This window comes from Pleomorphomonas koreensis DSM 23070, from assembly GCF_000425185.1.
In the GTDB taxonomy this organism is placed as follows: domain Bacteria; phylum Pseudomonadota; class Alphaproteobacteria; order Rhizobiales; family Pleomorphomonadaceae; genus Pleomorphomonas; species Pleomorphomonas koreensis.
In genome coordinates this window covers 1-55,973 of sequence record NZ_AULH01000013.1, presented here as the reverse complement: position 1 = coordinate 55,973, position 55,973 = coordinate 1, and the positions used below count along the sequence as shown (strand labels likewise).

Here is a 55,973-nt window from a genome sequence, read left to right as displayed (position 1 = left end):
TCGTGATTGGCCCGGTTGGCCAGCTTGTCGGAGATCGGCGACGCCATGACGTTGGCGATCACCGCGCCGTAGAGCGTGGTCAGGAGGGCGATCGACATGGCCGGACCGATCTGCTTGGGGTCCGACATGTGGGCGAACAGCGATACGAGGCCGATGATGGTGCCCACCATGCCCATGCCGGGCGCCGCCTCGGCGATCTTGGCCCAGGCGACGTGGCCCATGTGCAGCCGCTCGTGCTGCAGGTCGCGTTCGCGCTCCAGCACATGCCGGATGGTGTCGCCCGAATAGCCGTCGGCGATCATCTGGATCGCCTTCTTCAGGAACGGCTCGTCGATCTCGATCTTTTCCAGGCCGAGCGGCCCCTGCTTGCGGGCCACCTCGGCGATCTCGGTGAGCTGGTCGAGCAGGTGGAAGGTGTCATGCGTCTTATACATGACCGCTTCCTTGAAACCGCCGAACACGGCGATCGGGAAGGTCTTCAGCGTGTAGCGGCCGAGCAGCGCCACCAGAGCGCCGACGATCACGACGTTGGTCGCCAGAAGGTTCATGAACATCATGATGTTCGAACCTTCGAGCACGACGGCCATGTAGAGAACGCCGAAGCCGCCGAAAACGCCGAGAAGGGTTGCAATATCCATCGGTCGCCTGAAGCCGGGGGGAAGGAAACAGACAGAACGGCTTAGCCGCACGTCCCCGGCTCGACGACATTAAGGATGATAGGCATAAGGCAGGCTTAACGAACAGGGTTAACGATCGGTGACCGACCGCTCACGCCCGTCCGCGGTCGGCCTTTCAGGGCCGTTCGGGCGGCAGGAACAGCGCCGCGCAGGCCGAGGCATCCTGCTCGGCGATCGCCCAATCGGATATCCGGCGGCTGCCGAGCCAGGTCGGCGCCCACAAGGCGCTGACGACTTCGACCCGCGCCGACGCGTCGACATGCCCGGCAAGGCGATCGGCCGGCCCGTCGGGCGTTGGCGGCGGCGGCGAGCCGACCGGACGGAAGCCCAGCGACCAGATGGCAACGCAACGCCGTGTCGTGAGATCGATCGGCAGGCGCAGAAAGCCCAGACTGCCCGGCGACTGCACGCGCGAAGCGGGCAGCACCGTCAGGAGATTGCCGGCCAGCGTGTTGTTGTCGGCAATGAATGCCGCCTCGCCGTAGCCTTTTTCGACGAGCGTGGCCGCCAGCGCCGGATAGGGAAACAGGCGCTTGTTCTCCTTGCGCTCCGGAAAGCCGCCGGCGGTGCAGGCAACGACGCGCACCACGAGGATGATAACGACGACCAGCGCGGCACCAGCCGCCAGCACCCGCCCCAGCACCAGGGGATCGGCGCGGTTGAGCACCACGCCCACCCCGCCGATCAGCACCGGCAGGGCGATGGCGTACATATAGTGCTCGTTGATATTGGCCGAACCGGTCAGCACGGCGCCCACCCAGCTCACCGCCGCCAGCAGCAGGCCGATCCGGACCAGCAGCAGGGATTCCTCGGCCTCCCCTCCCCGGGCCGGCGCCAGCCGCCACACCAGCGCGACGATCAGCCCCCAGGGCAGCAGAAACAGCGAGAAGCTGACCGGCATCCGCCACAGCGCCTCGAAGGCGCGCGCCGCCCAGGCCTTGGGAACGCCGGCGAGGTTGGCGGCGGACATCGCCACCACATCGCCGCCGTGTCCGGCGATGGCGTAGAACACCGGCCCCGACGTCACCGCCATGGCAAGCGGAATGGCGAGGAGCCGCCAGTCGGCGAGCGCCCGCCGTCCGGTCCGGTCGAAGGCGAGCGCCGCCGCCGAGCCGACCAGAATCAGCGGGAAGCTCCATTTGCTGAGGAGGCCGAGCGCCGCGAAGCCGGCCAGCGCGACGAGCGCCCGGTTGCCGCGCGTCGCCCGCCAGTCGACCAGCGCCGCGCACCAGCCGAACACCGACACGGCGAGCAGCAGCGTATGCGTGCCCCAGAACAGGAAATTGAGCGGGAACCACACCGTCAGGAACAGCGAGAACACCATCAGGCCGGCCCAACGCGGGCCGAGAAGCCGCCGCCCGACGGCGAGCGCGATCAAGCCGACGGCGAGGATCAACAGATGGCGCAGCAGGATGTGCGCCGCAAAGCCCACGCCGACCAGTTGCTCGGTGCCCCACAGCAGCCACTCGTAGAGCGGCGGATTGCGCACCTGATAGGCCGGCGCCAGCGCGTGCTGCATCAGCGCCGCCGCCTCGCCGTCGTCCAGCTCCAGCCCGGTGACGAAGACGTAGCGCAGGAGGCCGGTGACCACCACGTGGAAGACGAGCAGGAAGGCGGCGCCCGTGGGCGTCGCCAACCGGTCGAGGCCGGCCAGCAGCCTGTCGCTCATCGACGGCGGGCGCGCGCTCACCACGCCGCTCACTCGATGCCGAGCTTCTGCTTGACGAGGTCGTTCACCGCCTGCGGGTTGGCCTTGCCGCCGGTCGCCTTCATCACCTGGCCGACGAACCAGCCGCTGAGCGTCGGCTTGGCCCTCGCCTGCTCGGCCTTGTCCGGGTTGGCGGCGATCACCTCGTCGACGGCCTTCTCGATGGCGCCGGTGTCGGTGACCTGCCTGAGGCCGCGCGCCTCGACCAGCGCCTTCGGGTCGCCGCCCTCGGTGTAGACGATCTCGAACAGGTCCTTGGCGATCTTGCCGGAAATGGTGCCGTCGCCGATCAGGTCGACGATGGCGCCGAGCTGATCGGGAGAGACCGGCGACGCCTCGATGCCCTTGCCGTCCTTGTTGAGGCGGCCGAACAGCTCGTTGATCATGAAGTTGGCGACCGCCTTGCCGTCGCGGCCCTTCGCCACCTGCTCGTAATAGTCGGCCGAGGCGCGTTCGAGCGTCAGCACCATGGCGTCATAGGGCGTGACGCCGTAGTCGCCGATGAAGCGGGCCTTCTTCTCGTCCGGCAGCTCGGGCAGGCCGGCCTTCAGGCTGTCCACCCAGCTGGGATCGAGTTCCAGCGGCAACAGGTCCGGATCGGGGAAATAGCGGTAGTCGTGCGCCTCTTCCTTGGAGCGCATCGACCGCGTCTCGCCCTTGCCGGGATCGTAGAGCCGCGTCTCCTGCTCGATCTCGCCGCCGTCCTCGATGATGCCGATCTGCCGGCGCGCCTCGTATTCCACCGCCTGGGCGGCGAAGCGCATCGAGTTGACGTTCTTGATCTCGCAGCGGGTGCCGAGCGGCTCGCCGGGCTTGCGCACCGACACGTTGATGTCGGCGCGCATGGAGCCTTCCTCCATGTTGCCGTCGCAGGTGCCGAGATAGCGCAGGATGGTGCGGAGCTTGGCGAGATAGGCCTTCACCTCCTCCGACGAGCGGAGGTCCGGCCGGGAGACGATCTCCATCAGCGCCACGCCGGAGCGGTTGAGGTCGACGAAGGACATGGTCGGATGCTGGTCGTGGATCGACTTGCCGGCGTCCTGTTCCAGATGCAGCCGCTCGATGCCGATCTCGACGATGCCTTCCGGCATGTCGAGCAGCACCTTGCCCTCGCCGACGATCGGCTGCTTGTACTGGCTGATCTGGTAGCCCTGCGGCAGGTCGGGGTAGAAGTAGTTCTTGCGGTCGAACACCGAATAGAGGTTGATCGCCGCCTTGAGGCCGAGGCCGGTGCGGATGGCCTGGGCCACACATTCCTCGTTGATCACCGGCAGCATGCCCGGCATGGCCGCGTCGACCAGCGACACGTGCATGTTGGGCTCGGCGCCGAAGGTGGCCGAGGCGCCGGAGAACAGCTTGGCGTTGGAGGTGACCTGGGCGTGCACTTCGAGGCCGATGATGACCTCCCAGTCGCCGGTGGCGCCCTTGATCATCTTCTTGGGGTCGGGGGTACGGACGGCCATGTTCATGTTCTTCTCTCCCCTCACCACCACTTCGCCGGGCTGAACGTGCCGGCGGCCTTCTCGATCGCCGCGCCGAGGGTGAACAGCGTCTCCTCGTCGAACGGCCGGCCGATCAGCTGCAAGCCGAGCGGCAGGCCCTCGGCGGAGAGCCCGGCCGGCACGGCGATGCCCGGCAGGCCGGCCATGTTGACGGTCACCGTGAACACGTCGTTGAGATACATCTCGACCGGATCGGCGTCGGCCTTCTCGCCGATGCCGAAGGCGGCCGACGGCGTCGCCGGCGTCAGGATGGCGTCGACGCCGGCCGCGTAGGCCAGCTCGAAGTCGCGCTTGATCAGCGTCCGCACCTTCTGGGCGCGCAGGTAATAGGCGTCGTAATAGCCGGCCGACAGCACGTAGGTGCCGATCAGGATGCGGCGCTTCACCTCGGCGCCGAAGCCGGCGGCGCGGGTGTTCTCGTACATGTCGATGATGTCCGAACCCGGCACGCGCAAGCCGTAGCGGACGCCGTCGTAGCGGGCGAGGTTGGACGACGCCTCGGCCGGCGCCACGATATAGTAGGCCGGCAGCGCGTATTTGGTGTGCGGCAGCGAGATGTCGACGATCTCGGCGCCGGCCTCGCGCAGGATGTCGATGCCCCTCCGCCACAGCGCGTCGATTTCGGCCGGCATGCCGTCGAGCCGGTACTCCTTCGGGATACCGATCCTGAGACCCTTCACCGACTTGCCGACCGCCGCCTCGTAGTCGGGAACCGGCAGGTCGACCGAGGTGGTGTCCCTGGGATCGACGGACGCCATCGATTTGAGGAGGATCGCCGCGTCGCGCACGTCGCGGGCGATCGGTCCGGCCTGATCGAGCGAGGAGGCGAAGGCGACGAGGCCCCAGCGCGAGCAGCGGCCGTAGGTCGGCTTGATGCCGACCGTGCCGGTGAAGGCGGCCGGCTGGCGGATCGAGCCGCCGGTGTCGGTGGCCGTCGCCCCGAGGCAGAGGCGCCCGGCGACCGCCGCCGCCGAGCCGCCCGACGAGCCGCCGGGCACCAGCTTCACGTCGGAACCCTTGCGGCGCCATGGGTTGACCACCGGGCCGTAATGGCTGGTCTCGTTGGACGAGCCCATGGCGAACTCGTCCATGTTGAGCTTGCCGAGCATGACGGCGCCGTCGGCCCAGAGGTTGGCGCTGACGGTGCTCTCATAGACCGGCTTGAAGCGGTCGAGAATGTGGCTGCACGCCTGGGTATGGACGCCCTTGGTGGCGTAGAGGTCCTTGATGCCGAGCGGCAGCCCTTCGAGCGGGCCGGCCTGGCCGGCGGCGAGGCGGGCGTCGGAGGCTTTCGCCATGTCGCGGGCGATCTCCGGCGTCTCGACGACATAGGCGTTGAGCCCGCGCGCCGCTTCCATGGCGGCGAGATAGGCGTCGGTCAGCTCGACGGCGGTGAACGTCTTTGCCTTCAGCGCGTCGCGCGCCTCGGCAAGGGTGAGTGAGGTGAGATCGGTCACGGCGGAAAATCCCGGAAAATCTTGATCGGCTGGCGGCAGGGGGAGTTACTCGACCACCTTGGGCACCAGGAAGAAATTGTCTTCGGAGACGGGCGCATTGGCGACGACCGCCGCGGCGTCCTCGCCGTCGGTGACCACGTCCTGGCGGCGGCGCATCTTCACCGACACCACGGAGGTCATCGGTTCGACGCCGGCCACATCGACCTCGTTCAGTTGCTCGACAAATCCGAGGATGGAATTGAGCTCATTGGTCATGCGCTCCGCCTCGTCATCGGTGACCTTGATCCTGGCGAGACGTGCAACGCGGCGCACGGTAGCCGTATCCACGGACATGTAGATTCCCTCGAACAGACTGGAATGCTCCCGCGTATAGCACCGGTCGCGGCGCGGGGCCACCCGCTTCCTCCGGCAGCGCCCCGCCATCCGCAGGCGGCATCCGGAGTGAGTCGCGGCCACCGTCGCGCCGGCACGGTCGGGAATCGCGTACCGGACGCAGCGTCCCCGGATGGACGACGCCCCGCCGGCCGCCTGAGGGCGGATCCGGCCGCCGTTTCGACCATCAAGTTTAATTAAGTGTAATATATTGATTTATGCTAATATTTCAACCGACTAGAACCGCGGCAAGGATCTCCCCGGTAACGCCGTCCGCCCAGTTCCCCATTCTGAACCGTCCGCCTTGGGATTCCGTTGTTTTTTCATTGATGAAAACAACACAAACAGTTTATGAGTTCTGCACTTTTTCAGCGCGGCATCGCCACCATTCAGGTACACCAAGCGCATCATGCACATCGTGCTTGTCGACGGTAGTCGAACCGGACTGATGATCCTTCAAAGGATGCTGGAGCCACGCGGCGACGACGTGGCCTATTTCACCGACGGCCGCGAGGCGCTGGAGTATATCCAGACGACGCCGCAGGCTGAGGTGTTGATCACCAGCTTCGAGATCGGCGGCATATCCGGCACCGAACTGTGCTGGGAGGCGCGCATCCTCGCCGATGCCGGCCGTCCGCTCTACGTCATCGGCATGTCGGCCTCCAACGACGCCCAGCACTCCATCGGCGTGCTCGACGCCGGCGCCGACGACTTCATGTCCAAGCCGCCGCGCCAGGACGAACTCAACGCCCGCCTGCGCGTCGCCGAGCGGACGCTGATCATGCAGCGCCGGCTGATCGAGATGGCGACCATCGACCCGCTGTCCGGCCTCTACAATCGCGGCGCCTTCCGCCAGCGATTCGACGCCGAGCTGGCCGCCGCCGAGGTCAACGGCACCTTCTCGCTGATCCTGTTCGACATCGACCACTTCAAGCACATCAACGACATCTACGGCCACGACGCCGGCGATGAGGTGATCCGCAGCGTCGGCACGCTGCGCATGCTGCCGGACGCCCATTTCTCGCGCATCGGCGGCGAGGAGTTCGCGGTGATCCTGCCGGGCATCCCGGTCGAGGGCGGCATCTCGGTGGCCGAATACCTGCGCGGCCAGATCAATGCGCTGGAGATCGACCGCGGCGACAGCACCATCACGCTGACCGCCAGCTACGGCGTCGCCGAGTTCCGGCTGGGCGACACGGTCAACGACCTCTACCGGCGCGCCGATTCGGCGCTCTATCAGGCCAAGAACACCGGCCGCGACCGGGTGTCGGCAACCTCGCCCGAAATCGTCTCCTGAGGACCGATGACCGAACCCGTCGACCCGATCGCCTTCGCTGCCGCCCTGCCGCCCGGCAAGCGCCTGTTCGGCCTCGACCTTGGCACCAAGACCATCGGCATCGCCCTCTCCGACGAGCGCTTCCTGATCGCCACGCCGCTGGTCACGCTCACCCGCGTCAAGTTCGGCAAGGACGCCGCCGCGCTGATCGAGCTGGCCGACCGGCACGACGTCGGCGCCTACGTGCTGGGCCTGCCGATCAACATGGACGGCTCGGAGGGCCCGCGCGCCCAGTCGACGCGCGCCTTCGCCCGCAACCTTGCCCCGCTCGACGGCCGGCCGCTGCTCTTCTGGGACGAGCGCCTGTCGACGGCGGCGGTCACCCGCACGTTGCTCGAAGCCGATGCCTCGCGCCGCCGCCGCGACGAGGTGGTCGACAAGCTGGCCGCCAGCTTCATCCTGCAGGGCTTCCTCGACCGGCTGCACCTCGCGTCGCGCGCCGACGACCCGAGACGGCTCTGATCTAGCCTTCGTGCGCCCGTTTGCTCGACTTGCGGATCAGCATCAGGTTGCGGATGTAGATCAAGAGGCCGAGCCCCTGCCCGGCGATGAACACCGGGTCCTGGCGGGCGATCGAATAGACCAGCAGCAGGAAACCGCCGCCGAGAGAGAACAGCCAGAAGGCCACCGGGATCACCGACGCCTTGGCCTTCTCGGAGGCCAGCCACTGCACCACGAAGCGCATGGTGAACATGCCCTGGGCGACGAAGCCGAGGATCACCCAGAAATCGAGCTGCTTGACGAACACGTCGTGCAGCCAGCCGGCGAAATGCGCGAGAATATCAGCCATTGTCGTTTCCGATTTCCGAGACCACCGGCAGGCGCTTGATGCGCCGTTTCAGCCACCACACGCCGTAGAGGTCGAGGATGCCCTGGAGACCGCGGTCGAAGATGCCGTAGTTGGAGGCGCCATGCATGCGCGAGCGGTCGACGACGTCGAGATGGACGACGCCGTAGCCCTCGCGCAGCACCAGCGCCGGCAGGTAGCGATGCCAGCCATGGAAGAAGGGCAGCAACAGGAAGATGTCGCGCCGCACCGCCTTCAGGCCGCAGCCGGTGTCGCGCGTCGCGTCCTTCAGGATGACGTTGCGCAAGGCGTTGGCGAAGCGCGAGGCATAGCGCTTGGCAAGGCCGTCGGTGCGCTTCAGGCGCTGGCCGGCGGCGATGCCCGCCGCCGGTCCTGCGGCGACCAGCGCATCGACGAGCTTCGGGATATAGGCGGGGTCGTTCTGGCCGTCGCCGTCGATCGTGGCGACGATCTCGCCGCGCGCCGCCAGCACGCCCGAGCGGACGGCCGCCGACTGGCCCGAGGCCATCTCGTGGCGGATGTGGCGGATCGGCTTGCCCTCGGCCCTCCAGGCGGCGATCTGTGCGCCGGTGGCGTCATCGGAGCCGTCGTCGACGACGATCACCTCGAAGGCGCGGCCGGCCATGGCGTCGAGGATCTCCGGCACGATGACGGCGAGGTTGGCGGCCTCGTTGCGGGCCGGGATGACGACCGAGACGAATCCCCTCTCGGAGGGCTTGGGTATGATCATGCTGGTCACTCCGGCCGGAACCACACTCACCGGCTCTGCCCGTTCGGATGGGTATTCGGCGGCGGTCCGCCTGCTTATGGCAAGACCGAGCCGCGTCAACAAGGCCCTGCCCTCGCCGGACAGCGTGCCGGGCTCCAGGCGCAGCGGCCGCGGCAAGCCGGCGGGCGACAGGCGGAACAGCCGGCCGCGACGGGCGAACCACAGGGCGACGAACAGCGTGCCCCAGCCGCCGAAGGCGAGACCCGCCGTCACGTCGGAGACGCGGTGGGCGTTGACCATCACCCGCGACACGCCGATGGCCAGGGCGAGCGGCCAGACCACCACGGCGAGCGGTCGCCAGAGCAGCGTCAGCGCCAGCGCGAAGGCAGCCGCCGTCGTCGAATGACCCGACGGAAAGGCGGCGTAGGACGGCCGGAAAGCGAAGAGGCGCATCACCCGCGCGCCATCGACCGACGGCCGCGAGAAGCCCAGCGAGTATTTGACGACGAGCACGGCAAGGCCGGTGGCGGCGATGGCGGCGAAGAAGAACAGCACCATGTCGTAGATGGTCGCAAAGCCGCTGGCCGGGCCGAATTTCGGCTGACGCAGGTAGAACAGGGCGATCAGCAGCAGGCCCGACGGGATCAACATCCAGTCGGACTGGCCGATCCGAGACAACAGCGACCAGATCGGCGCCGGCCGGCCGCCGGCCGCCACCCAGGCGCGGATCTCCTCGTCGAACTGGCTCGACAGGATGACGAGCAGCACCGTCACGAGGCCGGCCAGCCACAGAAGAGTCTTGACGACATCGGGATCGCGCCAGCCCGCCGGCCGCCGGTTGATCAGCATCGGCGGTCCCTCACGGCTTCACGAAGACGAGCATGCTGCGCAGCTTCATGCCGTTGAGGTTGCGGCCGGCCACGGTGGTGGCGGGCTCCGGCGGCGTCTCCTCGGCCAGCGCCGCAACGAAGGCGTCCTTCGCGTCGGCGGCAACGATGGCGACGGCGCAGTCGTTGGACCGGAAAGACTCGGCGGCGGCGGCCGGCGCATTGGTCCGCAGCGTGTTGGTGCCCAGGCGGAACACGGTACTCGGCTCGTTGTAGCCGACCACGGAGACAACAGGCGCCTCGCAGTGGCGGGTGGCGGCCACGGCATCGGCGAGATCGTCGCTGAGCCAGATCTGCCGGGCGGCGGGCAGCAGGATGACGTAGCCGAGCAGCATCAACCCGCCGGCGGTGGCGACCGTGGCGGTGAGCCCCCAGCGGATCCATCCGGTCATGAGAAACCGGCTGGCACCGAGGCCAAGGCCGGCGATCACCACGGCGCCGACGAGGCCCTGCCAGCTGGCGTAGCCCTGGTAGATCAGGAAAGCGATATTGAGCCCGAAGCCGACGAGCAGCGCGCCGACGGCGACGAAGGCGACGGAGACGCGCCAGCCGCGCCGCGCCGTGCCGAGCGCGCCGCTGTCGAGCGCGAGGCCGATCAGCACGGCCAGCGCCGGCATGAAGGGCAGCACGTAGTTCGGCAGCTTGGTGGCCACCGCCTCGAACACCAGCCAGCCCGGCAGCGCCCAGGCGATCAGGAACAGCACCGCCGGCTCGCGCCGCGCCCTCCACGCCCAGATCACCGCGAGCGGCGCCAGCACCGACAGCGGCCAGAAGGTGCCGAGGGCGACGAGAAGGTGCATGCCGGGCGGCGCGCCGTGCGATTCCTGACCGGAGGCGACCTTGCCCAGCATGTCGTGGCCGACCGCCTGACTGAAGAAGGCGCCGCCCGAAATCCAGCCGATGGCGACGAGCCAGGGCAACACCAGCAGCAGCATCCAGGCGATGCCCTTGACCGGCGACAGCGACCGCCACAGCACCGTCGACCGCTCCTTCACCGAGAGGACGAGCAGCGTCAGGCCGGCCACCAGCGGCGTGATCGGCCCCTTGATCAGGATGCCGAGGCCCATCGCCGTCCAGAACAGCGCGTTGCGCGGCAGCGACCGCGCGCGCGCCGCATCGACATAGGCGCGGGCGAGCGCGAATTCGGCGGCGAGCACCGTGGCGGTGAGCATGGCGTCGGTCTTGGCGATGCGCGCCTCGAAGCCGATCAGCATGGTGGAGGCGGCGAGAAGGCCGGCGTAGAGCCCGGCCCGCCGGCTGCCGAGCGTCGCGCCGATGCCATAGGTGAACAGCACCGTCAGCACCGCGCCGATGAGCGACGGCAGCCGGTAGACCCAGAGCGGCGCATCCTTGCCATAGCCGGACAGCTCGGCCGCCGCCGCCTGCATCCAGTAGATGCCGACCGGCTTCTTGTAGCGCGGCTCGTCCTGAAAGCGGATGTCGATCCAGTCGCCGGTCTCCAGCATCTGGTGCGTCGCCTGCACGTAGAGCGCCTCGTCGCGGTCGGTGAGCGGCAGCGAGGCGATGCCCGGCGCGAGCAACGCCAGAGCGACGAGGAACAACAGCGCGAGGTTGAGGAGATGGGTGGCGCGCGCCGTCCGGCCGGCCGCCGGCGTCGCGGCCGTCGTCATATCCTCGGTTGCCGCCGTGTCGTTCCGCTCGTCCATGCCGTCGCAATCCATTCCAGGAAGCGCTCCGCGCGGGAGGCTCGCGCGCCTCTTATCACGGAAAACGGCGTCTGGGCATCACAGTTCCGCAACCGTCAACCGTCGCGGCGGCCCGGCCATGCATGCTTCGTCAAAAACATCGACATCGCCATGTTTGTGTTCCCAAAGCTGCCCCAATGTGGAAGCATGACAAACTGAGATTCCAGAAACATCCGAGGCTCGAATGCATCAGATCGCGGTCGCCAACTTTGTCTTGGCCCTCGGCGCGACGCTCGTTCTCCTCGGCATACTCTCCAGCCTCCTCGCCTCGCGCTTCGGCACGCCGCTGCTCCTGGTGTTCCTGGTGGTCGGCATGCTGGCCGGCGTCGACGGCCCCGGCGGCATCGAGTTCAGCAACTATCGCCTCACCTACCTGATCGGTTCCTGCGCGCTGGCCATCATCCTGTTCGACGGCGGCTTCCGAACGCGCCTCTCCGAAACGCGCGATGCCCTGATGCCGTCACTGACGCTGGCGACGGCCGGCGTCGGGCTGACGGCCATCCTGATGGGCCTGTTCGTCTGGTCCGTGTTCGGCTACGACCTGTCCGAGGGGCTGCTGCTCGGCTCCATCGTCGCCTCCACCGACGCGGCGGCGGTGTTCTTCCTCCTGAAGACCGGCGGCCTGCAACTCCGGCCGCGCATTGGCGCCATGCTGGAGATCGAATCCGGCTCCAACGATCCGGTGGCGGTGTTCCTCACCATCGTCCTCACCGAGCTTGCCGTCGCCCATTCCGCGCCCGGCCTCGGCACGCTCGCCGCCCTCGCCCGTCAGGCGGTGCTGGGCGGCGCCATGGGCGTCGCCGGCGGCGCGCTGGCGACGCTGGCCCTCAACCGTCTGACGCTGCCGGGCGGGCTGCACCCGCTGTTCGTCATCGCCCTCGCCGTCAGCGTGTTCGGCATCACCTCCTACCTCGACGGCTCGGGCTTCCTCGCCGTCTACGTGGCCGGCCTGGTGGTCGGCAACAGCGGCGTCCGCGCCTATCCCACCATCACCCGCTTTCTCGAAAGCGCCACCTGGCTCTGCCAGATCGTCATGTTCCTGCTGCTCGGCCTGCTGGTGACGCCGAGCCGGCTGATCCAGTATGCGCCGGAAAGCCTGGCCATCGCCCTGTTCCTGATCGTCATCGGCCGTCCGGCCGCCGTCTGGATCTGCCTGAAGCCGTTTGGTTTCACGCCGCCGGAGATCAACTTCGTCTCCTGGGTCGGCCTGCGCGGCGCCGTCTCGATCTTCCTCGCCACGGTGCCGACGCTGGCCGGCGCGCCCAACGCGCCGATGTATTTCAACGTCGCCTTCTTCGTGGTGCTGATCTCGCTCCTGGTGCAGGGCTGGAGCATCGCGCCCGCCGCCCGCTTCTTCGGCATGGCCCTGAAGAGCAAGGCGGCCAGTGCCCGCCGCGTCGAGATCGACCTGCCCGGCCAGACCGACAACGAGATGGTCGGCTATCCGGTGCGGCCCGACAGCTATGCGGCGCTCAGGCCGGCCTCCCTGCCCGCCTGGCTGAAGCCGGTGATGGTGGTGCGCGACGGCGTGGTCAAGAACGCCGCCGAGGCCGGTCAGATCCGGGTCGGCGACTACGCCTATTTCGTCGCGCCGCAGGACCGCGTCAATCGCCTCGACCGGCTGTTCGCCTCACTGCCGGCCGATGCGGTGATCGCCGCCAAGCGCACCGCCTTCGGCGAATTCGCGGTGGCGCCGGATGCCCCGCTGTCCGACCTCGCCACATTCTACGAGATGCAGGTGCCGCCCCAGATGGCGGGCCTCACCGTCGCCGAGGCTTTCTCGGCCCGACACGGCAATCGCCTGCGCGCCGGCAGCCGCCTGACGCTCGGCTCCTATGCCGAGCTGCTGGCGCGTGCCGTCGAGAACGGCCGCGTCGTCAAGGCCAGCCTCCGGCTGGAAGACGTCGTCGATCTGACGATGCGCGCGCCGCGCCTGCCGCCGCCCAAGCTGGTGCGCCGTCTCTACGACCGCATGCACCACCGCTTCTCGCATGAGGGAAAGCCGCCGGTCGAGCCGGCGGCGAAATAGGCGGGCGACGGCCCGCGGAGCAATCGGGACGACCGAAATTACTTGCCGGCCACCGCCTCGATCGCCCGGTGGCGAACGCTGTCGCCCACGGCAAGACCGATGCGCCGCGCTTCGGGCGTCGGCAGTTCGAGCACGAAACGGATCGGCGCGGCCGAGGGAATGCGGTTGTCGGAACGCGGCTTGGCGCCGTGGGCGACCGACACCACGCGGCCCTTGTCGGAAATGAACACGATGTCGAGCGGCACGAAGGTGTTGTGCATCCAGAAGGCAACGTCGCGCGTCATGCCCATGTCGAACAACATGCCGGTGCCCGGCTCAACCTCGCGGCGGAACATCAGGCCGCGCGACCGGCTCTCCTCGGTGTCGGCCACTTCCACCTGATAGGGATAGACGCCGGTCGAGGTCTCTATGCTGAGACTGGAGCGGGGACCGACGGGGTTCTGATCCTGGCCGGCACTCGATCCGTTGCCGAAGAAATAAAGAATGGCGACGGCTGCGACGAGGCCGGCGGCGAGCGCCCGCACCACGAGGCGCCACGACGTTGCTTCCGACATTTGTCCCTGGATTCCTGATTGTTCGGCGGTTGTCACGTAACAAGACGCAGCGCGCCGGACCGATGTGGGTCGGCGCCGCGTGGGCGGCTTTAGGCCATCAATGTGACGAAGGTATGCCGCCCGGCTGCACCGGACGGATTTCGGCCACCATCTTCCCCTTGGGCCCGTCGCCGTAACGCACCAGCACCCGCTGGCCGGGGCGAAGCTCGGTGATGCCGAAGCGACGCAGCGTCTCCATGTGCACGAAGATGTCCTCGGTGCCGTCGCCGCGCGTCAGGAAGCCGAAGCCGCGAATGCGGTTGAACCACTTCACCTCGACCTGCTCGAGCCCGCTTGACGGCGTGACCTGCACGTGGGTGCGCGAGGGCGGCAGCTGCGAGGGATGGATGGCGGTGGACTCGTCCATCGACAGCACGCGCAGGGCCTGGAGCCCCTTCTGCCGCCGCACCGCCTCGCAGACGACCCGCGAGCCTTCGTAGGCGGTCTGGAAACCGTCGCGCCGCAGACAGGTGACGTGGAGGAGCACATCCGGCAGGCCCGGTTCGTCCGGCACGACGAAGCCAAATCCTTTCGCGACGTCGAACCATTTGATGACGCCGGCGACCTCGATGACTTCTACACCGACGTCCTCGTCGATGCCGTTATCTTCCGAAATAAACTGAGCCTTGGCCATGAGCCAGTCTCCACGATCGCACTTACGACAAACGCGGATGGTTCCGCGCTCCGACTATTCGTGATTCTTCTGGTAAAATACCACCTGAGGGCCACCCTTCCGCAAGCCCCTCGTTAACGGCTGTTAACGGTTTTGAGCGCGTTTCTTGCGGTCTCTGGCTCGACAGGCGGGCTTTGTCCCGCCATGAGCAGGCGAAGACCTGCCGAGACGGCGGCCGCCGCCTCGCCGCGGGCGCGCCGAGCCTTGCACGAAGCCGCCGACAAAGGGTAACTACCCGGACGACGGAGACGCGAAACCGGCCGCGGACGGCGGCCTCAGCGGAGGAAAAGACATGCGCTATCTTCACACCATGGTGCGGATCACCGACGTCGAGGCGTCGCTCGCCTTCTTCCGCGACCTCATGGGCATGGTCGAGGTGCGGCGAACCGAGAACGAGGCCGGACGCTTCACGCTGATCTTCCTCGCCGCGTCGGCCGACGTCGAGGCCGGCCGGGCGCACGCCGCGCCGCTGGTCGAACTCACCTACAACTGGGACCCGGAGACCTACGGCGAGGGCCGCAACTTCGGCCATCTCGCCTACGAGGTGGACGACATCTACGCCACCTGCGACCGGCTGATGAAGGGCGGCGTCACCATCAACCGGCCGCCGCGCGACGGCCGCATGGCCTTCATCCGCTCGCCGGACAACATCTCCATCGAGTTGCTCCAGAAGGGTGACGCCCTGCCGCCGGCCGAGCCCTGGCTCTCCATGCCGAACACCGGCAAGTGGTGAGGCTTTGTCGGCGCGCCGGACGACCGGGAGACAGGCGGTGATGAAGCTGCGGTCGGCATTGCTGGTGCTCTCGGCCCTTGCCGCTGCCGGCTGCGGTTCGGTCATCGACCGCTCCGACTTCAAGCCCCTCACCCCGGTCGAGATCGCCGAGATCAAGGCCAAGGCGGCGGCCGCCGGCGACCGGCCGGACGCCGATCCGGCCAAGGCGGACAAGCCGGCGGGCGACGCCACGCCGGCCGCCGCGCCCGCCGTGGCCGTCGCCGCCGAGGAGAAGGCGAAGCCGGCGACCAGCCTGTTCGCCATGCTGTTTGCCGCCGACGCACCGGACGCCGCAACGCCCGCCGCCGCGCCGCCGGCGACGGACAAGGCCGAGACCGCCAAGCCCAATGCCATCGACGTCGCCGTGGCGAAAGCCGAGGCGGAATCCGATCTTGCCGCGCTGCCGCCCGAGGACACCGACGAGGTGTCGGAAGCGGAGCTGGCTGGCGAGGACGAGGCCGATCCCGACAAGATAGCCGTGCCGAAGCCGCCGGTCGGCGATGGCCTGGAACACGACTTCGTCAACGTCTATACGTCGCGGCCAGAGCGGCCGGACGACCTGTTCGAGGGGCTGCCGGGCGTCGCTTGGCAGGGCAACCTCATTCTCGCCTCACGCGGCCCGGACGGCGATCCGCGCGGCCTGTTTGGCGGCGAGGTCCAGCCCTACGCCCGCTACGTGCCCGGCCTGCCGCGCGATGTGGTGCAGGCGGCCAACGGTCTGCTGCTCGCCCACGCGGCGATCAACGTTTCCTGCGTGAAGCCCAGCCTTCTCAACATGATCCGCGACGCCGAGCAGCATTTCAGCCGCAAGGTGGTGATCACCTCCGGCTACCGCTCGCCCTCGCACAACCTGCGTGTCCGCGGCGCGCTGCATTCGCAGCATCTCTATTGCAATGCCCTCGACCTCTACATGCCCGGCATCGCCCGCGACGAGCTGGCCCACTACTTCTACGGCCATCGTTCGCGCGGCGGCCTCGGCCTCTATTGCCACACCAAGTCGATCCATGTGGATACCGGCCGGCGACGCGAATGGCGCTGGTCGTGCAAGGGGCGGGGATAATCCTTGTCCGTCAATCCTCTAGATGAATCGGCAAAAAAGCCGACAGAGGCGCCGATTGGCTCTTGCCCAACCGCCCGAAGCTCACTATAAGCGCCCCTCGTTGGGCGGCCTTCGTCTATCGGTTAGGACACTAGCCTTTCACGCTGGAGAGACGGGTTCGATTCCCGTAGGCCGTACCACCCCAACACTCTTCATATATTGCAATGCGTTAAGCTAGACTCTAGCCGCTTCGCTACCCGTTCAGCGGGCACGGTCTTCGTGTTGGTCGCGTGGCGTATCTCGGCCTTCGTCAAACGCATCAGCTCCTTGGCCAACGGCTTGATGGGGAAGGCCGGCGTGCTCAGCGGAGCGAACCTGCTCTCATCGGAGCCGTTTCGTTTTTCCAATCGCATTCGTCCACAAGCTAAATAATAGGCACCTATTATATTGTACGCGCCGGATGGTCAGGAGGGTTTCAACCCTGCCTCAGAGCACCTTGCACTCCCTTCGAGTGAGATGGCTTGAGGAGACTGGACGCCCGCCGAATGCGCATCAACGTCATGCACGGAAGGCCCAGTGGCATAAAGGCAATCGTCTGGCGACAGAGCGCATGATGGCGGAAGGCGACGATGGCAGCTTTCTCCGCCGCTGACAGGACCGTTGATTTCGGTTCCGTCAGACCGGAGGTCGATTGGCACATTCCCTCTGCGAGGTGATTGCACCATCAAAATCCGAAGCCGGAAAGCCAGAGCCGCCAGCCGAAGCCCTGTCACAGCGGCTGCATGTCTCCCGCTACCAGCGAGCGTTCAAAGGGTGTTCTGGATCACATCGCGCCGCCAGCGAACCGACTGCCAGATATGGATTTCGTTTGCTCGCTGATGCTCGATTTTACTCGACCTCGCCAAGTATGTCTCGAATAGCGCCTTGAAGACCTTAGCCCGCGCGGTCCATCCGACGTTTGGCGCTCTCCGAGCGGCCGGTGGTCGGCGGCGCGGCGCCGGCGACGATGCGATTGAGCAGATCGGCGGAACCGGCCGGAGAAAAAGTGTTGTCGATCACCAACTGGCCGGCACCCAGCAGAGCGATGTCGCCCTGCGGCGGGGCGAGGATGATGTTGAGCTCGCGCGTCGCCAGCGGCAGGCAGCGCTGGTAGACCAGTTCGCGGATGCCGGACAGCAGGAAATCACCGCCTCGCGCCAGCGTGCCGCCCACGACGATCAGGCCGGGATTGAGCAAGCTGACGACGTCGGCCGTCACCTCGCCGATGACACGGCCAGCCTTGCGCAGCAGCATCACCGCCTCGGGCACCTGCTCATCGACGAGGGCGATGACATCGCGGGCATTCTCCGCCTTGAAGCCGAGGGCGCGCAGGTCGCGGGCAATGGCCCAGCCGGCGGCGCGCGCCTCGACGCAACCGAGCTTGCCGCAACGGCAGAGCGGCGGATCGTCGGAATCGAACTGAATGTGGCCGATGTCGCCCGAAGCACCGTGCGCACCACGAAACATCTTGCCGTCGGCGATGAAGCCGGCACCAATGCCGGTGCCGACCTTGATGTACAGGATATCGTCGGCGAGCTGAAAATGCCGGCGATACTCATAGAGAGTCATCAGGTTGACGTCATTGTCGACATAGACGGGCGCGTCGAAATGGTTGGCCATCGGGCCGATGATGTCGACGTTGTCCCAGCCGCGCATCACCGACGGCCCGACGACGCGGCCGCGCTTGTAGTCCACCGGCGCCGGCAGGCTCAGGCCGATGCCGAGCAATATGCCGTTGTCACCGCCCGTCTCGGCCTGCAACTGGCGAAATCCCCCGGCGATCCGGTCCAGCGTCGCCGTCGGCCCCTCCGCCACCTCGTAGCGCAGCGTACTCTGGGCGACCATCGCCGGCTCCGGCGACATCAGCGCCAGGTGGAGGTGGGACTCGCCGATATTGGCCACCAGCACATGGCCGATCTGCGGATTGACGGTCAGCACGCGGGTCGGCCGGCCACCGCTCGGCAGCGTTCGCGCCGCCTCGCCGATCAGATCGGCGGCGATCAGCGCGTTGAGCCGCTGCGTCACCGTCACCCGCGACAGTCCAGACCTGTCGAGCAACGCCGAGCGCGAAACGGCCGCCCCCGTGGCGATCAGAGAAAAGATGTCACTGGCATTGGTCAGCGCGGCATTTTCGCCGGCGCCGTCTCGGGGGGGCATATGATTTTCTCCTGCTCGACCAGATGTAGCCAATAAACGCCTTCGACGAAAGCGCCAAGGCCTTCGATGCCGCTATTATGTATAATAATAGACAAAATCATATTGACTTTCGATCATAACAGGACTGACTAGTGGCCCCAGCGTGGTGAGGATCCTGTCGCCTGAGGTTTGACGGCACGATCGGGAGCGGTGGCATGGACGAGCGTTATCTTATCGGCCTCGATTTCGGAACGTTGTCGGTGCGTGGCGTGCTGATCGACGCCGGCTCGGGCGTTGCCGCCGATCACCATGCCGTCCCCTACCGCCATGGCGTGATGACCGGATCGCTCCCCGACGGCACGCCGCTCCCCACAGGTTTTGCCCTGCAGGATGCCGGCGATTATCTTGTCGCTGCCGAGGAGGTGCTGACCCGCCTTGGGCGGGGTCGGGTCATCCTGGCGATCGGTCTGGATTTCACGGCGTCCTCACCGCTGCCAGCGAAGGCGGACGGCACGCCGCTATCGGCGTTGATGCCGGGCGAACCGCATGCCTATGTCAAGCTCTGGAAGCATAGCGCCCAGCGCTACGCCGACGCGATCAATGCCGCCGGCGGCGCTTTTCTCGACGATTTCGGCGGCCGCGTGTCAGGCGAATGGCTGCTTGCCAAGGCGGCAGAGCTGGCAACCGAAGCGCCGGCGGTGTGGGCAGCGACCGAGCGCTTCATAGAGGCCGGTGACTGGATGGTGCTGCGACTGACCGGCCGCGAGGCCCGCAATCTCGGTTTTGCCGCCTACAAGGCGCAGTATTCGGCCGAAACCGGTTATCCCCGGAACATCGTACCTGGACTTGCATCCCGCCTCGGCCGGCCACTGCCGGCGGGCGGCCTGGCCGGCCGGCTAAGCGAAGACTGGCGCCGCCGCACCGGCATTCTGGGGCCAGCCACCGTGGCAGTGGCGATCATCGACTCGCACGCCGTGCTGCCGGCCGTCGGAGCGGTCGAAGACGGCACGATGGTGGGGGCGCTGGGCACCTCGGCCGCCTATATCTTCCTCGCCGAACGCCGCCTTGCCCTCCCCGCCGGCCTTGAGGGCGTCGCCCATGGCGGCTCCCTGCCGGACCTGTGGCTGTTTGAGGCGGGCCAGGCCGCCTTCGGCGATGTGCTGGCCTGGTTCGTCCGGACCTTTCCGCGCGGCCCCGATCTGTCGGCCAGTTTTGCCGCCTACAACGCCGAGGCGGCGACGCTTTCCCCCGGCGAGAACCATCTCGTCGGCCTGGACTGGTGGAACGGCAACCGTGTTCCGCACGCGGATTCGCACCTGTCCGGCCTGCTGATGGGCTTTGGCCTCGATACCACGGCGGCCGGCATCTACCGGGCGCTGATGGAGGCGCTCTGCTACGGAACGCGTCGGATCATCGATCTCGCCAGTGCCGGCGGCATCGACACGCGGCGGGTGATAATGACCTCCGGTCTTGCGGAAACCAATCCCCTGCTGGTGGAGATCATGGCCGATGTCCTCGGCCGGGAAATCGAGCTGCCGACCATTGCCCACGCCACGGCGACCGGGGCGGCCATTCACGGCGCCGTCGCGGCCGGCGTGGTCGCTGACTTCAAAGCGGGCGCCACGCACTTCGGTGCCCGCTCGCGGCGGCACATCCGCCCCGACCCGGATCGGTCGGCGCGCTATCAACCCTTGTTTTCCGCGTCTTGCGAACTGGCCGGCCTCGCGCCGGTGCGCGCGGCCATGCGAAGCATCGGTCCGCGGGCCTGCGGAGACCCAGATCTCGGCGAGTGAACAGCCCGCCTAAATTTAGGACTACTTTTGGATAGAAATATATAAATCTAAATCTTTTATGTTTGATTTCATCCTTAATAGATGTCAAATCGAGATGGCCTCGGAGGATGGCCATGGAGCGGAAGAGGAACCGGCTCCAGATAAAACCTGGGAGGAAAGCATGCAGACTTCTCATCACGACAGGTCTCGTCACGTGCTGCCGCAATTCATGGCTGGCTGCGCGGTCTTCGCTCTCGCCTTCGGCCTCGTCGGAGCGGTCGGCATATCCTACGCGCATGCGGAGGACGTCATTGTCGGCCTGGTCACCAAGACCGAGGTCAACCCCTTCTTCGTCAAGATGCGTCAGGCGGCGGAAGCGGAAGCCCAGACCAAGGGCCTGAAGCTGATCGCCCGCGCCGGCAAGTTCGACGGCGACAACGAGGGCCAGGTGGCGGCCATCGAGGACCTGATCTCGGCGGGTGCCAAGGGCATCCTGGTCACGCCCAACAACTCCTCGGGCATGCTGGGCGTCATCAAGAAAGCGCGTGATGCCGGTGTGCTGGTGATTGCCCTCGACACGGCCACCGATCCGGCCGACGCGGTCGACGCCACCTTCGCAACCGACAATCTGGAGGCCGGCGTCCAGCAGGGTGCCTATGCCAAGGCCGCCCTCGGAGACAAGAAACCGGTGATCGCCATGCTCGACGGCACGCCCGGCGGCACCGTCGATACCTTCCGCCATGACGGCTTCCTGAAGGGCTTCGGCATTGCCGAAGGCGATCCGGCCATTGCCGGCGCCGCCATCACCAACGGCGCCCAGGACAAGGCCCAGGTCGGCATGGAGAACCTCCTGTCCAAGAACGGCGACATCAACGTCGTCTACACCATCAACGAGCCGGCGGCGGCCGGCGGCTATCAGGCCCTGAAATCGTTCGGCATGGAGAAGGACGTGATCCTGACGTCGATTGACGGCGGTTGCGCCGGCGTTCGCAACGTCAAGGCCGGCATCATCGCCGCAACGGTGATGCAGTTCCCCTACAAGATGGCGTCGATGGGCGTCGATGCGGTGGCCGAGTATGCGGCAACCGGCAAGAAGCCGTCCGGCTTCATCAACACCGGCTCCTACCTGATCACCGACAAGCCGATGCCGGGCCTCGATTCCAAGGACAGCGAGTGGGGCCTCCAGAACTGCTGGGGCGACTGAAGTCGCCCCTGAGGCCGGAGAAACCCGGCTCCATCCCGATCGGTTTTCTTCTGGAGCACGCGTCGATCGACACCCGATATCCTGATCGGCAGAGACCATAATCCGATCGGCTGGCGCCTGTTTGGACCGGCGGATACGTCCGCCGGTCCGCTTTCATCCTACGTCAGTTGTGAGGTCCCCATGAGCAGCGCAACTCCGTCTGCCCCCGAGGCCGGTGCAGGGCTGTTTTCGCGAACCAAGACCATTCCCGCCGTCGGACCCATTCTGGTTCTGCTGGCTTTCTGTCTGGTGTTCGCCGTCACCAATCCGCGCTTTCTCGCCCCTCACAATTTGTCGATCATCCTGCAGCAGACCATCGTGGTGGGCACGCTGGCCATCGGCCAGACGCTGGTGATCCTGACCGCCGGCATCGACCTCGCGGTCGGCGCCATCTGCGTGCTCGGCACCATCGTCGCCGGCAAGATGGTCAATCTCGGCTACGATCCGATGCTGTCGATGCTGTTCGCGGCCATCCTGTGCACGCTGTCCGGCCTCATCGCCGGCGCGCTGGTCAGCCGGCTCGACCTGCCACCCTTCATCGTCACGCTCGGCACGCTCGGCATTCTGACGGCGGCCCTCCGCCTCATTTCCAAGGGCGGCGCCTTTCCGGTACAGGACGACTTTCTCGGCCTGACCGGCAACACCTTCCGCATCGGCAGCTTCGTCCTTACCTACGGCGTGCTGGCCATGCTACTGCTCTACGCCATCGTCTGGTACCTGCTCAACGAGACGCGCTGGGGAAGGCATCTCTACGCCATCGGCAACAATCCCGAAGCGGCGCGGCTGGTCGGCATTCCGGTCCGTCTGCACCTGTTGCAGGTCTATGCGCTGGCCGGCCTCATCTACGGCATCACCGCCTGGCTCGCCCTTGGCCGCATCCCCAATGCCGACCCCAACGCCCTCCAGACGGCCAACCTCGATTCCATCACCGCCGTGGTGATCGGTGGCACCAGCCTGTTCGGCGGACGTGGCGGCCTCGTCGGCACGCTGATCGGCGCCCTGATCGTCGGCGTTCTCCGCAATGGCCTGACGCTCGCCGGCATCGATCCGCTCTGGCAGGATCTCGTCACCGGCATCCTGGTGATCGTTGCCGTCGCCTTCGACCAGCTTTCCCGCAGGAGGCGCTGATGTCCGCCCTCGCAAGTGCCCCCAACCAGCCCGGCGACAGCGTTCGCAACGTGCTCGAAGCCCGTAATCTCGTTAAAAGCTACGGCCATGTCGTTGCCCTCGACGGCGTCGATTTCGATCTGCGTGCCGGCGAAATTCTCGCCGTCGTCGGCGACAACGGCGCCGGCAAATCGACGCTGATCAAGACGCTGACCGGCGCTGTGGTACCCGACAGCGGCGAAATCCTGCTCGACGGGCAGCCGGTGCATTTCAAGGGACCGCTCGACGCCCGCCATCGCGGTATAGAGGCGGTCTACCAGGATCTTGCCGTAGCGCCCGCCCTCGACATTCCGAGCAACCTCTTTCTGGGGCGCGAGCTGCTGTCGCCGGGCATCCTCGGCAGCGTCTTCCGGCGCCTCGACAAGCGGCGGATGCGCGAGATGGCAGCGGAAGCCATGGCCGATCTGAAATTCCGCCTTCCGTCGATCACCAGCCGCGTCGAGAATCTGTCCGGCGGCCAGCGTCAGGGCGTCGCCGTGGCGCGAGCGGCGGTGTTCGCCCGCAAGCTGGTGATCATGGACGAGCCGACCGCAGCGCTCGGCGTGCGCGAGACCGGTCAGGTGCTGGAACTCATCCGGGCAATCCGCGACAGAGGTCTGCCGGTCGTGCTGATCAGCCATAACATGCCCAACGTGTTTGAACTCGCCGACCGCATCTGCATCATGCGGCTCGGCAAACGGGCCGCGGTCGTCTCGCCGAAGTCGCACACGATGGCCGACGTGGTCGCGATCATGACCGGCGCGGTCAAGGTCGAGGCAGGTTGATGGAAGGATCAGCCTGCCCCGCCTCCTTGTCGTCCAGCGCGACGATAATGAGCGTGCCGGCGGCTTCGAGTGCGGCTTGAGTGTTCGGACGGCCGCAGCGAGGCGCCCCCAGCCCTTGCGTTTGGCGAACAGGTTCTCGCGACCTTGTGGCGCTGGCGGTATGGAGCCTTGTCATAGCCAGATGGGGCTTTGCGGCTCCGGCCGAACGGGCTGCATGGCTTGATGCCTCAGGCTCGGGGTTCTTCGCGGATCCAGGCCTCAGGTAGGGAACTCATTCAAATCCAGGGCGATGGTGGCGAGATAGTTCTCGGCCAGGCGGTCATACCTGGTGCCCTACTCGAAACTCAGCGGTATCAGGCAGATGGCGATGGTTTCGAGGGCCGGAGCGAAGCGAACTTGAGGTTCGCGAGCACCGAAAGCGAGATAATTGAAGCCAGATGCCCGCCCCGGTGGAAGTTTCGGGTCAGGCTGTTAGGTCAGCGCGTTTGGGCCCGCTGATCACTGGCACAATTCCATGAGATACTTCCCATACTCACTCTTTCCGAGTTTTTTTCCCAGCATTTCCAGTTGGCTGCGGTCGATGAATCCGTTTCGGAAGGCGATCTCCTCGGGGCAGGCGATCTTGATGCCCTGGCGGCGTTGTAAAGTACCGACGAAGTTGCCGGCCTCCAGCAGGCTGTCGGGCGTGCCGGTGTCGAGCCAGGCGTAGCCGCGGCCCATCAGTTCGACGTTGAGCCTGCCGCGCTCGAGATAGGCCTTGTTGACGTCGGTGATCTCCAGTTCGCCACGTGGCGACGGCTTGAGGTTGGCGGCGATCTCGACGACGTCCCCGTCGTAGAAGTAGAGCCCGGTCACCGCCCAGTTGGACTTCGGCTTGGCCGGCTTTTCCTCAATGGAAACCGCCTGCCGGTTCTCGTCGAACTCCACCACGCCATAGCGTTCGGGATCGCTGACATGATAGGCGAACACCGTAGCGCCTTCGGGGCGTGCGGCGGCGCTGGCGAACAGGTCGGTGAGGCCGTGGCCGTAGAAAATGTTGTCGCCGAGGATCAGGCAGGACGGCCCGGAGCCGACGAAGTCGGCACCGATGATGTAGGCTTGGGCAAGACCGTCAGGCGACGGCTGCTCGGCATAGCTGAGCGAGATGCCCCACTGTGCTCCGTCGCCAAGAAGCCGTTGGAAGTTCGGCAGATCGTGCGGCGTCGAGATGATCAGGATGTCGCGGATGCCGGCCAGCATCAATGTCGAAAGCGGATAGTAGATCATCGGCTTGTCGTAGACCGGCATCAGCTGCTTGGAGGTGACCAGCGTCATCGGATGGAGCCGCGTGCCCGAGCCGCCGGCCAGAATGATCCCCTTCATCGAGTGCCCCTTTCAAATTCCCGCCCCAAACCCCGCGGCGCCGCATATCGATCGCAATCCCCTACCCGGCGACGAGCCGCCGGACGACCAATTCCGCCGAATGCTGCCAGTCCGGCAGACATACGCCATGCAGACGCTCCAGCTTGCCGCAGTCGAGCCGCGAGTTGGCCGGCCTCCTGGCCGGTGTCGGATAGGCGCTGGCCGGGATCGGATCGACCGTGACGGGCTTGCCGCCGTGCAGGGCCGACAGGCGGAAGATCTCCGCCGCAAAGCCGGCCCAGCTCGTCTCGCCGCGGCCCGTCATATGGAAGGTGCCGCGCAGCTCTCGAGCGCCTGACGCAGTGAGGTTGTCCGCCACCGTCAGCAGCCCGTCGGCAATGTCGAGGGCCGAGGTGGGGTTGCCGACCTGGTCGGCGACGACGCCGACGCGGTCGCGCGTCTCGCCCAGCCGCAGCATGGTCTTGACGAAGTTCCTGCCGAATGGCGAGTAGACCCAGGCCGTCCGGAGGATGGCGTGGTTGGGCGTGGCGGCGGCAAGCGCCAGCTCGCCGGCCAGCTTGGTCCGGCCATAGGCGCTGAGCGGCCCCGTCGGGTCCGTTTCGACGTAAGGAGCGGGCTTGTCGCCAGAGAACACATAATCAGTCGACAGATGCACCACCGGCACGTCGAGGCGAGCCGCCGCCTTGCCGATCTCGCCCACCGCCGCAGCGTTGACGGCCAGCGCCGTCGCCTCGTCGCTCTCCGCCGCGTCGACCGCCGTGTAGGCGGCCACCGACAGGATGACGTCGGGCCTCAGCGCCTCGATCGCCGGGGCGATCTTGCCGGTGACCGCAAGGTCGAACTCCGGCTGGCCGACCGGCAGCAGTTCGATATCGTCTCGCCCGGCGGCCGTCTCGACGAGCGAGCGGACCACCTGCCCTCTGATGCCGGTCACCAGGATGCGACGGGTCACGCCCTCACCTCGTCCGGCTTCAAGAGACCCAGCCGGCTGCCGTCATAGCCCTTGCGCAGCGGCGCCCACCACCAGTCGTTCTCCAGATACCATCGCACCGTCTTGTCGATGCCGCTGTCGAAGGTCTCCTCGGCCTTCCAGCCAAGTTCGGTTTCGAGGCGCGCGGCATCGATGGCGTAGCGGGCGTCGTGGCCGGGACGGTCGGCGACATAGGTGATCAGGCGATGATGCGGCGCGCCCGCCGGATGGTAAGCGTCCATCAGCGCGCAGATCCGCTCGACGACGTCGAGGTTCTTCCGCTCGTTGCGGCCGCCGACGTTGTAGGTCTCGCCGGGACGACCGCGCTCGGCGATCAGGTCGAGGGCGCGGGCATGATCCTCGACGTAGAGCCAGTCGCGGATGTTGGCGCCGTTGCCGTAGACCGGCAGCGGCTTGCCCGCGAGGGCATTGAGGATCATCAGCGGGATCAGCTTCTCGGGGAAGTGATAGGGGCCGTAGTTGTTGGAGCAGTTGGAGACCACCACCGGCAGGCCATAGGTGCGCTGCCACGCCTTGGCGAGGTGATCCGATGCCGCCTTCGAGGCCGAATAGGGCGAGGAGGGATCGTAGGGCGTCTCCTCGGTGAACAGCCCATCCGCCCCGAGCGAGCCGTAGACCTCGTCGGTCGACACGTGCAGGAAGCGGAAGGCCGCCTTGTCCTCGGCCGGCAGGCCGCTCCAGTAGTGCCGCGCCGCCTCCAGCATGGTGAAGGTGCCGATGACGTTGGTCTCGATGAAGTCGCGGGCGCCGGTGATCGAGCGGTCGACGTGGCTCTCGGCGGCGAGATGCATCACCCTGTCAGGCCGGAAGCTGTCACAGGCCTCGGCAATCGCCTGGCGGTCGCAGATATCGGCCTTGAGGAAGCGGTGGTTCGGATGGTTGTCGACGGCGCGCAGCGAGGTGAGCGTGCCGGCATAGGTGAGCTTGTCGACGGTGAGCACCTCGTAGCCCCGGACGAGCACGAGATGACGGACGACCGCCGATCCGATGAAGCCGGCGCCGCCGGTGACGAGAACGCGCATGGAAACACCTTGCGTCAGGAGAAGGCGAAAGGGAATTGGCCGGCTGGATGATCAGCAGGCGTAGACGAAATCGGCATCGAGTTCGGACAGACGTGGCTGCACCCGGTCCCTGGCCGACAGGATCGCCTTGTCCTCGGCCACCGGCCAGTCGATGCCGAGCGCCGGATCGTTCCAGCGAAGGCCCCTGTCATGCTCGGGGCTGTAGTAATCGGTCACCTTGTAGGCAATGACGGTATCGGGTTCGAGCGTGCAGAAGCCGTGCGCAAAGCCCGGCGGTACCCAGAGCTGGCGACCGTTGCCGGCCGAAAGCTCGACCTTCACATGCTGGCCGTAGGTCGGCGATCCCCGGCGAATGTCGACGGCGACGTCCAGGATGGCGCCGACCAGGCAGCGCACAAGCTTGCCCTGCGCCCGCGGGCTCAACTGGAAATGCAGGCCGCGCACCGTGCCAACCTCCGCAGACATCGACTGGTTGTCCTGAACGAAAGAGGTTGATCCGGCCGCAGCCTCGAACAGATCCTGACGAAACGTCTCCACGAAATAACCGCGGGAGTCGCCGTGGCGACGAGGCACGATCTCCAGAGGGCCGGAAACCGGTAGAGGCGCGAACTGCATCAAACTCTCCTTCGATGCTCGAAGACCGTCACAGGCATCGAGAGTGAAGGCCGCGGCCTCGATCCACGGCATCCATCCCGGACTTTCCGCAGGAAAAGGAAGTCCGGTCGGACCTGACTTGCCTGGAACGAAGGATCGGCAGTAGCCGGAAGCGCATCAGAAGCCATTGCCGGATCGGAATTCTCGCGTAATCGTCCACCAGATGATCTTGACATCAAGCCACAGCGAAAAGCGCCGGATGTACTGGACATCCGGCGCAACGCGGCGAAATGCAAGGATAGGATCGACTGACGGTCCACGCAATCCTTCAGCCCGCGCCGGACCAGTCATTTCGGCGACGGTTTGCGTAGAAGGAACACCCGCCGGCATGCCCGCTTCAATCCGCCTGTCGACGCAGGATTTGGGCCCAAAGCCTACTCCACGTATTTCCGCCAGTCGTGCTGTTCCCTGAAGCCGAGCATGGTGCGGATCTTCTCGTTGGAGATCGGCGCCTCGCTGCCGATCAGCGGCCAGCTATGCGGCGTGTTCGGGCAAACCTTGGCGAGGAAATCATCCGTCGGCTCGCGGGCGGTGATGGTATCGTTCACCGCATTGAACACCTGGAAGCCGAGGCCATCCTTCTCGACGCACAGATGGACGATCTCGCCAAGGTCGCGGGCGTCGATATAGCTCCAGGCGTTGCGCTTGCGGGTCAGCGGGTCGGCCATGAAGGCGGGGAAATTGACGTATTCGTGCGGCTCGATGACGTTGCCGATGCGGAGCGCGTAGATGTCGGCCGCATAGCGCATGGCGAAGGCGCGCGCCGTCTTTTCGTTCACCACCTTGGACAGGCCATAGCTGTCCATCGGATCGGTGTCGTAGTCCTCGGTCAGCGGGAACTGATGGAAGTCCTTGTCGCCCTCGGCGAAGCAGACGCCGTAGGTGGTCTCGCTGGAGGCGATGATCACCTTGCGGATGCCGAGCTTCATCGCCGCCTCGATGACGTTGTAGGTCGACATGACGTTGGTCTCGAAGGTGCGGTTGTCGGGCACCAGCAGGATGCGCGGCACCGCCGCGAAATGCACCACGGCATCGGCCAGCACCGGCCGCGAGCCGGTGGCGAGGCTGTCGAAATCGAAGTGCATGGACAGCGCGCTGTAGACCTCTGCTCCATCGGTGAGATCGCAGGTAAGCGTCGTCACGCCCGGACAGTCGAGCGGCTTGAGATCGAGGTTGAAGACGTCGTGCCCCTTGTCCTTGAGATAGGGAACGACGTGACGGCCGGCCTTGCCGGAGCCGCCGGTGAAGACGATTTTCATATTGCCTCCGAAAGAGTTGCGCCGGCTGCCGCCGGCGCGATTGTCAGGTCATCAGCTGGCCACCGTTCACCTCCAGCACCTGCCCGGTCATGTAGCCGGACAGCGCCGCCGAGGCGAGGAACAGGTAGGGGCCGACCATATCCTCCGGCTTGGCCAGCCGCTGCAACGGGATGGTGACGCGCATGGCTTCGAGATAGGCCTGATCGGAATAGCGCTCGTGGAACGGCGTCTCGACGATGCCCGGCGCCACCGCGTTGACGCGCACGCCGAAGGGCGCGAATTCCTTGGCCATGCCGCGCGTCGCATTCTCGATGAACGCCTTGGCCGAGCCGTAGGGGCCGGCGCCGAGGCTGGCGCCGGTGCGGGCGGCGATCGACGTGGTGTTGACGATGAAGCCCTGCTGCGCCTTGAGGAAGGGCAGCGCGGCGTGCGAGGCCACCAGCACCGAGCGGACGTTGAGGCCGATGATGTCCTCGAACACCTGTTCGTTGAAGTCGCCATAGGGCATGCGCGCCACCATGCCGCCGGCGTTGTTGACGAGACCGTCCAGCCGGCCGAAGGCCATGGCCGTCTCCTCGATCACCTGCGCCATGTCGGCCGACTTCAGCGCGTCGCCGCGCACGGCCGTCGCCTTGCCGCCGGCGGCGCGGATGTCGGCGCAGAGCGTCTCGGCAGCCGTGGCCGACGAATTGTAGTGGACCCCGACCGAGGCCCCCTGCTCGGCGAAGGCGCGGGCCAGCGCCGCGCCGATGCCGGTGGAGGCGCCGGTGACCAGCACCGCCTTGCCGGCGAGATCGGGAATGCTGAGCAGCCTGCTCATCGGGGCCTCCTTCCTCTGATGCGTCGCCGACCGTACCGCCGGCGGAACCGGACAAGCAAAGCCCGTCCGGCCGCCGCTGTCCATCGGCAAGGCGACTATGCCGCCCTCAGAAACCCTTCACCATGAAGGTTTCATAGGGCGCTTCGAGCGCGGCGATCTCCTCGGCGTCGAGCGTCAGGTCGACGGCGGCTATGGCATCGTCGAGGTGGCCCATGCGGCTGACGCCGACGATCGGCGACGTCACGCCCTTGACCTGCAGCACCCAGGCCAGCGCCACCTCGGCCATCGAGCGGCCGCGCGCTTTGGCTACCTGTTCCACGGCGGCGACCACGGCCGGGGCGTTGCCCTCGGTGCGCTCGTACATGCCCTTGTTGTGGCGGTCGGTGGTATTGCGCTTGGTTTCGGTGCCCCAGGGCCGGGTCAGCTTGCCGCCGCCGAGCGGGCTCCAGGGGATGACGGCAACGCCCTGATCCCGGCAGAGCGGCAGCATCTCGCGCTCCTCCTCGCGGTAGACCAGGCTGAGCTGGTTCTGCATCGAGGCGAACCTGGTCCAGCCGTTCATCTCGGCGGCGTGCTGCATCTTGGCGAACTGCCAAGCGTACATCGACGACGCCCCGATATGCAGGGCCTTGCCGGATTTCACCACCTCGTCGAGCGCTTCCATGGTCTCCTCGACCGGCGTGAACGGGTCGAAGCGATGGATCTGGTAGAGGTCGACATAATCGGTGTCGAGCCGCTTCAGGCTGTTGTCGATCTCCGACAGGATGGCCTTGCGGGAGAGACCACGGCCGTTCGGGCCGGGCCGCATCGGGAAGAACACCTTGGTCGCCAGCACGATCTCGTCGCGCGGCGCCAGCTCCTTCAGGATGGCGCCGGTGATCTCTTCGCTGGTGCCGGCGGCATAGACGTTGGCGGTGTCGAAGAAGTTGATGCCGGCTTCCCAGGCACGGCGGAACAGCGGCCGCCCCTCGTCGAGGCCGAGCACCCACGGCCGCTCCTCCATCACCTCGCCGAAGGACATGCAGCCGAAGCAGATGCGGCTGACCTCGAGACCCGACTTTCCGAATCGAGCGTATTGCATGACGTTTCCTCCTCGCGGGCGGCGCCGTCGGTCCACCGGCCGGCGGACAACACCTCGCCGGGGCGGCCGGCGGCCACCCTCTCGCGGTCGACAGTCAACCGCCACCGCTTTGATCCGTCAAATGGATTGTCGAGACGATATTGATCTCGATCCAAGAACCATCAGCCCATCCAATGCGCTTTGAATGTCACTTTCGTCGCTTTTTGCGCGCTGAAACAGACTGGCGGCGACCCTTCGCCCTCGCCGGGATGAATCGTTTTTGGTAGAAGGAGGAACGGAAGCGCGCCCGGAGCGGCGCCGGGACAGGGAGAGGATCATGTCGGAGAACGAAGGAACCATCCGCCATCGCTGGTGGAAGGAGGCGGTCGTCTACCAGATCTATCCGCGCTCCTTCCAGGATTCCAACGGCGACGGCATCGGCGACATCAAGGGCATCGTCACGCGGCTCGACTATCTCAAGGGTCTCGGCGTCGACGTCGTCTGGCTGAGCCCGCATTTCGATTCGCCCAACGCCGACAACGGCTACGACATCCGCGACTACCGCAAGGTGATGGCCGAGTTCGGCACGATGGCCGACTTCGACGCCCTGCTCGCCGGGCTCAAGGCGCGCGGCATGCGTCTCATCATCGACCTCGTCGTCAACCACACCTCCGACGAGCACGCCTGGTTCGTCGAGAGCCGCAAGTCGAAGGATAATCCCCACCGCGACTTCTACATCTGGCGGCCCGGCCGCGGCGACGGCCCGCCCAACGACTGGCGCTCCTATTTCTCCGGCTCGGCCTGGACGCTCGATCCGGCCACCGGCGAATACTACCTGCACCTTTTCGCCGACAAGCAGCCCGACCTCAACTGGGAGAACGATCATGTGCGCGCCGAGGTCTACGACCTGATGCGCTTCTGGCTGGACAAGGGCGTCGACGGCTTCCGCATGGATGTCATCCCGATGATCTCCAAGGAGCAGGACTTCCCCGACTATCCGCCGGAGCACCGCGAGCGCACCGAGTATTACCATGCCGTCGGCCCGCGCCTGCACGAGTTCCTTCAGGAGATGAACCGCGAGGTGCTGTCGAAATACGACGTCATGACGGTGGGCGAAGCCTTCGGCGTCACGCCTGAACAGACGCCCGACCTCGTCGACGAGCGGCGCGGCGAGCTGAACATGATCTTCAACTTCGACGCCGTGCGCATCAACAACGACGGCCGCCGCTACCAGCCGTGGACGCTGCCCGAGTTGAAGGCCGTCTACACCCGCCTCGAAGAGCGGACCGACGCCCATTGCTGGAACACCGTCTTCCTCTCCAACCACGACAACCCGCGCCTCGTCAGCAGCTTCGGCGACGACGAGGAACCCTGGCGCGTTCCCTCGGCCAAGTTGCTGGCCACCATGCTGATGACGCTGCGCGGCACGCCCTTCGTCTACCAGGGCGACGAACTCGGCATGACCAACTACCCGTTCACCGCCGTCGAGCAGTATGACGACATCGCCGTGCGCAACGCCTGGAAGGCCGAGGTGCTGACCGGCCGCGTCGCCGCCGCCGACTTCCTCGCCGACATGGCGCGCACCAGCCGCGACCATTCCCGCACGCCGATGCAGTGGAGCGCCGCGCCGAACGGCGGCTTCACGACGGCCCAAAAGGCGTGGCTCGCCGTCAATCCCAACGCCGCGACGATCAACGCCGAGGCGGCGCTGGCCGACCCCGGCTCGATCTATCATCATTATGCCAGGCTCGCCGGTCTCCGCCGGTCGCATCCGGCGCTCATCTACGGCGATTTCGTCGATGTCGCGCCCGAGCATCCGAGGCTCTTCGCCTACACGCGGACGCTCGACGACGAGGCCTATGTCGTGCTGCTCAACTTCTCGCGCCAGCCGGTCGACGTCGATCTTCCGGGCATCGAGATCGGCGACCTCGTCCTCGGCAACCTCGCCCCGCCCGCCGACGCCCGCCGCCTCGCCGGCTGGGAGGCGCGCATCCACCGCCGGCGCTGAGACGGCGACATCACGGCCCGGTGACCACCGGGCCGTTCTTTTCCGTCCACTCGATCATGCTGCCGGGATAGAGGCCGACATCGGTGCGGCCGGTCGCCTCGACGATGGACAGCGCCTCGCCGGCCCGCCGGCCGGAGCGGCACATCAGCACGACAGGGACTTTCGACGGCGGCGGCAGTTGCCCGGCCTTGAAGGCGGAAAGCGGCAGGTTGACGGCGCCGGGGACGTGCCCCGCCGCGAACTCGTCGGCCTCGCGCACGTCGACGAGGTGGATGCGGTTGGACATCAGCCCCGCCTGCACCTGATCGAAGCTGAACACCTCGCCGGCCAAGGCCGGCCCGACGACGGCGGACATCAGCCCGCCGAGAAAAACCAGAACCGCAAGACGCATGACCCATCCTCCCTGGCGCGCCTTCGGGGGCCGCGCCTTCCGACAAGACATGGGGTGCGGCGCGGCCAGAAAAAGACCGGCCGGCCCGCACGCCGGACACCGACAAAAAGCGGCGCCGGCTTCCTCCCCCAAGGAAACCGGCGCCGCGCCGAAGGCGCCTCCGTCGGAGACCATCCTGGAATTGCCGTCCGGAAAGTCGGCCGGCCCGGCTTTTGAGACCCGGAGCGCGGCGGACATATGGGGTCCGCGAGCACCGGAAACGCAAGACGTCGGGCCGGACGACCGCCCTGGCGGCATTCGCAGGCGGTCTCTCAGCAGCAGCGGAACACGCCGCCCGTGGAGCCGCCGCCGTAGCGGCGCTCCTGGCTGTTGCGGAAGAACTCCTCCCTCGTCATCACCGGCTGGTCCGGATGGTTGGCTTCCCGATGGGCGACATAGGTGTCGTAATCGGGAACGCCGACCATCAGGCGCGCCGTCTGGGTGAGCTTCTGGCCCACCGCGCGCGGATCAGGCAGCCTGAGGCCGCACAGACAGTTCATCATCACCCACCTCGATGGCGGTCGGCTTCTGCTGGCGCAGCGCCTTCAGCATCGCCTGCACGCCGAACACCAGCATGCCCACGACAATGACCATGAAGATGGCGGTGAGCGCCGCGTCCACCCACTGGTTGACGATGACGCGCTGCATCTCCTCCACCGTCTTGGCCGGAGCGAGGATGGTGCCTTCGGCCATCGCCTTGGAGAAGCGGTTGGCCTGGGCGATGAAGCCCACCGCCGGACGGCCGTCGAACAGCTTCTGCCAGCCGGCGGTCAGCGTGCAGATGGCCAGCCAGACCAGCGGCACGATCGTCACCCAGGCGTAGGCCTGCCGCTTCATCTTGAACAGCATCACCGTGGCGAAGGCGAGAGCGATCGCCGCCAGCATCTGGTTGGCGATACCGAACAGCGGCCACAGCGTATTGATGCCGCCAAGCGGATCGACCACGCCCTGGTAGAGGAAGTAGCCCCAGGCCGCGACGGCGAGCGCCGTGGCGACGAGATTGGCCGTCCAGCTATGGGTCTGGCGGAACGACGGGACCGCCGTGCCGATCAGATCCTGGATCATGAAGCGGGCGACGCGCGTGCCGGCGTCGACCGTCGTCAGGATGAACAGCGCCTCGAACAGGATGGCGAAGTGATACCAGAAGGGCATCAGCGCCACGCCGCCGATGACGTTCGACAGGATGTGCGCCATGCCCACGGCGAGCGTCGGCGCGCCGCCGGCCCGCGACAGGATGGTCGCCTCACCGACGTTCTTGGCCATGTCGGTCAGCATGTCCGGCGTGACGGTGAACAGCGGGTCCCAACTGGAGATCACCTGCGCCGCCTGGTCGGCGGTGGTGCCGATGACGCCCGGCGCCGTGTTCATGGCGAAGTAGACGCCCGGCTCGATCACCGAGGCGGCGATCAGCGCCATGATGCCGACGAAGCTCTCCATCAGCATCGCGCCGTAGCCGATGAAGCGGAGCTGCCGCTCGTTCTCGATCATCTTCGGGGTGGTGCCCGACGAGATCAGCGAGTGGAAGCCGGAGATGGCGCCGCAGGCGATGGTGATGAACAGGAACGGGAACAGGTTGCCGGAGAACACCGGGCCGGTGCCGTCGACGAACTTGGTCAGCGCCGGCATCTTCATTTCCGGCATCACGAAGACGATGCCGATGGCCAGCGCCAGGATGGTGCCGATCTTCAGGAAGGTCGACAGGTAGTCGCGCGGGGCGAGCAGGAACCACACCGGCAGCACCGAGGCGACGAAGCCGTAGCCGATCAGGATCAGCGCCAGCGCCTCGCCCTTGTAGGTGAAGAGCGGCGCGAGCGTCTCGCTTTCGGCCACGGTGCGGCCGAAGACGATGGCGAGCAGCAGGAGCACCACGCCGATGGCGCTCATCTCGCCGATGCGGCCCGGCCGGAAGAAGCGGCTGTAGAGGCCCATCAGGATGGCGATCGGAATGGTGGCGAACACCGTGAAGGTGCCCCACGGGCTGCCGGCCAGCGCCTTGACGACGATCAGCGCGAGCACGGCGAGCAGGATGATCATGATCATCAGGATGCCGATCGAGGCGACGACGCCGGGCACCACGCCAAGCTCGGTCTTGATCATGTCGCCGAGCGACCGGCCGTCGCGGCGGGTCGAGGCGAACAGGATGACGAGGTCCTGCACCGCGCCGGCGAACACGACGCCGGCGATCAGCCACATGGTGCCGGGCAGGTAGCCCATCTGCGCCGCGAGCACCGGGCCGACCAGCGGGCCGGCGCCAGCGATGGCCGCGAAATGGTGGCCGAACAGCACGTATTTGTCGGTCGGAACGTAGTCGAGACCGTCGTTGCGGCGCACGGCCGGCGTCCGGCGGGCGGGGTCGGCCCCCAGCACGCGATCGACGATGTAGAGCGCGTAGAAGCGGAATGCGACGAGATAAGTGGCGACGGCGGCCACAACCAGCCACAGCGCGTTGATGGTCTCACCGCGGCTGAGCGCCACGACTGCGAGAGCCACGGCGCCGACGACGGCGATCACGATCCATACAAGCCACTCCCTCGGTGATCGAGGAGTCTTGGCGACTGCTGACATGCTTTCCTCCTGGCAGAACCCCACCAAGGAGGGCGGAAACGGCAGGCAAATCCACGCATCGCCGGCACGAACGTGCCGGGCGCCGAACGGCCCGATTGCGCTTCAGAGTCCCCTACCCTAGCCCGCCGCCTTCCCCGCTCATGCCGCCTCCTCCCCCTGAGGACGCCGGACCGGGCAGAAAATGGCGGCAGCCGCCCCCCACGGCAGCCTTTCGCTTTCCTGAAACGATGCGAACACTGACTGGATTATTGTATCCCGACCTCCGCGACAAGGCGAAGAAACGGTTAACGCGCACAGTTTCCCATAGCAAATAGGCTAAGAAATCCGCGGAATTCCGGGGTTGACGCCAGCGTTTACGCCGGTCGCCGCACCGCTGGCCGCCGTTCGTCATCGATTCAAAGCGTGATGACGGATACGTCGAACGCGCCATTTACCGGACAGGCGAATCCGCCCCCGGAGACCGTTTCCGAAAATCGCTCCGATTTTCGAAAGTCGGATCGGACGGCCGCCAGATCGCAATCTCAGAACGGTCTCTCAGATCACCCAGGTGAAGGCGGAATAGTCGCGCTCGGTCAGCATCTGGTCCATGTTGCGGGCCGGGTTGGCCGGCGCGTCGCCGAGGACGATGCGGGCCGGCGTGCCGACGGCCGTCGAATGGGCCGGCACCGAGGTCGTCACCAGCGAGCCGGCGGCGATCTTGGAATAGGCGCCGATCTCAACCGGTCCGAAGATCTGCGCGCCGGCGCCGATCATCACGCCGGTGCGGATGGTCGGATGGCGCTTGCCGGTGTGGGTGCCGGTGCCGCCCAGCGTCACGTCCTGAAGGATGGACACCTCATCCTCGATCTCGGCCGTCTCGCCGATCACCACGCCGGTGGCGTGGTCGATGAAGATGCCCCGCCCGAGCAAGGCGCCGGGATGGATGTCGGTCTGGAACACCGACGACGAGCGGCTTTGCAGCACCAGCGCCATGTCGCGCCGGCCGGCCAGCCACAGATGATGGGCGACGCGGTGCGTCTCGATGGCCGAGAAGCCCTTGAAGAACAGGAACGGCTCGATCAGCCGGCCCGACGCCGGGTCTCGCTCCACCACCGCCTTGAGGTCGGCGTGGACGCCTTCGAGGATGGACGGCTCGGCGTCGATCGCCCTCAGCACCGTGCGGGAGATCGTCTCGGCCGACAACTCGTCGCCGCCCAGCCGCTGGCCGAGGCGGGTGGCCAGCGCCGTCGCGAGGTCGGGCTGGTCGAGAATTGTCGAGACCATCAGCGAGGTCAGCGCCGGCTCGCGGGCCATGGCAGCTTCCGCCTCGCCGCGCAGACGGTGCCAATGGAGGTCGATCGCCGCCGAACGGCCGCTCGTCGCCTCGCCTCTCCACAGCCTCGGCGCCCTGTCCATGCGACCCTCACGCGGATAACTTGATCGGTTCACGGCATTTTATACGAAAGTCGATGCGGCGCCAAAGCATGGGCTTGTGCCCTCGCCGTCACGAATAGATGTGAATTCTATTATCGGCGGATTTATTAGAAAGATATTTCGTCTTCGCCCGGCTCGGGAGGCGACGATGCCTCGGGCTGGCCATAGGGCTGGAAATGCCGGCGTTGCCGGCGGAAGGTCTCGACCAGATAGCGGCGGCAGGCGGCGATGGCGGCGATCGCGGTGGCGCCAGGGTGTCCGACCAGCCAGTAGGTACGGGCAAAGCCCACCTGCGGCAGGATGCGTTCGAGGCCCGGCGCATCCACCGCCACGAAGTCGTGCAGCACGCCGATGCCGGCGCCGGACCGGATCGCTTCGAGCTGGCTGGTGGCGCCGGCGCAGCGGTAGAGCCGCCTGGAGAAAGCCTGCAAGGTCGCCGTGTAGTCGAGCGCCGTCGAATAGGTGTAGTCGTCGATGCCGGTGACCAGCAGGTGGCCGTTGAGGTCTTCGGGGGTCGTCGGCCGGCCGTGGCGGTCGAGATAGCTCGCCGCCGCGTAGACGCCGAGCGTGTAGTCGACGAGCTTGCTGGCGACCAGCCGGCCGGCCGTCGGCCGCGCCAGCTCAATGACGAGATCGGCCTCGCGACGCGATACCGAGAACTTCAACGGCAGCGGCACCAGCTCCACCGTGACGCCGGGATGCCGCGCCGCGAACAATCCCAGTTCGCGAGCGAGGAAGCTGTTGCCGAGACCATCGGGCGCGCCGACGCGCACCGTACCGGACACCTCGGTCGCGCCGGCCACCACCGCCGCCGTCGCCGACCGCGCCTCGATCTCGATGCGCTCGGCCACCGGGATCAGCCGCGCGCCGGCCTCGGTCAGCACGCAGCCGGTCGGCCGGCGCTCGAACAGCGCCGTCCCGAGCGCCGCCTCCAGCGCGTCGAGCCGACGGGCCACCGTGGTGTGGTTGACGCCGAGCCGGCGGGCGGCCGCCGAAAGCTGACCGCCGCGCGCCACGGCGAGGAAGACGCGGAAGTGATCCCAGTCCATGCCTGCACATTAACGCACAACCATTGTCCGGGCCAGCATATTGCCGCAGAGCGGCCTTCGGGTGTTTCATCGCCTCCAGCGCGCCGCAAGACGCGCATCAAACCGGAGGGATATCAGGGAAATGACGACGATCGCTCACTTCATCGACGGCCGGCCGACCATTGGCGCCTCGGGCCGCTCGGCCCCGGTGTTCGATCCGGCCACCGGCGCCGAGACGGGGCGCGTGGCGCTGGCCGACGCGGCGGACGTGCGCGCCGCCGTGGCGGCCGCCAGGGCGGCCCAGCCGGCCTGGGGGGCGACGACGCCGCTCCGCCGCGCCCGCATCCTCAACCGCTTCCTGACCATACTGGAGGCGCGGGTGGACGAACTGGCCGCCGCCATCACCGCCGAGCACGGCAAGGTGCTGAGCGATGCCAGGGGCGAGATCCGGCGCGGCATCGAGGTGGTGGAATTCGCCACCGCCGCGCCGGAGCTTCTGAAGGGCGAGTTTTCGGAGAATGTCGGCACCCGCGTCGACAGCCACTCGCTACGCCAGCCGCTCGGCGTGGTCGCCGGCATCACGCCGTTCAACTTCCCGGCCATGGTGCCGATGTGGATGTTCCCGGTGGCCCTAGCCTGCGGCAACGCCTTCATCCTGAAGCCGTCCGAGCGCTGCCCGAGCGCCGCGTGTCTGATCGCCGGCTGGCTCGCCGAGGCCGGCCTGCCGAAGGGCGTATTCCAGGTGGTGCAGGGCGACAAGACCGCCGCCGACGCCCTGCTCGCCGACCCCGACGTCGCCGCCGTCAGCTTCGTCGGCTCGACGCCGGTCGCCCGCCACATCTACGAGACGGCCACCCGTAGCGGCAAGCGCTGCCAGGCGCTCGGCGGCGCCAAGAACCACATGGTGATCATGCCCGACGCCGACCTCGACCAGGCCGCCGACGCGCTGATGGGCGCCGCCTACGGCTCGGCCGGCGAGCGCTGCATGGCCATCTCCATCGCCCTGCCGGTCGGCAAGGCCACCGCCGACGCGCTGGTCGCCAGGTTGACCGAGCGGGCGGAGAAGCTGGCCATCGGCCCCGGCAGCGATCCGGCGTCGGATATGGGGCCGCTGGTGTCGAAGCCGCATCTTGAGCGGGTGCGCGGCTATATCGACACCGGCGTCGAGGAAGGCGCCAAGCTGGTGCTCGACGGCCGTGGCTTCGTCCGCTCCGGTCACGAGAACGGCTATTTCATCGGCGCGACGCTGTTCGACGACGTCACGCCTCGGATGCGCATCTACCGCGAGGAGATCTTCGGCCCGGTGCTCGGCATCGTCCGCGTCGACGACTTCGACACCGCCATCCGGCTGATCAACGAGCACGAGTTCGGCAACGGCACCGCCATCTTCACCCGCGACGGCGGCGCGGCGCGCGAATTCGCCACCCGCATCCAGGCCGGCATGGTCGGCATCAACGTGCCGATCCCCGTGCCGATGGCCTTCCATTCCTTCGGCGGCTGGAAGGCGTCGCTGTTCGGCGACCATCACATGCACGGCGCCGAGGGCGTGCGCTTCTACACCCGCCTGAAGACGGTGACGAGCCGCTGGCCGACCGGCGGCCGCCGCGCCGGCGCCGACTTCATCATGCCGACCATGGAGTGATCAGACCGGCGACAGCGGGGCGGCCGGCCGACGCTCCGCCCGCCCCGGCAGGCAGGCGAGGAAGTTGGCGAACAGCCGATGGCCGCCCTCGGTCAGCACGCTTTCCGGGTGGAACTGCACGCCATGGGTCGGATGCTGGCAATGGGCGATCGCCATCACGTCGCCGCCCGGCGCCCGCGCCGTGACGACGAGCGGCGTGCCGTCCGCCACCTCGACGGCCAGCGAATGGTAGCGTCCGACCCGCAGCGGGCTCGGCAGGCCGGCGAACAGGCCGGAACCGTCGTGGGCGACCGGCGATGCCCGGCCGTGCATCGGCTCCCTGGCCGGCACGATGCGCGCCCCGAAGGCGGCGCCGATGCACTGATGGCCGAGGCAGATGCCGAGGATCGGCAGCTTGCCCGAGAAGACCCGCACCGCCTCGACGGCGACGCCTGCCTCGCCGGGGCCGCAGGGGCCGGGGCTGATGACGATCGCCTCCGGTTCGAGCGCTTTCAGGCCGGCGACGTCGACAGCGTCGTTGCGCAGCACCCTGACCTCCTCGCCGAGTTCGACAAGGTAGCGGGCGACGTTGCCGACGAAGCTGTCGTAGTTGTCGAGCACGACGATCATGCCGGCCTCCGGAAGGCGTCGAGGAGGCGCCGCGCCTTCAGTTCGGCCTCCTCGAATTCGGCGGCCGGATCGGACAGGAGCGTGATGCCGCCGCCGGCGGCCAGCGACGCCCTGTTACCGGCAAAGGTGGCGGTGCGGATGGCGATGTTGAAATCGGCCGAACCGTCGAAGCCGAGATAGCCGATCGCCCCGCAGTAGACGCCGCGCGGCGCGTGCTCCAACTCGGCGATGATCTCCATCGCCCGGATCTTCGGCGCGCCGGTGATCGAGCCGCCGGGGAAGACGGCGGCCAGCGCCTCCACCGCCGTCCGGCCGCCCTTAAGCTCGCCGGTCACCGTCGACACCAGATGGTGCAGCGAGGCATAGGTCTCGACCTCGCAGAGCCGCGGCACCTTCACCGTATGCGGCTTGCAGACGGCCGAGAGGTCGGAGCGCAGGAGATCGACGATCATCACGTTCTCGGCCCGGTCCTTGTCCGATGCGGCGAGAGCCGTCGCGAGCGCCGCGTCCTCGGTCGGATCGGCGGCGCGGCGCGCCGTGCCCTTGATCGGCCGCGTCTCGACGTGGCGGCCGCGCACGGCCAGCAGCCGCTCCGGCGACGACGAGGCGATCCGCACGTCGCCGTGGTCGAGGAAGGCGGCGAACGGCGCCGGATTGGTCGCCCGCAACGCCCGGTAATAGCCCCAGGCGTCGAAGCCGGCCGGCAGGTCGAGGTCGATGCGGCGGCTGATGTTGGCCTGGAAGATGTCGCCGGCGAGGATGTAGTCGCGGGTTCGCGCGACGGCCGCCTCGTAGGCGGGCCGGTCGAGGTTGGTCGTGAACGCGGGATCGGCGAGGCCGGCGAACGGCGCCTCCGGCGGTGTCGGCCCGTCGATCAGCGCCAGCAATTGGTCCGCCCGCTGCCGCGCCCGTCGCTCACGGCGCGCCCGATCCGCTTCCGGCCAGCCGGTGGACAGCACGAAGGCGCTGTTATCCACGAGGTCGAAGGCGACAATCGCGTCGTAAAAGTGCATCTCCAGCTCGGCGATGCCGTCCGGCGGCGGCGGCACCGTCGGCAGACGCTCGAGCCGCCGGCCGAACTCATAGGCGACATGGCCGATGGCCCCAACCTGGAACGGTGGCAGCCCCGCCATCGTCGGCTGCCGGTAGAGCGCCAGACGCCGGCTCAACTCATCGAGCGCCTGCCGGCCCGGCGCCACCTCCTCGCCATTCCAGAACGTCCACCCGTCCGCGACGCGCAGCGTGCCGAAGGGATCGGCGGCCACGAAGGCGTGGCGACCAAGATCGGCGTCGACCAGCGCGCTGTCGAGAAAGGCGAAGCCCGGCAGCGGACGCAAGCGCCGCGCCACGGCCAGCGGATCGATGGATTCGAGGGGAATGACGATCATCGGACGCCCTTGCCGGCCCATCCGGCCTTGCGCGGCGGCGGAACCTCTGCCACCGGAATGTCCGGCCTGCCCCCGGCGGGCGGCCGCAACCCGATCCGGTATAACGCGTATCTCAACCAGTTGAAACTATTTATGATTTGCATTCTCAACAATGGCCTCCTAGCGTCGAGGACATAGACTTTGGATGTAAGACCGATGCCGGCCCGCCGTGCCCTCACTCCCGTTGCCGTGTTCGCGAGCGTCGTGCTCGTCTGGTGGCTGGCCGGCCGGCTCGGCTGGACCAACGCCTATCTGTTGCCGGCACCAAAGGCGGTGGTTGCCGCGCTCACCGATCTCGCCGCCTCCGGCGCGCTCGTCAAACATGCGCTGACCAGCATCCAGCGCGTGCTGCTGGGTTTCGCGCTGTCGACGGCGCTGGCGGTGCCGCTCGCCGTGCTGCTGTCGGCCAGCCGACCAGCCCGCACGGTGATCGACCCGCTGCTGGAATTCGTCCGGCAGGTGCCGCCGCTCGCCCTGATTCCGCTATTGATTCTCTGGCTCGGCATCGGCGAGGCGCAGAAGCTCGGCATCATCGTGCTCGCCTCCTTCTTCCCGGTGTTCCTCGGCCTGCGCGGCGGCATCGCCGGCGTCGATCCCCGGCTGATTGAAGTCGGCCGCGTCGCCGGCCTCTCCCGCCGCGACATCCTGACGCGCATCGTGCTGCCGTCGGCGCTGCCCGAGCTGGTGGTCGGGCTCAGGATCAGCCTCGGCTATAGCTGGCGGGCGCTGGTCGGCGCCGAGCTGATCGCTTCGTCGGCCGGCCTCGGCTACATGATCATCGACGCCGAGAACCTCGCCCGCACCGACATCGTGCTGGCCGGCATCCTGGTGATCGGCATCCTCGGCCTTCTCTCCGATCTCCTGCTGCGCCGCCTGATCGGCCACGCCTTCCCCTGGCTCTCCGCCGATCTGGAGGCCGCCCGTGCTTGAGGTGATCGACGCCAGCCGCCGCTACGAGGTTGCCGGCCGCACGGTCCTCGCCCTCGACGGCGTGACGCAACGCTTCCCCGTCGGCACGATCACCGCCATCGTCGGCCGCTCCGGCTGCGGCAAGACGACGCTGCTGCGCCTCCTGGCCGGCCTCGCCGAGCCGAGTTCGGGCGCCGTCCGCCGCGCTCCCGCCGCCGGCATCGGCGTCGTCTTCCAGGAAGCGCGGCTGATGCCCTGGCTCGACGCCGCCGCCAACGTCGCCTTCCCGCTGAAGGGGCGGCTCGGCCGGGCCGAGATCGACGCCCGCGTCGACGAAGCCCTGGCCCTCGTCGGCCTTGCGGACGCACGGCGCGCCCTGCCCGCCCAGCTCTCCGGCGGCATGGCCCAGCGCGTCGCCATCGCCCGCGCCTTGGCGCAGCGGCCCGACGTGCTGCTGCTCGACGAGCCCTTCTCGGCACTCGACGCCTTTACCCGCCGCACCTTGCAGCGCGTCCTCGTCGACGTCTGGCAGGCGCGTCGGCCGACCGTCGTGCTGGTGACGCACGACGTCGAGGAGGCCGTGCTGCTCGGCGAAAGCGTGCTGGAGCTGGAGGCCGGCCGCGTCGTCGGCCGCGTCGCCGTCGATCTGCCCTTCCCGCGCGAGGCCACCGACCCGGCCGTGGTCGAGCTTCGCCGCCGCATTCTCGCCCGTCTGGTCGGCGAGCCCCATTCGGACCCCAGGAGGAAGCCATGCACCTGATATCCCGCCTCGCCCTTGCCGCCGCCTTCGTCGCCGGCACGCTGTCGCCGGCGCTCGCCGCCGATCCCGACGCCTTGCGCGTCACCTATGTCACGGCGCCGTTCAACGTGCCGTCGATCGTCGAGAAGCACGAGGGCATCCTCGACGCCGATCTGGCGGCGCGCGGCATCAAGGTCGAGCGTCCCGAGATCACTTCCGGCGCCAAGCAGACCGAGGCCATCGCCGCCGGCGCCATCGACGTCGCCTCGGTGCTGGGCGGCGCCTCGGCCATCCTCGCCAAGGCCAACGGCGTCGACGTACGCATCGTCGCCGTCTACTCGCGTTCGCCCAGGGCCTTCGCGCTGATGACCCGCGCCGATGGCCCGGCGACGCTTTCCGACCTCAAGGGCAAGAAGATCGCCGGCCCCAAGGGCACCACGCTGCATCAGTTGCTGGCCGCCGCCCTCGCCTCCACCGGCCTTACGATAAATGACGTCGACTACATCAACATGGACCTGCCGACCGCCCGCGCCGCGCTGCTTTCCGGCGAGATCGACGTGGCGACGCTGGCCGGCGCCAACGCCATCGCCGTCGAGAAGGCCGGCGGCAGGACGCTGGTCACCGGCGACGGCCTGATCCACCCGACCACGGTGATCGCCGCCTCCGGCACGTTCATCGACGCGCACCCCGACCTCGTCGCCGCCTATCTCGCCGCCCACCGCAAGGCGCTCGACTTCATGGCCGCCAAGCCGGAGGAGGCGCTGAAGATGGCCGCCGACGAGCAGAAGATCTCCATCGAGGACGCCGAGGCGCAGCTGCCGCTCTACGATTTCACGCCGACGCTGACCGACGCCGACATCGTCAACCTCGAGGCCGACCAGGCGTTCATGATCGACAACGGCATGTTGCAGAAGGACAAGGCGATCGACATCCGCAAGGACCTCGTGGCGCCCGTCGCCTTCGCAGCGAAGTGATCTCGCCTACGTGAACGATCCGGCCTTGCAGGGCCGGATCGTCATGCCTATGCTTTCCGATGCTGCCCGTCACGGGCGGCGAACGTTCTCGGGGCGGGGTGCAATTCCCCACCGGCGGTAATCGCGCCAAGGCGCGTCAGCCCGCGAGCGCCTGTTTCCTTCGGGAAACGGGGTCAGCAGACCCGGTGTGATTCCGGGGCCGACGGTATAGTCCGGATGGTAGAGAACGGCCGACGCCAGAGGTGCGCCCTCCGTCACGGGAGTGCGCTCGCCTTGGCGTCTGCCTGCGCCCCGATGCGTTCGATCGATGGATCGAGGACCGCATGGGCGCATCGAAACACCCCGTCACTTCCCTGCCGGCCGGCATCATCGCCGATGCCTTCGGCCGCGCCGTCGCCGCCGCGACCGACTACGCCGGCGCCACGGCGCCCAACCCGCCGGTCGGCTGCGTCCTGCTCGACGCCGCCGGCGAGGTTCTTGCCGTCGAGGCGCACCGCAAGGCCGGCGACCTGCACGCCGAGGCACGCGCCATCGCCGCCTGCCGGGCGGCCGGCAGCGCCCTTCGCATCCACACGATCGTCGTCACGCTGGAGCCGTGCAACCACCACGGCCGCACGCCGCCCTGCACGGACGCCATCCTGTCGACGCCGGCCCGCCACGTCTGGATCGCCGGCCGCGATCCCAACCCGCGTGTCGCCGGCGGCGGCGCGGCGCGCCTCGCGGCAGCCGGCCTCTCCGTCGGCTGGCTGGCCGGTCTCGACCATGCCGACGCGCCGCGCCTCGCGGCCGAGGCCGAACGGCTGATCGCACCTTTCGTGAAATGGTCGACCACCGGCCGGCCCTTCGTCACCGTCAAGCAGGCGCTCGACGAGACCGGCTCGATGATCCCGCCGCCGGGACACAAGACCTTCACCTCGGAAACTTCGCTGACGCTCGCCCACCGGCTGCGCCGCCGCGCCGACGCCATCCTGACCGGCGCCGGCACCATCCTTGCCGACGATCCGGAATTCACCGTCCGCCGCGTTCCCGACCATCCGGACAAGCGGCGCCTCCTCGCCATCCTCGACCGCCGCGGCCGCGTGCCGGCCGACTATCTGACGGCCGCCGCCCAACGCGGTCTGCGGCCGCTGGTCTTCGCCGAACTCGACGAGGCGCTCGCTCGCCTCGGCACCGAGGGCGTCCACGAGGTGCTGGTCGAGGCGGGACCGACGCTGACCGCCGCCGTGCTGGCCGCCGGCCTCTGGGACGAGCACGTCGTCATCGCCAAGGGCGATCCCGACCGCATCACCATTCTCCGCAACCACGACAGGAAAGGCTGAATACTCATGTTTTCCGGCATCATTGCCCGGACTGCCAAGGTCCGGACGGCCGAAACCACCGGCGGCGCGCTGGTGATCGTCATCCCCACCGGCTGGCCCGATCTCGACCTCGGCGAGAGCATCGCCGTCAACGGCGTCTGCCTGACGGTCACCGAGATGGACGAGGCCGGCACGGCCCGCTTCTTCCTCTCGCCCGAAACGCTCGACCGCTCCAACCTCGGCCGACTGATCACCGGTTCGCGGGTCAACCTCGAACGCTCGGTGGCGCTCACCGACCGCCTGTCCGGCCACATGGTGCAGGGCCACGTCGACGGCAAGGCGCGGCTCGCCGCCGTGACGCCGGACGGCGACGCCCGCCGCCTGGAGTTCGACCTGCCGGCCGGCCTCGCCCGCTACTGCGTCGAGAAGGGCTCGATCTCGCTCAACGGCATCAGCCTGACCATCAACAGCATCGAACCGGCGCCGGACGGCGCCCGCATCGGCATCACCATCATCCCGCACACCTGGGACAACACCAACCTTTCCGCCGCCGGCATCGGCGACGAGATCAACGTCGAGGTCGACGTCATCGCCAAATATGTGGAGGCCCTATGCAAGCCCTATCCCGCGCCCTGAACCGGCTGAAGGCCGGCGGCATGGTCCTGCTGGTCGACGACGAGGACCGCGAGAACGAGGGCGACCTCGTGGTCGCCGCCGAGTTCGCCACCCCCGAGGCCATCGCCTTCATGGCCAGGAAGGCCTGCGGCCTGATCTGTCTGGCGCTGACCGGCGACCAGGTCGACCGGCTCGGTCTCTCGCCCATGGTGGCGATGAACCGCGCCCGCCGCTCCACCGCCTTCACCGTCTCGATCGAGGCGCGCGACGGCATCACCACCGGCATCTCGGCCTATGATCGGGCGCATACCATCTCCGTCGCCGCCGACCCGGCTGTGGCGCCCGGCGCCATCGTCTCGCCCGGCCACGTCTTCCCGCTCAGGGCCGCCGACGGCGGCGTGCTCGCCCGCAACGGCCACACCGAAGGGGCGATCGACCTCGTCCGTCTCGCCGGGCTGAAGCCGGCCGCCGTCATCTGCGAGGTGATGGGCGTGAGCGGCCACATGGCCCGCCGGCCCGAACTCGACCGCTTCGCGAAAGAGCACGACATCCCCGTGCTGACCATCGCCGAGCTGATCGAGTATCGCTGGGCGACCGAACGGCTGGTCGAGGAGGTGGCGAGCGCCGACCTCCCGACGGCCTATGCCGACAGCGTGCTGCGCGTCTCCGCCTTCCGCAGCGTCATCGACGGCGGCGAGCATCTGGCCATCGTCCGTCGCCCCTTTGGCAACACGCCGCTGGTCCGCGTCCATTCGGAATGCCTGACCGGCGACGCGCTCGGCTCGCTGCGATGCGACTGCGGCCCGCAGCTTCACGAAGCGCAACGGCTGATCGCCGCCGACCCCGAAGGTGGCGCGGTGATCTACCTGCGCGGCCAGGAGGGGCGCGGCATCGGCCTCGCCAACAAGATCCGCGCCTATGCCTTGCAGGACGGCGGCTTCGACACGCTCGACGCCAACACCGCCCTCGGCCTGCCCGCCGACGCCCGCCACTACGGCATCGCCGCGCAGATCCTGAAGGCGCTCGGCGTCACACGCCTGCGCCTTCTCTCCAACAACCCGGCCAAGGCCGAAGCGCTCACCGGCTACGGCATCGAGGTGGCCGGACGGGTGCCGCTGGTCATCCCGCCCAACCCGTTCAACCGCCGCTACCTCGCCACCAAGGGCGAGCGCTTCGGCCACAACCTCTGCCAGCATGAAACCTGAGGAGACCATGACAGCTTCCCCCACCCCGCCGCGCCTTGCCGTCGTCGTCAGCCGCTTCAACCGGGAGGTGACCGAGGGCCTGCTCGCCGGCGCCCGCCGCGAGCTTGCCGAGCGCAGCGTACCGCTCGCCGAAGCGGACATCTTCCCCGCCCCCGGCGCCTTCGAGATCCCGCTGCTCGCCAGGACGCTGGCGGAAAGCGGCCGCTATGACGGCGTGATCTGTCTCGGCTGTGTCATCAAGGGCGACACGGCGCATTTCGAGTTCATCAGCCTCGGCGCCGCCACCGGCCTGATGCAGGCGATGCTGACCACCGGCGTGCCGATCGCCTTCGGCATCCTCACCACCTACACCGACGAGCAGGCGCTCGTCCGGAGCCGCGCCGACGCCGCCAACAAGGGCCGCGAGGCGGCCGCCGCCTGCGTCGAGACGCTGGAAACGCTGGCGCGGATCAGGGCGGCCTGACCGGCGTGCAAAAGGCGGCGGCCCGTCCGGACCGCCGCCGCCATCATTTCGGCAATGAAGCTCAGTCGAGGCCCAGCTTGCCGCGCAGGGTCGAAAGATCCTCGGCCAGCGTGTTGACCGCCGCCGCCAGCACCTTGCGGTCGTCCTCGGAGAGCTTGTCGTAGGTGACGTAGCCGTCGCCGTCCTTGTACTTCAGGAGCGTCGTGTCGACGGTGTCGAAATTGGCATCCACCGTCTTCAGGAAGTCGGCCTCCTTGTCGGCGATCAGCGGCCGCACCAGCTCGACGATCTTGCGGGCGCCGTCGAAGTTGCCGCGGAAGTCCCAGAGGTCGGTGTGGCTGTAGCGGTCTTCCTCGCCGGAGATCTTGGTGGCCGCCACTTCCTCCATCAGCACGGCGGCGCCGCCCACCACCTTCTCGGGCGGGAAGGTCAGCGAGGCGATGCGGCTTTCCAGTTCCTTGACGTCGGCCAGGAGCTTGTCGGCCACCGGCTCCAGGCCCTCGGTGGAGTTCTTCTCCCACAGGCCGTATTCGATGCGGTGGAAGCCGGGGAACTCCGGATCGGCCTCGGCCTTCTCGTAGTCGTCGGCGCGCGAGTCGATGGCGACGTCGAGGTCGGAGAACAGCTCGGCGATCGGCTCGATCGCCTCGTAGGAGACGCGCGTCGGCGCGAACAGCGCCTTGGCCTTGTCAACCTCGCCGGCCTTGACGGCGGCAACGAAGGCGGTGGTGTCCTCGACGAGCTTGGCGACGTTCTCCGAAACGTAGATCTTGTACTCGGCGATCGGCTCGACGAGGTCGAGGCTGGCCTCCTGGGCGAAGGCGCCGGAGGAGAGGACGAGCGCCAGCGCCGAGGCGCCGGCAAAGCTGGAAATGCGCATGCTTTCAGTCTCCCTTCATGAAAATCTCTGCGTGAGTCAAGCGCCGCGCGCGGCGGCGATCAGCGAACTGCCGACAAGGTCGGCAGCGTCGCGAATTCCCGGAAGCGTGAAGAAATAGCCGCCGCCGACCGGCTTGATGTATTCCTCGAGCGGCTCGCCATTGAGCTTCCGCTGCACGGTGATGAAGCCGCGATCGAGATCGGCCTGATAGCAGATGAACAACAGGCCCTGGTCGAGCTGGCCGGACCTGGTGACGCCGTTGGAGTAGTTGAACGGCCGCCGCAGGATGGTGTTGGCGCTGGCCGCCGCGTCGCGGGGGTTGGCGAGGCGGATATGGGCATCATGGGGCGTCGCCCTGCCCTCGGGATCGGCGGCATAGTCGGGCACGTCGAACTCGCTGCCATCAGGCTTGTCGAGTGGCGCGCCGCTCATCTTGGCGCGGCCGAAGATCCGCTCCTGTTCGCCGAACGGCGTGCGATCCCAACGCTCGACGAAGTTGCGGATGATGCGTACCGCCTGATAGCTGCCGCCCGTCGCCCACGCCGGCTCGCCGTCCTCCGGCCCCACCCAGACGACGCGGTCCATCTCGGCGGCATCGGAGGAATCCGGGTTGGCCGAGCCGTCGCGGAAGCCGAGGAAGTTGCGGGCGCTCTCGGCGCGGCCGTCCGGACCCGGCAGGACCACCGGCACGTTGCCCTCCTGCTTCCATTTCAGGATCAACTGACGGCTGGTCGCCTTGATGATGTCCCTGAGCGCGTGGATCGTCGTGTCCTGCGTGTTGGCGCAGATTTGCAGCGACAGGTCGCCGTGGCAGATGTCGGCGTCGAGCGCGTCGTTGGGAAAGCGCGTCATGCGCTGAAGATGCGTCGGCTTCAGGGCCTTGAGCCATGGCCGGTCATCGAACAGCGAGGCGCCGAGCGACACGGTGACGGTGAGATTGTCCGGGTGGACCACCGGCCCCAGCAGGCCGGAATCGGGCGGCGGCAGCTTGGGATCGAGCATCGGCACCGGGCCGCCGGTGGTGAGGAAGGCGATGCGGGCCGTCAGCGTCCGGAACAGGGCTTCGAGTTCGTCGACGTCGCGGGCCAGCACGTCGAAGCTCGCCACCATGCCGTTGGCCGGCCGCGGGTTGACGACGCCGGCCTGATGCACACCGACATAGGGGACATGGTCGAGCTGCGAGGCGGCGTTGGCGACCGGCGCGTCGGCGACCGAGTGATGCTCCGTCTCGGCGCGGGCGGCGCCGGTGAGCGAGCCGCCGATGGCGGCGGCGCCCAGCCCCTGCAACAGCCGCCGGCGGTCGAGGGAGCGGGGGGCGCGGCGGAGGTCCTTCGGATCGAGCATGACGCTTACTCCAGGCCGAGCGCCGGGTTGATCCGGTCGATGGCGGCGGCCAGCGCATCGAAGGAGGCGGCCAGCGTCTTGCGGGCGTCGGCCGGAACGTCGGCGTAGGTCGCCGCACCGGCGTGGCTCGCGATGTCGGCGCGGGTGGCGGCGAAGGCTTCGGTCACCGCCTTGGCCGTATCGGGCGAAGCCTCGGAGACGAGCGGCAGCAGCAGCGACACCGGCTTGTCGAGGCCGTCGACGGCGGCGGCGAATTCCGCGAGATCGTCGCCGGCATAGAGGTTGTCGCCGGAGATCACCGGCCCCTCGGCCAGCCGCCGCGCCTCGCGCGAGGCGTTGCCGGCAAGGTCGGCCGGCTCGAATTTCAGCGCCTTCAGCCGGTCGCGCAGCGTCGTGGCGTCGGCCGCCAGCCTGTCGGCGAAGGGTTCGAGGCCGTCCGTGGCGTTCTGCTTCCAGAGGCCGAACTCGATGCGGTGGAAGCCGATGAAAGCCGGGTCCTGCTCGCGGCCGGAGAGATAGGCGGCCACCGGGTCGATGGCGTTCTCGATGTCGGCGATGCGGCCGCTCACCGCCTCGACGTGACGGTAGGCGGTGCGGGCGTCGGCATAGGCGGCGAGCGCCGCCGCGACGTCGCCGGCCTTCACCGCCGCCGTCAGCGTGCCGGCCGACCGCGCCATCTGGCCAGATTGCAGCGCGAGGTAAACCTTGTATTCCGACAGCGGCCCGATGAAGGCTTTCAGCGGCGGCTTGGCCTTCTCGGCCTCGGAGTGCGCCGAGGCGGTCACCGTCAGCTTGCCGCGCGGGTTGGACAGGAGGCCGCAGGTGATGTCGTAGCTGCCGGGCTTCAGGCGGGCGGCCAGCTGCGACTTGAAGCCGGGCGCGATGTTCTCGCGCTCCTCGACCACCATCACACCGTCGAGGATCTCCCATTCGATCGGCCGGTCGGAGGCGTTCTCGATCTCGAACACGCTGCGGCCGGCCGGCACGGTCAGGTCCATCGGCTCGCATGCCTTGGCGCCGACGCGCACGGCGATCACCCCGGCCTCCACCGGCCGGGCGGCCTTCTGCGAGGCGAGATAGAAGGCGCCGCCGCCGAGCAGCGCCAGCACGGCCGCGCCGACGAGGGCAATAGTCACCAGTCGCGACGACGGGGCGCCGCCGCGTTGCGAATCGAGCGAAGACATTCTTACCCCTTCTCGGGCCCGGCGGCGGCCGGTCGGAACGACACCGGCCGCTCGGGTTTCAGGAACAGCGTCAGCGTCACCGCGAGGAAGACGACGTAGAGCACTGCCTCGCCCACCGTCGGCGCCTCCTGATAGTTGAATATGCCGGACAGCACGGTGCCGAGCACGCTCGACACCGGCAGCGTGTCGGACAGGTCATAGACGCGGGCCTGCAGGAGGTTCCAGAGACCGGCCTCGTGCAGGCTGCGCAGGCTGGCGGCGGCAAGGCCGGCCGCCACGACCAGAATGAACACGCCCGTCCAGCGGAAGAAGCGACGGAGGTCGAGCCGGATGCCGCCGCGATAGAGCGCATAACCCAGCACCACGGCAACGCCGACGCCGAGCAGCGCGCCGACCGGCGCCGCGGCGCCGGGGCTCTGCTGGAACACGGCGAGCAGGAAGAACACGGACTCGAGCCCTTCCCGCCCGACGGCGAAGAAGGTCATGCCGATCAGCGCCCAGGTGGCGCCTTTCGGTGCCTGCATGGCGGCGTCGATCGCCCCGTGCAGTTCGCCCTTGATCGAGCGGGCGGCCCGCCGCATCCAGAACACCATGCCGACGAGGACGCCCACCGCCACGAAGCCGACGACCGCCTCGAACGTTTCCTGCGCCTTCTGGGGAAACTCGGCGGCCATCAGTTGCAGCGCCGCGCCGGCGAACAGCGACAGCGCCACGGCGAGCAGCACGCCGACCCAGACCACCGGCAGATAGGCACCGCGCCCCGTCTGCTTGAGGTAGCTGGCGATGATGCCGGTCACCAGAGCGGCCTCCAGCCCCTCGCGCAGCATGATGAGAAACGGCGCCAGCACCCCGGCCTCCAGCATCTTGGAAAGTTGAGAGTGACATTCAATAATACGCAGTCTCTGTCAATAGGAAGACTACGTAAATCTGCGAGTCACTCGCAATTATGGCTGTCTACCGGCGCCACCCAGTCCGCCCCGATGCGTCATCCAGAATGTCTGCGATTGACTGGGAGCAGGACGCGACGCTGAACTCACTGCATGAACAGCAAACCTGATTCACTAGATGATCCAGGCCATTAAGCAGTTATATATCAATGAATTACGGGAAAATGTTCATGCGTCACGCGAGATGACTCAATGCATGAAGACGGCGTCGCCGCTCAGCCGGAAAAGCCGGCGACGAACTGCCGGAAGCGTTCGGACTCGGCGTTGGCGAACAGCTCCTCCGGCGCGCCTTCGGCCTCGACGATGCCCTGATGCAGGAACATCACCCGGTTGGAGACGCTGCGGGCGAAGGCCATCTCGTGGGTGACCACCAGCATGGTCCGGCCTTCCTCGGCGAGCGAGCGCATCACCTTCAGCACCTCGCCGACCAGTTCCGGATCGAGCGCCGAGGTTGGCTCGTCGAACAATAGCGCCTTCGGCCGCATGGCCAGCGCCCGGGCGATGGCGGCCCGCTGCTGCTGGCCGCCGGAGAGATGGGCCGGATAGTAGTTGCGCCGCTCGGAAAGGCCGACCTTGTCGAGCAGCGCCTCGGCCTCCTCGATGCACTCCGCTTTCGGCCGCTTCAGGACGTGCACCGGCCCCTCGATCAGGTTTTCCAGCACCGTCATGTGGGACCAGAGATTGAAGCCCTGGAACACCATGGCCAGTTCCGAGCGGATGCGGTCGACCTGCCGGCGGTCGGACGGCACCAGCAGGCCGTGACGGTTGCGGCGCATGGCGATGGTCTCGCCGGCCACCGACACCTCGCCCTCGTCCGGTCGTTCGAGGAAGTTGATGCAGCGCAGGAGCGTGCTCTTGCCCGAGCCGGAGGTGCCGAGGATGGAGATGACGTCGCCGTCCCGCGCATCGAAGGAGATGCCTTTCAGCACCTCGTGCGAGCCGAAGGACTTGTGCAGGTTGCGAACCGAGATCGCCGGCACCGGGGCGTCAGACATCACCGTCTCCTCATCCGCCGCGCGGCGGGCGACGCCTCTATAGCGCAGGCGGCGACCGAAGACGAACCGGGATGCGACGCTTCCGCCCGCCCATCCACCGGAAGATCAGGCACGCAGGCGGGTGAGCGCGGCGGCAAAGGCGGCGTCGATCTCGCCGTCGCGGGCGTGACGTCCCTCCCGGATCGTCCAGCGGCCGCCGACCATCACGTCGCGCACCGCCTGCCCGATGCCGCCGAACAGCCAGCGGCCGAGGATGGCGTCGCCGGTCTCGCCCGACAGATAGGGCGAGGCGCCGTCGAGCACCACGAGATCGGCCGATGCGCCCACGGCGATGCCGGCAACGGGCAGGCCCGCCGCCTGGGCGCCACCCGTCAGCGCGGCATCGTGCAGCGTGCGGGCGACCGAGGCACCCGCCGTCGACGCCAGCCGGTTGCGGCGGCGGTCGGCGAGGCGCTGGCCGTATTCCAGCAGCCGCAATTCGTCGACCACCGTGGTGCCGACGTGGCTGTCGGTGCCGATGCCGAAGCGGCCGCCGGCCGCCAGGAAGTCGACGGCCGGGAAGACACCGTCGCCGAGGTCGGCCTCCGTGGTCGGGCAGAGACCGACCACCGCACCGGAGGCGGCGATCATCCGCACTTCCGCCGTCGTCGTCTGCGTGGCGTGAACGAGGCACCAGCGGCTGTCGACATCGGCGATATCGTAGAGCCGCTCCACCGGCCGGCGGCCGGAATGGGCGAGCGAAGCCTCCACCTCGCGCTGCTGCTCGGCCACGTGGATGTGCACCGGCGCGTGATCCGGCACGGCGTCGAGGATGTTGGCGATCTCATCGCCGGTGGCCGCCCGGAGCGAGTGGATGGCGAGACCGAGCCGGGCTCCGGCCGTCCGGCAGGGCTGCACCAGCCGGTGGAGCAGCGTCAGGAAGCCGTCGACATCGTGGATGAAGCGCCGCTGGCCGGCCGTCGGCGCCGCGCCGCCGAAATCGGAATGGGCATAGAACACCGGCAGCAACGTCAGGCCGATGCCGCTGGTCGTCGCCGCCGACAGGATGCGCAGCGACATCTCGGCGGTGTCGTCATAGGGGCGGCCGTCGGCGCCATGGTGGAGATAGTGGAACTCGACGACGCGGCCGAAGCCGCCCTTCATCAGCTCGACCTGCAACTTGGCGGCGATCGCCTCGGCATCCTCGGGTGCCAGACGGGCGACGAGGTCGTACATCTTCTCGCGCCAGGTCCAGAAGCTGTCGTCGCCGCCAGCCGCCACGTCGGTCAGGCCGGCCATCGCCCGCTGGAAGGCGTGGCTGTGCAAATCGGCGAGCGCCGGCACCACCGGCCCGGCCAGCCGCTCGGCCTCGCCGGAGGCGGCGCCGCGCTTCAGCGAGGCGATCCTGCCGTCGTCGTCGATGCCGATCAGCACATCGCGCGCCCAGCCGTCGGAGAGCAGCGCCTTTTCGGCGAAACAGGAGAACTTGATGGAACCTGACATCTTGCCGTGGCAACCCCGCACTTGTACATACAAGGAATGTAGAGGAAATTCGCCGGACGGCAAGCCGTTTCCGCCGGCGCCTCGGACACGGAGAAGCGAGGGATGACCGACACCGCCAGCCGCCAGGCGCCGCCGCACTATGCCGCCGTCAAGCAGCTGATCCTCGACAAGATCGCCGCCGGCGAGTGGCAGCCGCACCATCGCATCCCCTCGGAGAACGAGCTGGTCGGCCAGCTCGGCCTCAGCCGCATGACCATCAACCGGGCGCTCAGGGAGCTGGCGGCCGACGGCGTGTTGTTGCGCATCCAGGGCCTCGGCACCTTCGTCGCCGAAGGCAAGAACCACACGTCGGTGTTCGAGGTGCGCAACATCGCCGATGAGATCCGCGAACGCGGCCACGCCCACGCGGCGCAGACGGTGGTGAAGGACGAGCTGAAGGCGACGCCCGAGCTTGCCGACGAACTCGGCATCGAACTCGGCTCGCCGGTGTTCCACTCGCTGGTCATCCACCTCGAGAACGACATCCCGGTCCAGCTCGAGGACCGGCACGTCAACCCGGCGCTGGCACCCGACTATCTGAAACAGGACTTCGCCGCCCGCACGCCCAACAGCTACCTGAGCGCCATCGTGCCCTGGACCTCGGCCGAACACACCGTCGAGGCAGTGCTGCCGGCGCCCTGGGAGGCGAAGCTGTTGTCGATCGGCCGTGGCGACCCCTGCCTGTCCATCCACCGCCGCACCTTCTCCGGCGACCGGGTGGTCACCTCGGTCCGCCTGTTGCTGCCCGGCGGCCGCAGCCGCATCCGCAGCCGCCAGACGGCGGGGGGATAAAAGGCCAGGCGCAACGCATTGGAGCTGAAGCCCTCGGAGCCACACTCTTCGCCGCCGATGGCGGACAAGGCAGGCGATACAGAGTAACAAGCGAGACGCTAGGCTGCGTTGACAAAAGGGATTCCCAAATCAGCCGAGGTTTGATTCAAGGGTTCTTCTTCGGAGGAGGTTCCCTTGGGCTATCCGAGCGATGTGAGCGACGCTGCGTGGGCGATCATTGAACCTCTGTTGCCTTCCGAGCGAGGGCGGTGGGCGCGACCCGCCCAGGACAATCGTCGATATTTCAATGGGATGATGTGGATCATGCGCGCCGGCTCTCCCTGGCGATATCTTCCGCCCGAATACGGCAAGTGGAATTCGGTTTATGTCCGCTTTCGCCGTTGGGCCGAGGGTGGCGTCTGGGATGGCATCCTCGAAACGCTGGTCGA

At 67.6% G+C, this 55,973-nt stretch carries 51 protein-coding genes, 1 tRNA gene, 1 pseudogene and 1 riboswitch (1 of these 54 running past the window's edge); of the genes and pseudogenes, 21 read left to right on the top strand and 32 right to left on the bottom strand.

The window, feature by feature from the left end; genetic code table 11:
• From H512_RS0112030 to gatC, 5 genes are all read right to left on the bottom strand, one after another.
• A protein-coding gene (locus tag H512_RS0112030) for a motility protein A (protein ID WP_026783665.1) crosses the window boundary here: on the bottom strand, positions 1-638 show its 5' portion. 142 nt of this gene lie to the left of the window's left edge; the window shows 638 of its 780 coding nt (coding positions 1-638); its start codon is at positions 636-638; its stop codon lies beyond the left edge, outside the window.
• Between the two features lie 154 nt (positions 639-792).
• Positions 793-2,367: a glycosyltransferase family protein gene (locus H512_RS0112025; protein WP_156899472.1), complete on the bottom strand. Its 1,575-nt coding sequence runs from the start codon at positions 2,365-2,367 to the stop codon at positions 793-795.
• 8 nt (positions 2,368-2,375) lie between these two features.
• Positions 2,376-3,854 carry an Asp-tRNA(Asn)/Glu-tRNA(Gln) amidotransferase subunit GatB gene (gatB, locus tag H512_RS0112020; protein ID WP_026783663.1) on the bottom strand — a complete coding sequence of 493 codons (1,479 nt, stop codon included), beginning with the start codon at positions 3,852-3,854 and terminating at the stop codon, positions 2,376-2,378.
• A 14-nt stretch (positions 3,855-3,868) separates the two neighbouring features.
• Positions 3,869-5,344 (bottom strand): Asp-tRNA(Asn)/Glu-tRNA(Gln) amidotransferase subunit GatA, encoded by a 1,476-nt coding sequence (gene gatA, locus H512_RS0112015; protein WP_026783662.1) that lies wholly within the window; start codon positions 5,342-5,344, stop codon positions 3,869-3,871.
• 45 nt (positions 5,345-5,389) lie between these two features.
• A complete protein-coding gene (gene gatC / locus H512_RS0112010; RefSeq protein WP_026783661.1) occupies positions 5,390-5,677 on the bottom strand; it encodes an Asp-tRNA(Asn)/Glu-tRNA(Gln) amidotransferase subunit GatC in 288 nt (95 codons plus the stop codon).
• Positions 5,678-6,125: 448 nt separating this feature from the next.
• Between gatC and H512_RS0112005 the strand changes: the two genes are divergently transcribed.
• Positions 6,126-7,013 (top strand): GGDEF domain-containing response regulator, encoded by an 888-nt coding sequence (locus H512_RS0112005; RefSeq protein WP_026783660.1) that lies wholly within the window; start codon positions 6,126-6,128, stop codon positions 7,011-7,013.
• Positions 7,014-7,019: 6 nt separating this feature from the next.
• On the top strand, positions 7,020-7,514 hold the full coding sequence (gene ruvX / locus H512_RS0112000; RefSeq protein ID WP_026783659.1) for a Holliday junction resolvase RuvX: 495 nt from the start codon (positions 7,020-7,022) through the stop codon (positions 7,512-7,514).
• A gap of 1 nt (position 7,515) precedes the next feature.
• Here ruvX and H512_RS0111995 read toward each other — a convergent pair whose 3' ends face one another.
• The 4 genes and pseudogenes from H512_RS0111995 to H512_RS23745 all read right to left on the bottom strand — a co-directional run bounded on the left by H512_RS0111995 (position 7,516) and on the right by H512_RS23745 (position 11,123).
• Positions 7,516-7,842 (bottom strand): lipid-A-disaccharide synthase N-terminal domain-containing protein, encoded by a 327-nt coding sequence (locus tag H512_RS0111995; RefSeq protein WP_026783658.1) that lies wholly within the window; start codon positions 7,840-7,842, stop codon positions 7,516-7,518.
• On the bottom strand, positions 7,835-8,590 hold the full coding sequence (locus H512_RS27645) for a glycosyltransferase family 2 protein (RefSeq protein ID WP_026783657.1): 756 nt from the start codon (positions 8,588-8,590) through the stop codon (positions 7,835-7,837). Before H512_RS27645 ends, H512_RS0111995 begins: the two co-directional genes overlap by 8 nt.
• Positions 8,591-8,785: 195 nt before the next feature.
• Positions 8,786-9,127 (bottom strand): annotated as a pseudogene (locus H512_RS27640) (phosphatase PAP2 family protein); the annotation flags it as partial.
• Positions 9,128-9,428: 301 nt separating this feature from the next.
• Positions 9,429-11,123 carry an ArnT family glycosyltransferase gene (locus H512_RS23745; RefSeq protein WP_169507154.1) on the bottom strand — a complete coding sequence of 565 codons (1,695 nt, stop codon included), beginning with the start codon at positions 11,121-11,123 and terminating at the stop codon, positions 9,429-9,431.
• Positions 11,124-11,346: 223 nt separating this feature from the next.
• On the opposite strand from H512_RS23745, the gene H512_RS23740 reads away from it, so the two are divergent.
• Positions 11,347-13,191: a potassium/proton antiporter gene (locus H512_RS23740; RefSeq protein WP_053239806.1), complete on the top strand. Its 1,845-nt coding sequence runs from the start codon at positions 11,347-11,349 to the stop codon at positions 13,189-13,191.
• Between the two features lie 38 nt (positions 13,192-13,229).
• Here H512_RS23740 and H512_RS23735 read toward each other — a convergent pair whose 3' ends face one another.
• Together H512_RS23735 and H512_RS0111970 are read right to left on the bottom strand one after the other, a co-directional pair.
• A complete protein-coding gene (locus H512_RS23735; protein ID WP_053239805.1) occupies positions 13,230-13,745 on the bottom strand; it encodes a DUF192 domain-containing protein in 516 nt (171 codons plus the stop codon).
• 97 nt (positions 13,746-13,842) lie between these two features.
• Positions 13,843-14,418, bottom strand: coding sequence for a cold-shock protein (locus H512_RS0111970; protein WP_053239804.1), 576 nt, complete (start codon positions 14,416-14,418; stop codon positions 13,843-13,845).
• Positions 14,419-14,749: 331 nt separating this feature from the next.
• On the opposite strand from H512_RS0111970, the gene H512_RS0111965 reads away from it, so the two are divergent.
• The 3 genes from H512_RS0111965 to H512_RS0111955 all read left to right on the top strand — a co-directional run bounded on the left by H512_RS0111965 (position 14,750) and on the right by H512_RS0111955 (position 16,468).
• Positions 14,750-15,190 (top strand): VOC family protein, encoded by a 441-nt coding sequence (locus tag H512_RS0111965; protein WP_026783655.1) that lies wholly within the window; start codon positions 14,750-14,752, stop codon positions 15,188-15,190.
• A 40-nt stretch (positions 15,191-15,230) separates the two neighbouring features.
• Positions 15,231-16,289: a YcbK family protein gene (locus tag H512_RS25790; protein ID WP_026783654.1), complete on the top strand. Its 1,059-nt coding sequence runs from the start codon at positions 15,231-15,233 to the stop codon at positions 16,287-16,289.
• A 104-nt stretch (positions 16,290-16,393) separates the two neighbouring features.
• A tRNA-Glu gene (locus tag H512_RS0111955) sits at positions 16,394-16,468 on the top strand.
• Between the two features lie 733 nt (positions 16,469-17,201).
• Here H512_RS0111955 and H512_RS23725 read toward each other — a convergent pair.
• Positions 17,202-18,464, bottom strand: a complete 1,263-nt coding sequence (locus H512_RS23725) for an ROK family protein (protein ID WP_053239803.1) — start codon at positions 18,462-18,464, stop codon at positions 17,202-17,204.
• Between the two features lie 194 nt (positions 18,465-18,658).
• Here H512_RS23725 and H512_RS23720 point away from each other — a divergent pair, with 194 nt between their 5' ends.
• The 4 genes from H512_RS23720 to H512_RS0111930 all read left to right on the top strand — a co-directional run bounded on the left by H512_RS23720 (position 18,659) and on the right by H512_RS0111930 (position 23,389).
• Positions 18,659-20,236: an FGGY-family carbohydrate kinase gene (locus H512_RS23720; protein ID WP_053239802.1), complete on the top strand. Its 1,578-nt coding sequence runs from the start codon at positions 18,659-18,661 to the stop codon at positions 20,234-20,236.
• A 208-nt stretch (positions 20,237-20,444) separates the two neighbouring features.
• On the top strand, positions 20,445-21,419 hold the full coding sequence (locus H512_RS0111940; protein WP_026783653.1) for a substrate-binding domain-containing protein: 975 nt from the start codon (positions 20,445-20,447) through the stop codon (positions 21,417-21,419).
• 180 nt (positions 21,420-21,599) lie between these two features.
• Positions 21,600-22,586 (top strand): ABC transporter permease, encoded by a 987-nt coding sequence (locus tag H512_RS0111935; RefSeq protein ID WP_026783652.1) that lies wholly within the window; start codon positions 21,600-21,602, stop codon positions 22,584-22,586.
• Positions 22,586-23,389, top strand: a complete 804-nt coding sequence (locus H512_RS0111930; protein WP_026783651.1) for an ATP-binding cassette domain-containing protein — start codon at positions 22,586-22,588, stop codon at positions 23,387-23,389. Before H512_RS0111935 ends, H512_RS0111930 begins: the two co-directional genes overlap by 1 nt.
• 498 nt (positions 23,390-23,887) lie before the next feature.
• On the opposite strand, the gene rfbA is transcribed toward H512_RS0111930, so the two are convergent.
• The 7 genes from rfbA to H512_RS0111895 all read right to left on the bottom strand — a co-directional run bounded on the left by rfbA (position 23,888) and on the right by H512_RS0111895 (position 30,578).
• Complete coding sequence (gene rfbA, locus H512_RS0111925) at positions 23,888-24,751, bottom strand: glucose-1-phosphate thymidylyltransferase RfbA (protein WP_026783650.1); 864 nt, start codon at positions 24,749-24,751, stop codon at positions 23,888-23,890.
• 61 nt (positions 24,752-24,812) lie between these two features.
• Positions 24,813-25,703 carry a dTDP-4-dehydrorhamnose reductase gene (gene rfbD / locus H512_RS0111920; protein ID WP_026783649.1) on the bottom strand — a complete coding sequence of 297 codons (891 nt, stop codon included), beginning with the start codon at positions 25,701-25,703 and terminating at the stop codon, positions 24,813-24,815.
• A complete protein-coding gene (rfbB, locus tag H512_RS0111915; protein WP_026783648.1) occupies positions 25,700-26,764 on the bottom strand; it encodes a dTDP-glucose 4,6-dehydratase in 1,065 nt (354 codons plus the stop codon). The genes rfbD and rfbB overlap by 4 nt, the downstream gene beginning before the upstream one ends.
• Positions 26,765-26,815: 51 nt before the next feature.
• Complete coding sequence (gene rfbC, locus H512_RS0111910) at positions 26,816-27,379, bottom strand: dTDP-4-dehydrorhamnose 3,5-epimerase (RefSeq protein WP_026783647.1); 564 nt, start codon at positions 27,377-27,379, stop codon at positions 26,816-26,818.
• Positions 27,380-27,792: 413 nt separating this feature from the next.
• Complete coding sequence (locus H512_RS0111905; protein ID WP_026783646.1) at positions 27,793-28,677, bottom strand: NAD-dependent epimerase/dehydratase family protein; 885 nt, start codon at positions 28,675-28,677, stop codon at positions 27,793-27,795.
• Between the two features lie 43 nt (positions 28,678-28,720).
• A complete protein-coding gene (locus H512_RS0111900) occupies positions 28,721-29,497 on the bottom strand; it encodes an SDR family NAD(P)-dependent oxidoreductase (RefSeq protein WP_026783645.1) in 777 nt (258 codons plus the stop codon).
• Positions 29,498-29,603: 106 nt separating this feature from the next.
• Positions 29,604-30,578: an aldo/keto reductase gene (locus H512_RS0111895; protein ID WP_026783644.1), complete on the bottom strand. Its 975-nt coding sequence runs from the start codon at positions 30,576-30,578 to the stop codon at positions 29,604-29,606.
• 316 nt (positions 30,579-30,894) lie between these two features.
• Between H512_RS0111895 and H512_RS23715 the strand changes: the two genes are divergently transcribed.
• Positions 30,895-32,565: a glycoside hydrolase family 13 protein gene (locus H512_RS23715; RefSeq protein WP_036791423.1), complete on the top strand. Its 1,671-nt coding sequence runs from the start codon at positions 30,895-30,897 to the stop codon at positions 32,563-32,565.
• A gap of 10 nt (positions 32,566-32,575) precedes the next feature.
• On the opposite strand, the gene H512_RS26970 is transcribed toward H512_RS23715, so the two are convergent.
• The 5 genes from H512_RS26970 to H512_RS23705 all read right to left on the bottom strand — a co-directional run bounded on the left by H512_RS26970 (position 32,576) and on the right by H512_RS23705 (position 38,022).
• On the bottom strand, positions 32,576-32,956 hold the full coding sequence (locus H512_RS26970; protein ID WP_053239801.1) for a rhodanese-like domain-containing protein: 381 nt from the start codon (positions 32,954-32,956) through the stop codon (positions 32,576-32,578).
• Between the two features lie 311 nt (positions 32,957-33,267).
• Positions 33,268-33,498, bottom strand: a complete 231-nt coding sequence (locus H512_RS0111880; RefSeq protein WP_425414176.1) for a YbdD/YjiX family protein — start codon at positions 33,496-33,498, stop codon at positions 33,268-33,270.
• Positions 33,464-35,560 (bottom strand): carbon starvation CstA family protein, encoded by a 2,097-nt coding sequence (locus tag H512_RS23710; RefSeq protein WP_053239799.1) that lies wholly within the window; start codon positions 35,558-35,560, stop codon positions 33,464-33,466. Before H512_RS23710 ends, H512_RS0111880 begins: the two co-directional genes overlap by 35 nt.
• A gap of 534 nt (positions 35,561-36,094) precedes the next feature.
• Positions 36,095-36,955: a serine O-acetyltransferase gene (gene cysE / locus H512_RS0111870; RefSeq protein WP_026783641.1), complete on the bottom strand. Its 861-nt coding sequence runs from the start codon at positions 36,953-36,955 to the stop codon at positions 36,095-36,097.
• A 125-nt stretch (positions 36,956-37,080) separates the two neighbouring features.
• Positions 37,081-38,022, bottom strand: a complete 942-nt coding sequence (locus H512_RS23705) for a LysR family transcriptional regulator (protein WP_053239798.1) — start codon at positions 38,020-38,022, stop codon at positions 37,081-37,083.
• A 121-nt stretch (positions 38,023-38,143) separates the two neighbouring features.
• On the opposite strand from H512_RS23705, the gene H512_RS0111860 reads away from it, so the two are divergent.
• Positions 38,144-39,643 (top strand): CoA-acylating methylmalonate-semialdehyde dehydrogenase, encoded by a 1,500-nt coding sequence (locus tag H512_RS0111860; protein WP_036791420.1) that lies wholly within the window; start codon positions 38,144-38,146, stop codon positions 39,641-39,643.
• Here the strand turns inward: H512_RS0111860 and H512_RS0111855 are convergent, their stop codons facing one another.
• The gene (locus H512_RS0111855) at positions 39,644-40,252 is read right to left on the bottom strand and encodes an anthranilate synthase component II (protein WP_026783639.1); all 609 of its coding nucleotides are present in this window, start codon (positions 40,250-40,252) and stop codon (positions 39,644-39,646) included.
• A complete protein-coding gene (gene pabB, locus H512_RS0111850; protein ID WP_026783638.1) occupies positions 40,249-41,640 on the bottom strand; it encodes an aminodeoxychorismate synthase component I in 1,392 nt (463 codons plus the stop codon). The genes H512_RS0111855 and pabB overlap by 4 nt, the downstream gene beginning before the upstream one ends.
• Positions 41,641-41,835: 195 nt before the next feature.
• On the opposite strand from pabB, the gene H512_RS23700 reads away from it, so the two are divergent.
• The 7 genes from H512_RS23700 to ribH all read left to right on the top strand — a co-directional run bounded on the left by H512_RS23700 (position 41,836) and on the right by ribH (position 47,882).
• Positions 41,836-42,609, top strand: coding sequence for an ABC transporter permease (locus H512_RS23700; RefSeq protein WP_053239797.1), 774 nt, complete (start codon positions 41,836-41,838; stop codon positions 42,607-42,609).
• On the top strand, positions 42,602-43,348 hold the full coding sequence (locus H512_RS23695) for an ABC transporter ATP-binding protein (RefSeq protein ID WP_053239796.1): 747 nt from the start codon (positions 42,602-42,604) through the stop codon (positions 43,346-43,348). Before H512_RS23700 ends, H512_RS23695 begins: the two co-directional genes overlap by 8 nt.
• Entirely contained in the window at positions 43,339-44,301 is a 963-nt protein-coding gene (locus H512_RS0111835) for an ABC transporter substrate-binding protein (protein WP_026783637.1), read from the top strand. The genes H512_RS23695 and H512_RS0111835 overlap by 10 nt, the downstream gene beginning before the upstream one ends.
• A gap of 80 nt (positions 44,302-44,381) precedes the next feature.
• Positions 44,382-44,533, top strand: a riboswitch (FMN riboswitch).
• Between the two features lie 91 nt (positions 44,534-44,624).
• Positions 44,625-45,620, top strand: a complete 996-nt coding sequence (gene ribD, locus H512_RS0111830; protein ID WP_036791417.1) for a bifunctional diaminohydroxyphosphoribosylaminopyrimidine deaminase/5-amino-6-(5-phosphoribosylamino)uracil reductase RibD — start codon at positions 44,625-44,627, stop codon at positions 45,618-45,620.
• A gap of 6 nt (positions 45,621-45,626) precedes the next feature.
• A complete protein-coding gene (locus tag H512_RS0111825) occupies positions 45,627-46,235 on the top strand; it encodes a riboflavin synthase (RefSeq protein WP_026783635.1) in 609 nt (202 codons plus the stop codon).
• The gene (locus H512_RS0111820) at positions 46,211-47,419 is read left to right on the top strand and encodes a bifunctional 3,4-dihydroxy-2-butanone-4-phosphate synthase/GTP cyclohydrolase II (RefSeq protein WP_026783634.1); all 1,209 of its coding nucleotides are present in this window, start codon (positions 46,211-46,213) and stop codon (positions 47,417-47,419) included. Before H512_RS0111825 ends, H512_RS0111820 begins: the two co-directional genes overlap by 25 nt.
• Positions 47,420-47,426: 7 nt before the next feature.
• Positions 47,427-47,882, top strand: a complete 456-nt coding sequence (gene ribH, locus H512_RS0111815; RefSeq protein WP_026783633.1) for a 6,7-dimethyl-8-ribityllumazine synthase — start codon at positions 47,427-47,429, stop codon at positions 47,880-47,882.
• A 61-nt stretch (positions 47,883-47,943) separates the two neighbouring features.
• On the opposite strand, the gene efeO (H512_RS0111810) is transcribed toward ribH, so the two are convergent.
• The 6 genes from efeO (H512_RS0111810) to hutF all read right to left on the bottom strand — a co-directional run bounded on the left by efeO (H512_RS0111810) (position 47,944) and on the right by hutF (position 54,714).
• The gene (gene efeO / locus H512_RS0111810; protein ID WP_026783632.1) at positions 47,944-48,762 is read right to left on the bottom strand and encodes an iron uptake system protein EfeO; all 819 of its coding nucleotides are present in this window, start codon (positions 48,760-48,762) and stop codon (positions 47,944-47,946) included.
• A 36-nt stretch (positions 48,763-48,798) separates the two neighbouring features.
• A complete protein-coding gene (gene efeB, locus H512_RS0111805) occupies positions 48,799-50,106 on the bottom strand; it encodes an iron uptake transporter deferrochelatase/peroxidase subunit (protein ID WP_026783631.1) in 1,308 nt (435 codons plus the stop codon).
• A gap of 5 nt (positions 50,107-50,111) precedes the next feature.
• A complete protein-coding gene (gene efeO / locus H512_RS0111800; protein ID WP_026783630.1) occupies positions 50,112-51,290 on the bottom strand; it encodes an iron uptake system protein EfeO in 1,179 nt (392 codons plus the stop codon).
• 2 nt (positions 51,291-51,292) lie between these two features.
• Positions 51,293-52,138, bottom strand: a complete 846-nt coding sequence (gene efeU / locus H512_RS0111795; protein ID WP_026783629.1) for an iron uptake transporter permease EfeU — start codon at positions 52,136-52,138, stop codon at positions 51,293-51,295.
• Between the two features lie 314 nt (positions 52,139-52,452).
• A complete protein-coding gene (locus tag H512_RS0111790) occupies positions 52,453-53,232 on the bottom strand; it encodes an ABC transporter ATP-binding protein (protein ID WP_026783628.1) in 780 nt (259 codons plus the stop codon).
• Positions 53,233-53,337: 105 nt separating this feature from the next.
• Positions 53,338-54,714, bottom strand: coding sequence for a formimidoylglutamate deiminase (hutF, locus tag H512_RS0111785; protein ID WP_026783627.1), 1,377 nt, complete (start codon positions 54,712-54,714; stop codon positions 53,338-53,340).
• Positions 54,715-54,816: 102 nt separating this feature from the next.
• On the opposite strand from hutF, the gene hutC reads away from it, so the two are divergent.
• Positions 54,817-55,545 carry a histidine utilization transcriptional repressor HutC gene (gene hutC, locus H512_RS0111780; protein WP_026783626.1) on the top strand — a complete coding sequence of 243 codons (729 nt, stop codon included), beginning with the start codon at positions 54,817-54,819 and terminating at the stop codon, positions 55,543-55,545.
• A gap of 174 nt (positions 55,546-55,719) precedes the next feature.
• Positions 55,720-55,973 (top strand): transposase (locus H512_RS26345; RefSeq protein WP_036791456.1); only part of this gene is annotated, 254 nt, incomplete at its 3' end.

Excerpts from the sequence above, each read along its gene's own strand:
- gatB (WP_026783663.1), bottom strand. The coding sequence starts at position 3,854 with ATGAACATGGCCGTCCGTACCCCCGACCCCAAGAAGATGATCAAGGGC.
- gatC (WP_026783661.1), bottom strand. The coding sequence starts at position 5,677 with ATGTCCGTGGATACGGCTACCGTGCGCCGCGTTGCACGTCTCGCCAGG.
- H512_RS0112005 (WP_026783660.1), top strand. The coding sequence starts at position 6,126 with ATGCACATCGTGCTTGTCGACGGTAGTCGAACCGGACTGATGATCCTT.
- ruvX (WP_026783659.1), top strand. The coding sequence starts at position 7,020 with ATGACCGAACCCGTCGACCCGATCGCCTTCGCTGCCGCCCTGCCGCCC.
- H512_RS0111995 (WP_026783658.1), bottom strand. The coding sequence starts at position 7,842 with ATGGCTGATATTCTCGCGCATTTCGCCGGCTGGCTGCACGACGTGTTC.
- H512_RS27645 (WP_026783657.1), bottom strand. The coding sequence starts at position 8,590 with ATGATCATACCCAAGCCCTCCGAGAGGGGATTCGTCTCGGTCGTCATC.
- H512_RS23745 (WP_169507154.1), bottom strand. The coding sequence starts at position 11,123 with ATGGACGAGCGGAACGACACGGCGGCAACCGAGGATATGACGACGGCC.
- H512_RS23740 (WP_053239806.1), top strand. The coding sequence starts at position 11,347 with ATGCATCAGATCGCGGTCGCCAACTTTGTCTTGGCCCTCGGCGCGACG.
- H512_RS23735 (WP_053239805.1), bottom strand. The coding sequence starts at position 13,745 with ATGTCGGAAGCAACGTCGTGGCGCCTCGTGGTGCGGGCGCTCGCCGCC.
- H512_RS0111970 (WP_053239804.1), bottom strand. The coding sequence starts at position 14,418 with ATGGCCAAGGCTCAGTTTATTTCGGAAGATAACGGCATCGACGAGGAC.
- H512_RS0111965 (WP_026783655.1), top strand. The coding sequence starts at position 14,750 with ATGCGCTATCTTCACACCATGGTGCGGATCACCGACGTCGAGGCGTCG.
- H512_RS25790 (WP_026783654.1), top strand. The coding sequence starts at position 15,231 with ATGAAGCTGCGGTCGGCATTGCTGGTGCTCTCGGCCCTTGCCGCTGCC.
- H512_RS23725 (WP_053239803.1), bottom strand. The coding sequence starts at position 18,464 with ATGCCCCCCCGAGACGGCGCCGGCGAAAATGCCGCGCTGACCAATGCC.
- H512_RS23720 (WP_053239802.1), top strand. The coding sequence starts at position 18,659 with ATGGACGAGCGTTATCTTATCGGCCTCGATTTCGGAACGTTGTCGGTG.
- H512_RS0111940 (WP_026783653.1), top strand. The coding sequence starts at position 20,445 with ATGGCTGGCTGCGCGGTCTTCGCTCTCGCCTTCGGCCTCGTCGGAGCG.
- H512_RS0111935 (WP_026783652.1), top strand. The coding sequence starts at position 21,600 with ATGAGCAGCGCAACTCCGTCTGCCCCCGAGGCCGGTGCAGGGCTGTTT.
- H512_RS0111930 (WP_026783651.1), top strand. The coding sequence starts at position 22,586 with ATGTCCGCCCTCGCAAGTGCCCCCAACCAGCCCGGCGACAGCGTTCGC.
- rfbA (WP_026783650.1), bottom strand. The coding sequence starts at position 24,751 with ATGAAGGGGATCATTCTGGCCGGCGGCTCGGGCACGCGGCTCCATCCG.
- rfbB (WP_026783648.1), bottom strand. The coding sequence starts at position 26,764 with ATGCGCGTTCTCGTCACCGGCGGCGCCGGCTTCATCGGATCGGCGGTC.
- rfbC (WP_026783647.1), bottom strand. The coding sequence starts at position 27,379 with ATGCAGTTCGCGCCTCTACCGGTTTCCGGCCCTCTGGAGATCGTGCCT.
- H512_RS0111905 (WP_026783646.1), bottom strand. The coding sequence starts at position 28,677 with ATGAAAATCGTCTTCACCGGCGGCTCCGGCAAGGCCGGCCGTCACGTC.
- H512_RS0111900 (WP_026783645.1), bottom strand. The coding sequence starts at position 29,497 with ATGAGCAGGCTGCTCAGCATTCCCGATCTCGCCGGCAAGGCGGTGCTG.
- H512_RS0111895 (WP_026783644.1), bottom strand. The coding sequence starts at position 30,578 with ATGCAATACGCTCGATTCGGAAAGTCGGGTCTCGAGGTCAGCCGCATC.
- H512_RS23715 (WP_036791423.1), top strand. The coding sequence starts at position 30,895 with ATGTCGGAGAACGAAGGAACCATCCGCCATCGCTGGTGGAAGGAGGCG.
- H512_RS26970 (WP_053239801.1), bottom strand. The coding sequence starts at position 32,956 with ATGCGTCTTGCGGTTCTGGTTTTTCTCGGCGGGCTGATGTCCGCCGTC.
- H512_RS0111880 (WP_425414176.1), bottom strand. The coding sequence starts at position 33,498 with ATGATGAACTGTCTGTGCGGCCTCAGGCTGCCTGATCCGCGCGCGGTG.
- H512_RS23710 (WP_053239799.1), bottom strand. The coding sequence starts at position 35,560 with ATGTCAGCAGTCGCCAAGACTCCTCGATCACCGAGGGAGTGGCTTGTA.
- cysE (WP_026783641.1), bottom strand. The coding sequence starts at position 36,955 with ATGGACAGGGCGCCGAGGCTGTGGAGAGGCGAGGCGACGAGCGGCCGT.
- H512_RS23705 (WP_053239798.1), bottom strand. The coding sequence starts at position 38,022 with ATGGACTGGGATCACTTCCGCGTCTTCCTCGCCGTGGCGCGCGGCGGT.
- H512_RS0111860 (WP_036791420.1), top strand. The coding sequence starts at position 38,144 with ATGACGACGATCGCTCACTTCATCGACGGCCGGCCGACCATTGGCGCC.
- H512_RS0111855 (WP_026783639.1), bottom strand. The coding sequence starts at position 40,252 with ATGATCGTCGTGCTCGACAACTACGACAGCTTCGTCGGCAACGTCGCC.
- pabB (WP_026783638.1), bottom strand. The coding sequence starts at position 41,640 with ATGATCGTCATTCCCCTCGAATCCATCGATCCGCTGGCCGTGGCGCGG.
- H512_RS23700 (WP_053239797.1), top strand. The coding sequence starts at position 41,836 with ATGCCGGCCCGCCGTGCCCTCACTCCCGTTGCCGTGTTCGCGAGCGTC.
- H512_RS0111835 (WP_026783637.1), top strand. The coding sequence starts at position 43,339 with ATGCACCTGATATCCCGCCTCGCCCTTGCCGCCGCCTTCGTCGCCGGC.
- ribD (WP_036791417.1), top strand. The coding sequence starts at position 44,625 with ATGGGCGCATCGAAACACCCCGTCACTTCCCTGCCGGCCGGCATCATC.
- H512_RS0111825 (WP_026783635.1), top strand. The coding sequence starts at position 45,627 with ATGTTTTCCGGCATCATTGCCCGGACTGCCAAGGTCCGGACGGCCGAA.
- H512_RS0111820 (WP_026783634.1), top strand. The coding sequence starts at position 46,211 with ATGCAAGCCCTATCCCGCGCCCTGAACCGGCTGAAGGCCGGCGGCATG.
- ribH (WP_026783633.1), top strand. The coding sequence starts at position 47,427 with ATGACAGCTTCCCCCACCCCGCCGCGCCTTGCCGTCGTCGTCAGCCGC.
- efeO (WP_026783632.1), bottom strand. The coding sequence starts at position 48,762 with ATGCGCATTTCCAGCTTTGCCGGCGCCTCGGCGCTGGCGCTCGTCCTC.
- efeB (WP_026783631.1), bottom strand. The coding sequence starts at position 50,106 with ATGCTCGATCCGAAGGACCTCCGCCGCGCCCCCCGCTCCCTCGACCGC.
- efeO (WP_026783630.1), bottom strand. The coding sequence starts at position 51,290 with ATGTCTTCGCTCGATTCGCAACGCGGCGGCGCCCCGTCGTCGCGACTG.
- H512_RS0111790 (WP_026783628.1), bottom strand. The coding sequence starts at position 53,232 with ATGTCTGACGCCCCGGTGCCGGCGATCTCGGTTCGCAACCTGCACAAG.
- hutF (WP_026783627.1), bottom strand. The coding sequence starts at position 54,714 with ATGTCAGGTTCCATCAAGTTCTCCTGTTTCGCCGAAAAGGCGCTGCTC.
- hutC (WP_026783626.1), top strand. The coding sequence starts at position 54,817 with ATGACCGACACCGCCAGCCGCCAGGCGCCGCCGCACTATGCCGCCGTC.